At 63.8% G+C, this 57671-nt stretch carries 37 protein-coding genes and 1 pseudogene (2 of these 38 only partly in view); 9 read left to right on the top strand and 29 right to left on the bottom strand.

What is annotated here, in order from left to right; genetic code table 11:
• The 21 genes from FHY19_RS20320 to FHY19_RS20220 form a co-directional block, all read right to left on the bottom strand.
• On the bottom strand, positions 1-1322 hold the 5' portion of the coding sequence (locus tag FHY19_RS20320; RefSeq protein ID WP_259168135.1) for a methyl-accepting chemotaxis protein. 937 nt of this gene lie to the left of the window's left edge; the window shows 1322 of its 2259 coding nt (coding positions 1-1322); its start codon is at positions 1320-1322; its stop codon lies off the left edge, out of view.
• A 628-nt stretch (positions 1323-1950) separates the two neighbouring features.
• Positions 1951-4071: a methyl-accepting chemotaxis protein gene (locus FHY19_RS20315; protein WP_259168160.1), complete on the bottom strand. Its 2121-nt coding sequence runs from the start codon at positions 4069-4071 to the stop codon at positions 1951-1953.
• 671 nt (positions 4072-4742) lie between these two features.
• Positions 4743-7001, bottom strand: a complete 2259-nt coding sequence (locus FHY19_RS20310; RefSeq protein ID WP_259168133.1) for a methyl-accepting chemotaxis protein — start codon at positions 6999-7001, stop codon at positions 4743-4745.
• 509 nt (positions 7002-7510) lie between these two features.
• Positions 7511-9982, bottom strand: coding sequence for a methyl-accepting chemotaxis protein (locus FHY19_RS20305; RefSeq protein WP_259168130.1), 2472 nt, complete (start codon positions 9980-9982; stop codon positions 7511-7513).
• Positions 9983-10089: 107 nt separating this feature from the next.
• Positions 10090-12339: a methyl-accepting chemotaxis protein gene (locus FHY19_RS20300; RefSeq protein WP_259168128.1), complete on the bottom strand. Its 2250-nt coding sequence runs from the start codon at positions 12337-12339 to the stop codon at positions 10090-10092.
• A 404-nt stretch (positions 12340-12743) separates the two neighbouring features.
• Positions 12744-15008, bottom strand: a complete 2265-nt coding sequence (locus FHY19_RS20295; protein ID WP_259168127.1) for a methyl-accepting chemotaxis protein — start codon at positions 15006-15008, stop codon at positions 12744-12746.
• A 445-nt stretch (positions 15009-15453) separates the two neighbouring features.
• Positions 15454-17709 (bottom strand): methyl-accepting chemotaxis protein, encoded by a 2256-nt coding sequence (locus FHY19_RS20290; protein ID WP_259168125.1) that lies wholly within the window; start codon positions 17707-17709, stop codon positions 15454-15456.
• A gap of 202 nt (positions 17710-17911) precedes the next feature.
• Positions 17912-20260 (bottom strand): methyl-accepting chemotaxis protein, encoded by a 2349-nt coding sequence (locus FHY19_RS20285; protein ID WP_259168123.1) that lies wholly within the window; start codon positions 20258-20260, stop codon positions 17912-17914.
• A gap of 13 nt (positions 20261-20273) precedes the next feature.
• Positions 20274-21035: a transporter gene (locus tag FHY19_RS20280; protein ID WP_259150568.1), complete on the bottom strand. Its 762-nt coding sequence runs from the start codon at positions 21033-21035 to the stop codon at positions 20274-20276.
• 409 nt (positions 21036-21444) lie between these two features.
• Positions 21445-24234 carry a methyl-accepting chemotaxis protein gene (locus FHY19_RS20275; RefSeq protein WP_259168121.1) on the bottom strand — a complete coding sequence of 930 codons (2790 nt, stop codon included), beginning with the start codon at positions 24232-24234 and terminating at the stop codon, positions 21445-21447.
• Positions 24235-24410: 176 nt separating this feature from the next.
• Positions 24411-26588, bottom strand: a complete 2178-nt coding sequence (locus tag FHY19_RS20270) for a methyl-accepting chemotaxis protein (protein WP_259168120.1) — start codon at positions 26586-26588, stop codon at positions 24411-24413.
• 297 nt (positions 26589-26885) lie between these two features.
• Positions 26886-27416, bottom strand: coding sequence for a hypothetical protein (locus FHY19_RS20265; protein ID WP_259168118.1), 531 nt, complete (start codon positions 27414-27416; stop codon positions 26886-26888).
• Between the two features lie 293 nt (positions 27417-27709).
• Positions 27710-29980, bottom strand: coding sequence for a methyl-accepting chemotaxis protein (locus FHY19_RS20260; RefSeq protein WP_259168117.1), 2271 nt, complete (start codon positions 29978-29980; stop codon positions 27710-27712).
• Between the two features lie 374 nt (positions 29981-30354).
• A complete protein-coding gene (locus FHY19_RS20255; RefSeq protein ID WP_276580913.1) occupies positions 30355-32622 on the bottom strand; it encodes a methyl-accepting chemotaxis protein in 2268 nt (755 codons plus the stop codon).
• Between the two features lie 225 nt (positions 32623-32847).
• Positions 32848-34854 carry a chemotaxis protein CheA gene (locus tag FHY19_RS20250; protein ID WP_259168113.1) on the bottom strand — a complete coding sequence of 669 codons (2007 nt, stop codon included), beginning with the start codon at positions 34852-34854 and terminating at the stop codon, positions 32848-32850.
• Between the two features lie 33 nt (positions 34855-34887).
• Positions 34888-35253, bottom strand: a complete 366-nt coding sequence (locus tag FHY19_RS20245) for a response regulator (RefSeq protein ID WP_002806565.1) — start codon at positions 35251-35253, stop codon at positions 34888-34890.
• Positions 35250-35558, bottom strand: coding sequence for an STAS domain-containing protein (locus FHY19_RS20240; protein WP_046964533.1), 309 nt, complete (start codon positions 35556-35558; stop codon positions 35250-35252). The genes FHY19_RS20245 and FHY19_RS20240 overlap by 4 nt, the downstream gene beginning before the upstream one ends.
• A 97-nt stretch (positions 35559-35655) precedes the next feature.
• Positions 35656-36954 (bottom strand): chemotaxis protein CheW, encoded by a 1299-nt coding sequence (locus FHY19_RS20235; protein ID WP_259168111.1) that lies wholly within the window; start codon positions 36952-36954, stop codon positions 35656-35658.
• Entirely contained in the window at positions 36951-37733 is a 783-nt protein-coding gene (locus FHY19_RS20230; RefSeq protein ID WP_259168108.1) for a ParA family protein, read from the bottom strand. The genes FHY19_RS20235 and FHY19_RS20230 overlap by 4 nt, the downstream gene beginning before the upstream one ends.
• Position 37734: 1 nt before the next feature.
• Complete coding sequence (gene motD, locus FHY19_RS20225; protein WP_259168105.1) at positions 37735-38709, bottom strand: flagellar motor protein MotD; 975 nt, start codon at positions 38707-38709, stop codon at positions 37735-37737.
• A gap of 7 nt (positions 38710-38716) precedes the next feature.
• Positions 38717-39457: a flagellar motor protein gene (locus FHY19_RS20220; RefSeq protein WP_259150313.1), complete on the bottom strand. Its 741-nt coding sequence runs from the start codon at positions 39455-39457 to the stop codon at positions 38717-38719.
• 650 nt (positions 39458-40107) lie between these two features.
• Between FHY19_RS20220 and FHY19_RS20215 the strand changes: the two genes are divergently transcribed.
• From FHY19_RS20215 to FHY19_RS20190, 6 genes are all read left to right on the top strand, one after another.
• On the top strand, positions 40108-43260 hold the full coding sequence (locus FHY19_RS20215) for a TonB-dependent receptor (RefSeq protein WP_259168103.1): 3153 nt from the start codon (positions 40108-40110) through the stop codon (positions 43258-43260).
• Positions 43261-43649: 389 nt separating this feature from the next.
• Entirely contained in the window at positions 43650-46076 is a 2427-nt protein-coding gene (locus tag FHY19_RS20210; RefSeq protein WP_259168101.1) for an AAA family ATPase, read from the top strand.
• Between the two features lie 799 nt (positions 46077-46875).
• A complete protein-coding gene (locus FHY19_RS20205; protein ID WP_259168100.1) occupies positions 46876-47145 on the top strand; it encodes a hypothetical protein in 270 nt (89 codons plus the stop codon).
• On the top strand, positions 47142-47558 hold the full coding sequence (locus FHY19_RS20200) for a type I toxin-antitoxin system SymE family toxin (protein WP_259168098.1): 417 nt from the start codon (positions 47142-47144) through the stop codon (positions 47556-47558). Before FHY19_RS20205 ends, FHY19_RS20200 begins: the two co-directional genes overlap by 4 nt.
• A gap of 86 nt (positions 47559-47644) precedes the next feature.
• Positions 47645-48316: a hypothetical protein gene (locus FHY19_RS20195; RefSeq protein WP_259168097.1), complete on the top strand. Its 672-nt coding sequence runs from the start codon at positions 47645-47647 to the stop codon at positions 48314-48316.
• Positions 48317-48402: 86 nt separating this feature from the next.
• Positions 48403-49041 carry a hypothetical protein gene (locus FHY19_RS20190; protein ID WP_259168096.1) on the top strand — a complete coding sequence of 213 codons (639 nt, stop codon included), beginning with the start codon at positions 48403-48405 and terminating at the stop codon, positions 49039-49041.
• Positions 49042-49188: 147 nt separating this feature from the next.
• On the opposite strand, the gene FHY19_RS20185 is transcribed toward FHY19_RS20190, so the two are convergent.
• Complete coding sequence (locus FHY19_RS20185) at positions 49189-49359, bottom strand: hypothetical protein (protein ID WP_259168094.1); 171 nt, start codon at positions 49357-49359, stop codon at positions 49189-49191.
• Positions 49360-49425: 66 nt separating this feature from the next.
• On the opposite strand from FHY19_RS20185, the pseudogene FHY19_RS20180 reads away from it, so the two are divergent.
• Positions 49426-50414, top strand: a pseudogene (locus tag FHY19_RS20180) (IS5 family transposase).
• 236 nt (positions 50415-50650) lie between these two features.
• Here FHY19_RS20180 and FHY19_RS20175 read toward each other — a convergent pair.
• Entirely contained in the window at positions 50651-51532 is an 882-nt protein-coding gene (locus FHY19_RS20175; protein WP_259168092.1) for an AraC family transcriptional regulator, read from the bottom strand.
• Positions 51533-51683: 151 nt separating this feature from the next.
• Between FHY19_RS20175 and FHY19_RS20170 the strand changes: the two genes are divergently transcribed.
• Positions 51684-52073, top strand: a complete 390-nt coding sequence (locus FHY19_RS20170; protein ID WP_259168090.1) for a nuclear transport factor 2 family protein — start codon at positions 51684-51686, stop codon at positions 52071-52073.
• Between the two features lie 72 nt (positions 52074-52145).
• Positions 52146-52517, top strand: coding sequence for a nuclear transport factor 2 family protein (locus FHY19_RS20165; protein WP_259168087.1), 372 nt, complete (start codon positions 52146-52148; stop codon positions 52515-52517).
• 298 nt (positions 52518-52815) lie between these two features.
• Here the strand turns inward: FHY19_RS20165 and FHY19_RS20160 are convergent, their stop codons facing one another.
• The 6 genes in view from FHY19_RS20160 to flhF are tightly spaced (at most 35 nt apart) and all read right to left on the bottom strand, a layout consistent with a single transcriptional unit that may run on beyond the window.
• Positions 52816-54468 (bottom strand): chemotaxis protein CheA, encoded by a 1653-nt coding sequence (locus FHY19_RS20160; protein WP_259150292.1) that lies wholly within the window; start codon positions 54466-54468, stop codon positions 52816-52818.
• A gap of 2 nt (positions 54469-54470) precedes the next feature.
• Positions 54471-55097, bottom strand: coding sequence for a protein phosphatase CheZ (locus tag FHY19_RS20155; RefSeq protein ID WP_259168084.1), 627 nt, complete (start codon positions 55095-55097; stop codon positions 54471-54473).
• Positions 55097-55489, bottom strand: a complete 393-nt coding sequence (gene cheY / locus FHY19_RS20150; protein ID WP_014507662.1) for a chemotaxis response regulator CheY — start codon at positions 55487-55489, stop codon at positions 55097-55099. The genes FHY19_RS20155 and cheY overlap by 1 nt, the downstream gene beginning before the upstream one ends.
• 35 nt (positions 55490-55524) lie before the next feature.
• Positions 55525-56292: an RNA polymerase sigma factor FliA gene (locus FHY19_RS20145; RefSeq protein ID WP_005918198.1), complete on the bottom strand. Its 768-nt coding sequence runs from the start codon at positions 56290-56292 to the stop codon at positions 55525-55527.
• The gene (locus FHY19_RS20140) at positions 56289-57173 is read right to left on the bottom strand and encodes a MinD/ParA family protein (protein ID WP_010374294.1); all 885 of its coding nucleotides are present in this window, start codon (positions 57171-57173) and stop codon (positions 56289-56291) included. Before FHY19_RS20140 ends, FHY19_RS20145 begins: the two co-directional genes overlap by 4 nt.
• Positions 57160-57671: the final stretch of a flagellar biosynthesis protein FlhF gene (gene flhF / locus FHY19_RS20135; RefSeq protein ID WP_259168083.1), read on the bottom strand. It continues 1183 nt past the right edge of the window; the window shows 512 of its 1695 coding nt (coding positions 1184-1695); its start codon lies beyond the right edge, outside the window; it ends in the stop codon at positions 57160-57162. The genes FHY19_RS20140 and flhF overlap by 14 nt, the downstream gene beginning before the upstream one ends.

Below are 57671 nucleotides of genomic sequence, written 5' to 3'. Positions count from 1 at the left end.
TGGGTGGCGGTGGCGTTGGCGTCGTCGCGCATCTGTGCGAATACGCCCCTGAAATCGCCGTCCATGCGCGCGGTCAGGTCGCCTGCGGCGATGGCGCGCAAGATGCCCGATAGCGACTGCAGGCTGCCATCGGCAGTGGCCATCAACTGATTGAGGCTTTCGACCATGACGCGGAAATCGAACTGGAACTGCGCCGCATCGCCGCGTGCGCCGAAATCGCCGTTGGCCGCGGCCTGGGCCAGCTGCTTGATCTGCTGGTTCATCGACGCCAGGTTGGTTTTCACCTGCGCCATGGTGTCGGTCAGCATGGCTTTTTCGCCGGGCAGCGCATCCATGTCCTGGCTGAGGTCGCCGATCGCATAGCGCCCCATGATCTGCGCCAGGCGCTGCGTGAGCTGGACGTGGCTGTCGACCAGGGCATTGGTGTCGCTGGCCATGCGGCCATAGTCGCCCGGGAATGCGCCGGCCTCCATGCGGAAGCTGATCTGGCCGCTGTCGTGGCGCTTGGCCATGTCCAGCTGGCCGGTGATCAGATTGCGCACCTGCGATTGCATCTTGTCCATCGCCTGTAGCAGGCGGCCGGTTTCGTCGCTGGCGTCGCTGTGCACTGCGTTATCGAGCCTGCCGTCGGCAATCGCCTCGGCGGCGCGGGTGGCGCGGTTCAACGGACCGGTGAGGCTGCGGGTGATCATCCAGGCCAGCAGGGCGCTCAGCAGTACCACCGCAACGCCGCCGCCGATCAGCATGCTGCGGCCACGCGCCATCGAGGCACTGGCCTGTTCATAGGCCAGCTGGCTGCTCTCGCGTTGCGCCTGCGAGTAGGTGCGGATCGCATCCTGCCAGCGCTGGGTGGCCGGCGCGGCGCGTTCGAGCAGGACCGGCATGGCCTGGTCGACCTTGCCGGCCATGCCCAGCTCGCGTACCTGCTGGTTGTGCGCCAGCGCCTGTTCGCGGGTCTGGTCCAGTGCGTTGCGCAGTTGCTGGTCGTGCGCATCGGCGGGAAACGCATAGAGCTTTTCGCGTAGCTCCTTGTAGCGGATGCGCTGGGCATCGATCACTTCAGCGAACTGCCGGTTCTGCTCGGCGGTGGTGGGCAGCACGATGTTGCGCAGGTTCAACGAGATGGTGGCATTGGCATCCAGCATGTCGGTGGCGTACTGGATCATCGCCATGTTGCGCTTGACGATGGTGTCCAGGCGCTCGCGTGCCTGGCTGAGCGTCAACAGGCCGGCGGCCACCAGCGCGCAGGAGAGAAGGATCAAAACGCCAAAGGCCAGCGCGAGGCGCTTGCCGACGTTGAAGCGGTGCAGGAAGGAATTCATGGAGTGGCCTGAGCGGATGTGATCGTGATGGGCATGCGTTGCAGGGCAGCGCTGGAGCGGTGCCGTCTGCAGGTCATGCCCGGTGTGTTGCATCGCTGAAGTAACGGCGCTGCCGGGGTCGCATTGAGGTGGTCCGGTCAGGCTGGTAAAGCCAGGTCTCAGGCACGTGATCGGGGCATGAAGAACCTGTAGGGAATCGGTGCCCGGGTGTCGGGAATTTTCTGAAAGCAAGATCGGGAATGACCATTTTTACTGCGATTTAGGCGTGCACGGCGTCCGGCCGTGAAAGCCGACTTCACGCGGATGACAGTGCACGCGATAGCGCGATTGAATGGATGCGGCAGCTCATGCTGCGTAATGCAAAACGGCACCGCAGAGCCGGTGCCGTCATGAGCCTTCTGCCGAGAGGGTGCACACGTCGCCACGCCCGCGCATGCGGCGACGGTGCAATCGGCACAGGCGATGTGGCATGCACCGTGCGCGTCTTGCAGTGGGGTGCCCGCATCGCCCGGGTGTATTCGCAATTGCTGCATGCGCCCGGATCGGTTGCTAGCCAAAAAAAAGGACCGCTTTCTCGCAAAAGCGGTCCCGCAAGAGTCGTGCAGCGCGGATGCGCTACATCCAGGTGTCAGAACTCCTGCCAATCCAACGCCGCCTCGGCCGTGGCAGCGACGGTCCGTGCACTGTGCGGACGTGCAGGCGCACGCTTGACCGACGCCGATGCCGACGCTTTGGGAGACGCAGACAGTGCGGCGGTGGCCAAGGCTGCCATTCGACGCACGGACGGCTGGCTGTCGGACAACTTGAACAGCGACACGGTCTGGGTCAGCTGCTGGGCCTGATCTTCCATCGCGCGTGCGGCGGCGGTGGCTTCCTCCACCAGTGCGGCATTCTGCTGGGTGGTTTCGTCCATCTGGGTCACGGTCTGGTTGACCTGTTCGATCCCTGTCGATTGCTCCTGCGAGGCAGCGGAGATCTCGCCCATGATGTCGGTCACGCGCTGCACGCTGGCCACGATCTCGGCCATGGTCGTTCCCGCCTGATCGACCAATGCAGCGCCTTGCGCGACATTGCCGACCGAGTCGTCGATCAGCTGCTTGATCTCTTTCGCAGCACTGGCAGAGCGCTGGGCGAGGGTGCGCACTTCGGAGGCGACGACGGCAAAACCGCGTCCCTGTTCGCCGGCACGTGCCGCTTCCACCGCGGCGTTCAAGGCCAGGATATTGGTCTGGAACGAAATGCCGTCGATGACGCTGATGATCTCGGCGATCTTTTTGGAGGAGGTTTGAATATCGGACATGGTGGTGACCACCCGTGCGACCACCTGACCACCCTGCGAGGCGACCGATGCCGCTCCGATCGCCAACTGGTTGGCCTGGCGCGCATGTTCGGCATTTTGCTTGACGGTGGAGGTCAGCTCTTCCATCGAAGCGGCGGTTTCTTCCAGATTGGCGGCCTGCTGTTCGGTGCGCTGCGACAGATCCTGGTTGCCGGCGGCGATTTCGCCGGAGGCCAGGCCAATGGCATCGGCGGCAGTGTGGATCCGCCCGACGATATCGGCCAGGCGCTCGGCAGTGCCGTTGGCATCGTCGCGCATCTGCGCGAACACGCCCTGGGACTGGCCGGTCATGCGGGCAGTGAGGTCGCCCGCGGCAATCGACTGCAGCAACGTGGACAACGCTTGCAGATTTCCGTCGGCGGTGGCCATCAGCTGGTTGAGGCTGTCGACCATGACGCGGAAGTCGTATTGGAAACGTTCGGCGTCGCCGCGGGCGCTGAAGTCGCCGGCAGCGGCAGATTGCGCCAGATGTTTGATCTCGCGATTCATCGCCGACAGGTTGCGCTTGACCTGGGCCATGGTCTCGCTCAAGACGGCTTTTTCGCCAGGCAACGTCTCCATGTCGTCGGACAGGTCGCCGATGGCATAGCGGCTCATGATCTGGGCCAGCCGCATGTTGACTGCGATATGCGAGGCGACCAGTGCGTTGCTGTCACGCACCATGACGCCGTAATCGCCGGGAAATGCCTGCTCGTCCATGCGGTAGCTCAGCTCACCCAGGTCGTGCCGTCGCGCCATTTCCTGCTGTGCCTGCGACACCGCCTGCAACTGCGCCTGCATCTTGCCCATGCTGTGCAGTAGCCGGCCGGTTTCGTCGGTACCGGTGGTATCCACTGCGACCGACAACCGACCTGCCGCGATCGCATCGGCGATCGTCGATGCCTCGCTCAAGCGGCTCATCAGACGACGGCGAATCAGCCAGCAGGTAGCTATTGCGACCACGATCGCAACGCCGCTGCCGATCAGCATCGACCAGGTGCTGCGGATCTTGGCGGCGGCCAGTGCCGTACTGCGCTTGTCGAGCAGCCCGCTTTCCTGGGCCTCGAACTCGGTGAGCAGGGTGCGGATCTTGTTCATTGCGGCGCGTTCGTGGCCGGCGCTGAACTGCGCCAGCACGTCGGGCAACGCCGCGCCACTGCGGCGCAGCGCGGTCAAGCGTTCTTCGTGGCCGATAAATTCGACGTAGGCCGCATGCAGGGCCGCCAGCCGCTGCTGCTGAACCGGATTGTCGGCGGTCAGCTGTCTGGCGTGATCGAATTCTTTGTCGAACTGCGCCATCCCGTTCTTGTAGGGCGTCAGATTCGCTTCGTTGCCTGAAAGCAGATAGCCGCGCGCGCCGGTTTCGATATTGATGCTGGCGATGGACATCGCACGACCGGTCGCGATGACCTGGTAAGTGTGGTCGTTCAATGCGACCGCCTGAGACAGGCTGGACTGTCCGCGCAGCCCGACCGTGGCGACGATCAACAGCACGATGATGACCGCACCAAAGCCGAACACGAGTTGTGTCGACAGACTTCGCTGTTTCATTGCTTTGCCCTTTTAAACGGAATGAAGTGACTACCGAAGGTGTGGCGATCGCCCGCTGCCGCACCAATTGTCTGCACCCGTTGCGATGCAGCAGGCAGCGGCGCTGACAGCAGGTGCATGGCGTTACGTCGTGCACTGGCAGGTGCGAGACGCCGCTCCCCAGCGGCGTTCCGGCAGTGCTCTCGATCCGTGTATCACGCAGACCCCGTGCCGGACCCTTCGATGCGTGCCGAATGCGGCACGCGTCTGCATCGAGATGGATCGCGATGACGAATGTTGACGCGGACGCACTATGTCATCGCATTGTGAATACGCATATAGGAACGTTCGGACGCGCATGTGAGGCGAAACATTACAGCGATGTGGCTATCAAGCCGGCTGCAATGGTCGCCGGCCGCAGCGCCATTGGTGTGTTCCAGTGCGGTGGCGGGTCGCTGCCGATGCACGCTGCGTGGCGCTGCAGCGCGCCGTGGTGTCTGATCGATCGGCCAAACGCAAAAAGGCCGCTTTCCTCGCGGAAAGCGGCCTCCGGGCGACACCTCATGCGTGACTCAGAACTCCTGCCAATCGCCCGTATCGGCCGCTGCTGCCGAAGTGCCGGTCACGCTGCGACGCGGCGGGGCACTGCTGCCGCCACGTGCAGCCGGACGCGCAGCGAAGCGGGCATTGGCCGGTGCCTTGGCGATGGCCGAGAGCTGACGCGTCACCGCGCTGTGCTCGGCAACCTTGAACACGGCCACCGCTTCGGTGAGCTGCTGGGCCTGTTCTTCCATCGCACGTGCGGCGGCGGTGGCTTCTTCCACCAGGGCGGCATTCTGCTGGGTGGTCTCGTCCATCTGGGTCACGGTCTGGTTGACCTGCTCGATGCCCGAATACTGTTCCTGCGAAGCGGAAGAAATCTCGCCCATGATGTTGGTGACGCGCTGCACGCTGGCGACGATCTCGGCCATGGTGGTGCCGGCCTGATCGACCAGGGCGGCGCCCTGGGTGACCTTGTCGACCGAGTCGTCGATCAGGTGCTTGATCTCTTTCGCCGCACCGGCCGAACGCTGGGCCAGGGTGCGTACTTCAGAGGCGACCACCGCAAAGCCGCGGCCCTGTTCGCCGGCACGCGCCGCTTCCACTGCGGCATTCAACGCAAGGATATTGGTCTGGAAGGCGATGCCGTCGATGACGCTGATGATTTCGGCGATCTTCTTCGACGAGCCCTGGATGTCGGCCATGGTGGTGACCACCCTGGCCACCACGTCGCCGCCTTGCGAGGCCACTGCTGCGGCGCCGATGGCGAGCTGATTGGCTTGACTTGCGTGTTCGGCGTTCTGCTTGACGGTGGAGGTGAGTTCTTCCATCGAGGCGGCGGTTTCTTCCAGATTGGCGGCCTGTTGCTCGGTGCGCTGCGACAGATCCTGGTTGCCGGAAGCGATCTCGCCCGATGCCGACCCGATCGCATTGGCGGCCAGCTGGATGCGGCCGACGATGCTGGCCAGCTGTTCGGCGGTGGCGTTGGCGTCGTCGCGCATCTGCGCGAACACGCCCTGGTACTGTCCACTCATGCGCGCGGTGAGGTCGCCGGCAGCGATCGACTGCAACAGGCTGGAGAGCGACTGCAGATTGCCGTCGGCGGTGGACATCAGGTGATTGAGGCTTTCCACCATGATGCGGAAGTCGTACTGGAACTGCTCGGCATTGCCGCGTGCGCTGAAGTCGCCGTTTGCAGCGGCTTGCGCCAGCTGCTTGATTTCCGAATTCATCGTCGACAGGTTCGCCTTGACCTGATTCATCGCAGTGGTGATGGCGGCTTTCTCGCCCGGCAATTGCGGCATGTCTTCGGTCAGGTCGCCGATCGCGTAACGCTCCACCAGGTGAATGGTCTGCGTCTCAAGCGCGATGTGTGCGGCAACCAGCGCGTTGGTGTCTGTGGCCATGCGGCCGTAGTCGCCGGGGAATGCGCCGGCATCCATGCGGAAGCTGATCTGGCCCGCGTCATGACGCTTGGCCATGTCCAGCTGCGCGCTGATCAGATTGCGCACCTGGCTCTGCATGCGGTCCATGGCCTGCAACAGGCGGCCGGTTTCGTCGTTGGACTGAGTGCGCACATCGTTATCCAGATCGCCATTGGCAATCGCCTCGGCGGCGCGGGTGGCCTGGGTCAGCGGGCGCACCAGGCTGCGCGTGATCAACCAGCCCAGCAGGACGCTGAACAGCACGACGGCCAGGCCGCCGCCGATCAGCATCGCGCGACCGCGTGCCATTTCTGCGGTCGTGGCCACATAGGCTTCCTGGGTGCGCTGACGCTGCAGCTCCGAATACTCGGTCAACGCGTCCTGCCATTCTTGCGTGCCCGGTGCGGCCTTTTGCAGCAGCAGCGTGAGTGCTTCGTCAGGCTTGCCGGTCAGGCCCAATTGTGCGACGTCTTCGTTGGTTTTGCGGGCCTGGGCGCTGGCAAGGTCGATCCGGTTGCGGATCTCGGTGGCTTGAGGCGAAGCGGAGAATTCGTACAGCTTGCGGCGGGTGTCCTCGTAGCGCTTCAGCTGGTCCTTGATGAGGGCGTAGAAGCGCAGATTGTCTTCCTGCGTGGTCGGCAACACGATATTACGCAACTGCACGGCGATGACCGAGGTGGCATTGGTCATGTCCTGCGCGTACTGCATGATCGTGATGTTGCGATTGACCACGGTGTCCATGCGATCACGGGCCTGCGCCAGCGTGTACAGGCCGGCGGCCACTAGCGCGCACGACAACAGGATCAGCGTGCCGAAGGCGAAGGTCAGGCGCTTGCCGACGTTGTACCGTTGAAGAAGAGCGATCATTTTGGGGTCTCGAGGCAGTTGGCAAGAAAGGGCAAGACGCGTCGGGGCGGACGCGCTGGGCACTACGTGAGTCAGGCGAGGCTGGGCATGTCGCGAGCCCATTACCGGTGCGTGTGATACATCGTCACGACGCGACCGAGTGCAGGGCAGGTATGCATGCTTGTGGTCTGTAACGGCCAGCGCTCTTACGGCTGAACTCGCCACGCCCTGTGCGTATGGGCGGCCGTCATTGAGGTGACGTGGATGTGCACAAACTGCCCGGAAACGCCGATGGGAGCGCTTCCACAAGAGGGGCTGTCTTCTGCGGATTCACTTGATGATCACGCTTTCAGGAGCGATACGAAGGTGCCGCGTTGAGGCGGGCGGTGTGGAAACCACCAGTTGAGCCTGGACGCACGCGTCCTGTTCAGCGTACGGGCGTGCGGCAGCAGACCAAGGGATGCAATGCCGCGAGCAACGGCCTCACGCCGTGATGCCATCAGACCATCGAACCGTCACGTCACGTCACGTCACGCCGCGCGCCCGAGCCGGGCAGGCGTGGCCGCTGCCTGCAGCTGGAACACCGACACCGCATCGCGCAACTGCTGCGCCTGTTCTTCCATCGCGCGCGCGGCGGCGGTGGCTTCTTCCACCAGTGCGGCGTTCTGCTGGGTCGCCTGATCCATCTGCGAGACGGTCTGGCCGACCTGCTCGATGCCCTGCGACTGCTGCAGCGAGGCCTCGCTGATCTCGTGCATGATCGTGGTGACGTTGCGCACCGAATCGACGATGTCCTGCATCGTGCGCCCCGCCTGGCCGACCAGCTGGCTGCCATGCTCGACCCGGCTGACCGAATCGTCGATCAGGTGCTTGATCTCCTTGGCCGCAGCGGCCGAGCGCTGAGCCAGGGTGCGTACTTCCGACGCCACTACCGCAAAGCCGCGGCCTTGCTCGCCGGCACGCGCGGCTTCCACCGCCGCGTTCAAGGCCAGGATATTGGTCTGGAAGGCGATGCCGTCGATCACGCCGATGATGTCGGCGATCTTTCTGGACGCAGCCTGGATGCCGGCCATGGTGCCGACGACCTGGCCGACCACCTCGCCACCTTGCGAGGCGACGGCGGCAGCGCCGACCACCAGCTGATTGGCGCGCCTGGCGTGCTCGGCGTTGTTGCGCACGGTGGAGGTGAGTTCTTCCATCGAGGCGGCGGTTTCTTCCAGATTGGCCGCCTGTTGCTCGGTACGTTGCGACAGGTCCTGGTTGCCGGATGCGATCTCGCTGGCCGCATCGTTGATGGCATCGGTGGAGCGCTGGATGCGCCCGACGATATCGGCCAGCTGCGTCACCGTGGCATTGGCATCGTCGCGCATGCGCGCGAACACGCCGTGGAAGTCGCCCTGCATGCGGCTGGTGAGATCGCCGGCGGCGATCGCCTGCAGCACGTTGGACAGCGACTGCAGATTGGCATCGGCGGTGGACATCAGCTGATTGAGGCTGTCCACCATGGCGCGGAAGTCGTACTGGAAGCGCTGCGCATCGCCGCGCACGCTGAAGTCGCCATTGGCGGCGGCCTGCGCCAGCAGTTTGATTTCGCTGTTCATCGCCGACAGGTTGGCCTTGACGGTGTCCATGGTGTCGCTGAGCACGGCCTTCTCGCCGGGCAGGCGGTCCATGTCCTGGCTCAGGTCGCCGATGGCGTAGCGCGACATGATCTGCGCGAGCTTCATCTTCACCGCGATGTGCGAACCGACCAGGGCGTTGGTATCGTGCACCATGGTGGCGTAGGCGCCGGGGAAGCTGTCGGCCTGCATGCGGTAGCTGATCTGGCCGGCGTCGTGGCGCTGCGCCATCTCGCTCTGCGCAGCCAGGACGCGCTGCACCTGCTCCTGCATCTGACGCATGTTGTCGAGCAGCTGGCCGGTTTCATCGCGGCTGGGCGGCACGATGCGTTCGTCCAGCATGCCCTGCGCGATATTGGCCGCCACCGCAGCGGCGCGGCGCACGTTGCGGGTGAGGGTGGACAAGGTATACCAGCCCAACGCGGCGATCAGCAGCGCGAGCAGCGACAGACCGGCGACGGCCTGGTACATCGCAGTACGCGCATCCACCAGGTGGCGCTCGGATTGACGCTGCAGGGCTTGCAGCGAGACGTTGCTCAGCTCATGCATGGCCTGGCCAAGCGCATCGAGCGCGGCATTCCACTGCGTGTCGGCCTGCGCATCGCTGCCTTCCAACGCGGCACCAAGGGATTTCAATGCGTCGCTGGCGCGGGTGGCCTCGGCGCTGGCGGCATCGGCCAGCGCAGGGTCGGGCTGTTCCAGCAGGCCCATTGCCTTGTCCAGCTCATGCCGGAAGCGCACGTGATTGCGCTGCAACTGGCTGAGCTGTTCGTGCAGCATGGCGCGGTCGTCGCCGGCCTGCGACGGGTCGTTGGCCGCATCCAGGCGGGTCAGCGATTCGGTGGCGTCGGGGCTATAGATCAGGGTCGCCACCACCAGGTGGTAGCTTTCGATATACGGGGTGTAGACCAACTGGCTGTCGTCGCGCAGCGCATCCAGCGCAGCGAAGGCTTGCTCGCTGATGCCGCTGTAGCCGCTGGCTGCGGCGGTCGAGACATGGCGCTGCTGCAGGGCGAGCAGTTGTTTCTGGCTGCGTTCGAAGCCGGGCATGGCCGCCGTGGTGGCGAGCAGTTGCTGCAGATCGCGTTGGGCGCGTTGCGCTGCTGCGTCGGCGGCGGCGCCAGTGTCGACGTGGGCCGCGTGCAGATCGGTAATCAGGCCCAGCATCTGGCCAAGCGGGGCGTAGCTACGCAATTCGTTGCTGCTGATGGCGACGCTTTCATTGAGCTTGCCGCGATAGAGCAGCACCGGGATCACCATGCCGACCAACGCCAGCACACCGATCGCACCGAGTTTTTTGACAATGCCCAGATCGTCCCAGCGGCTGGCCCAGCGGCGCGGGGAGGATGGAGCGGTGTGCGGCAGGGCAGGAGCAATGGTCATCGGTGCGTCTCATGGGCGTACGCAGACTATCGGCCGATAACTGTTATGCCTTGAGCCGGCCGGCATCGCTGCCGACCGGTCCCGTTCAGGCAGTTCAGTTCGCTTGCTTAGAACTCCTGCCAGCTGGTGTCGTTGCTGGGTGCGGTGACCACGGCGCGCGGTTTGGACGCTGCGGTGCGGCCAGCTGCTGCCACCTTGGCCTTGACGGCCTGGGTGATTACCTCACGCGGTGCGGCGACACGTGCCGAAGCTTGTACATGCGCGGCATCGGTCTTGAACACCGCCACCGCATCGGTCAGCTGGGTGGCCTGTTCTTCCAGTGCACGTGCGGCGGCGGTGGCTTCCTCCACCAATGCGGCGTTCTGCTGGGTGGTCTCGTCCATCTGGGTGACAGTCTGGTTGACCTGTTCGATGCCGGCCGACTGTTCCTGCGAGGCGGCGGAGATCTCGCCCATGATGTCGGTGACGCGCTGCACGCTGGCCACCACTTCGCCCATGGTCTTGCCGGCGGTGTGCACCAGCGCGGATCCTTCGGCCACGCGTTGCACGGAGTCGTCGATCAGGCCCTTGATCTCCTTGGCCGCACCCGACGAGCGCTGGGCGAGGGTACGCACTTCCGAGGCAACCACTGCGAAGCCGCGGCCCTGTTCGCCGGCCCGCGCGGCTTCCACCGCTGCGTTCAACGCCAGGATGTTGGTCTGGAAGGCGATGCCGTCGATGACGCTGATGATGTCGGCGATCTTCTTGGACGAGGCTTCGATACCGGACATGGTTTCGACCACCTTGCCGACCACTTCGCCGCCCTGTACCGCCACGCTGGCGGCACCGATGGCGAGCTGGTTGGCCTGGCGTGCGCCCTCGGCGTTCTGCTTGACGGTGGAGGTGAGCTCTTCCATCGAGGCGGCGGTTTCTTCCAGATTGGCGGCCTGCTGCTCGGTCCGCTGCGACAGGTCCTGGTTGCCGGCGGCGATTTCGCTGGCGGCGCCCTTGATCGACACGGCCGACTGCTTGATGCCGGTGACGATTTCGGCCAGTTGGGTGGCGGTGGCATTGGCGTCGTCGCGCATCTGCGCGAACACGCCACGGAACTCGCCGCTCATGCGTGCGGTGAGGTCGCCGGCGGCGATCGACTGCAACAAGCCCGACAGCGCCTGCAGATTGCCGTCGGCAGTGGACATCAGGTTGTTGAGGCTTTCGACCATCAGGCGGAAGTCGTACTGGAAGCGCTCTGCCTCGCCGCGGGCGCTGAAGTCGCCGTTGGCGGCGGCCTGCGCCAACTGTTTGATCTGGGTGTTCATTTCACCGAGGTTGACCTTGACCTGGGCCATGGTGTCGCTGAGCACGGCCTTTTCGCCGGGCAGCTTCTCCATATCCTCGGACAGGTCGCCGATCGCGTAGCGGCCCATGATCTGCGCCAGACGCATCTTTACCGCGATATGCGAGCCGACCAGAGTGTTGGTGTCGTGCGCCATGCGACCGTAGTCGCCGGGAAACGCGGCCGCGTCGATACGGAAGCTGATCTGACCTTCGTCGTGGCGCCTGGCCATGTCGGTCTGCGCGGCCAGCAGATTACGCAGCTGCAGCTGCATCTTGCTCATCGCCTTGAGCAGGCGGCCGGTTTCGTCGTTGAACGACGTATCGACATCGTTATCCAGCTTGCCGCCGGCAATCGCCTCGGCGGCGCGGGTGGCGCGGCCGAGCGGCTGGGTGAGGCTGCGCGTGATCAACAGGCCCAGTGCGGCGCTCAGCAGGACCACCAACACGGTGCCGGCCACCAGCAGCTTGCGCGAATCGGCCATCGACTTCAGTGCGACGGCCGATGCATCGGCTGCCATCTTGTCCTGCAGTGTGATGTTTTCGGCAATCTTGTCCTGCCAGCCCTGCATCGCCGGCGCGGCCTTGGTGAGCAGCAAGGGCAGGGCCTCGTCGCTGTGACCGGTCATCACCAGATCGATGACCTTGTCGTTCAACACCTTGACCTCGGCACGGCGGGCATCGATGTCCGCGCGCAGCGCCTTGCCCTGTTCCGACGGCGGCATGGCATACAGCGCTTCGCGGGCTTTTGTATAGTCGGCGCGCGCGGACTGGATCTGCGCGATGAACTTGCGATTTTCCTCGTCGGTGGTAGGCAGCACGACATTGCGCAACTGCATGCCAATGATGAAGTTGGCATTGATCATGTCGTTGGACAGGCGAATTTTCACCATGTTCTGGTGCACGATGTCGTCGACCAGGGCGCGTGCCGAACTCAAGCCGCGATAGCCGATAAAAGCAATGCAACCGGACAATACGATCAGCACGGCGAAAGCCGCTGCCAAGCGCGGGCCGACGTTATAGCGTTGGAGAAGTGCGGTCATGACCGAATCCTGGAAGGCGTTATGCAGTGGAAGGGAGCGACGAAGGCAGCGCCAACCAGCTGCTGCGTCAGGTGTCGCTATGCGCAGTAACGGCTCATGACAGGTATCACTGAATACCCCGATATCAAAAAATATATAACTCGAGTCAGGCTTGTGAAACATATTGATAATTACTCTTGTCAGCCTGTTTCCATTTTCGCTCTTCTAATTGCTCGAGTCCGGTTTGTAGATAACAGGCTCATCAATACATAAACTAATACAAAAATAAAATATGATGTTTAAGTTGTTTTATCTTGAGTGTTATCGATAGTTTTCCTTGCGGAAACGATCAGTCCAAAAAAAACCGCGCCTCCGAAGGAGCGCGGTTTCGATGGCATCGGTCGCAGGGCGACCGATCGGGTCGCTCAGAACTCTGCCCAGTCCGATTCGGTGGACGACGCCGACGCCACCGCAGCGCGTGCGGCCGGCCTTGCGGCAGCTTGCCTGGGTTTGGCCGCCGGCGTGCTCGGCGCGGCTGGACGTTTGGCAGCGATCTGGCGCACCACCGGCGTGGGCGGCGTCACCGCTTGCAGGTCGGCCGACAGACGGAACAGCGCCACCGCTTCGGTCAATTGCTGGGCCTGTTCTTCCATCGAGCGTGCGGCGGCAGTGGCTTCTTCCACCAGCGCGGCATTCTGCTGGGTGGCTTCGTCCATGTGGGTGACGGTCTGGTTGACCTGCTCGATGCCGGCCGACTGTTCCTGCGAGGCGGCGGAAATCTCGCCCATGATGTTGGTGACGCGCTGCACGCTGGAGACGATTTCGCCCATGGTCTTGCCGGCGGTGTGGACCAGGGCGGAGCCGTCGGCCACGCGCTGTACCGAATCGTCGATGAGCTCCTTGATCTCCTTGGCCGCGCCCGACGAACGCTGGGCTAGGGTACGCACTTCCGAGGCCACCACTGCAAAACCGCGCCCCTGCTCACCGGCACGCGCGGCTTCCACCGCGGCATTCAAGGCCAGGATGTTGGTCTGGAAGGCGATGCCGTCGATGACGCTGATGATGTCGGCGATCTTCTTGGACGAGGCTTCGATGCCGGACATGGTCTCGACCACCTTGCCGACGATTTCGCCACCCTGGGAGGCCACACCTGCAGCGCCGATCGCAAGCTGGTTGGCCTGGCGTGCACTTTCGGCATTTTGCTTGACGGTGGAGGTGAGCTCCTCCATCGAGGCGGCGGTTTCTTCCAGATTGGCGGCCTGCTGCTCGGTGCGCTGCGACAGGTCCTGATTGCCGGCGGCGATTTCGCTGGCGGCACCCTTGATCGAGATGGCCGACTGCTTGATGCCGGTGACGATTTCGGCCAATTGGGTGGCGGTGGCATTGGCGTCGTCGCGCATCTGCGCAAACACGCCACGGAACTCGCCGCTCATGCGCGCGGTGAGGTCGCCGGCGGCGATCGACTGCAGCAGGCGCGAGAGCGACTGCAGATTGCCGTCGGCGGTGGACATCAGTGTGTTGAGGCTGTCCACCATGGCGCGGAAGTCGTACTGGAAACGCTCGGCGTCGCCGCGGGCGCTGAAGTCGCCGTTGGCGGCCGCTTGTGCGAGCTGCTTGATCTCGCCGTTCATCGCGCCCAGGTTGGTCTTGACTTGTGCCATGGCGTCGGTAAACACGGCTTTTTCGCCGGGTAGCTTGTCCATGTCGTCGCTGAGATCCCCGAGCGCGTAGCGCCCCATGATCTGGGCAAGGCGCATCTTCACCGCGATATGCGAGCCGACCAGATTATTGGTGTCGTTGGCCATGCGGCCGTAGTCGCCCGGGAAGGCCGACGCATCGATGCGGAAGCTGATCTGGCCATCGTCGTGGCGCCTGGCCATGTCGGTCTGCGCGGCCAGCAGATTACGCAGCTGCAGCTGCATCTTGTGCATGGCGGTGAGCAGGCGGCCGGTTTCGTCGTTGAACGGGGTATCGACATCGTTATCCAGCTTGCCGCCGGCGATCGCCTCTGCAGCGCGGGTGGCGCGGCCGAGCGGCTGGGTGAGGCTGCGGGTGATGGCAAACGCCAGCAGGCTGCTGATCAACAGCACCGCCACTCCCCCCGCAATCAATAGTGTCCTGCCGCGGTTCATTGCGGCCAGCGAATGGCTATAGGCCAGTGCGGTCTGCTTTTCCTGCAGGGCGACGTTTTCGTCGATTTTCCCCTGCCAGGCAAGCATCGCCGGGCGCGCCTTCTCGCTCATCAGCGTCTGCGCGTCGGCGTTCCTGTTCTGCACTGCAATCGCCATGACCTGGTCGTTCAGGTCTTTGGCAATTGCGCGCGCTGCATCGATCTCGCCGCGCAGCTTGCGGCCGGCCGGCGAGGGCGGGAAGGCGTCCAATGCCTTGCGCGCCTCCGCATATTGCTCGCGCTTTTGCTTGATGGTCGCCAAGGCCTGGTCGTTGAGCGCCTGGCTGGTCACCATCGAAAGGGTTCCAAGGGCGATGAAGATGTCCGCATTGGCTTTGCGCATCTCGTTGCTCAATTGAATCTTTACAAGGTGTTCCTTGACGATGGCGTCCAGCTCGGCTCGCGCCGTAGCCATCGTGCCCAGGCCGGATGCGACCAGCAGGCCGGACAGCAGGATCAGGAGCCCAAAGGCCACGCCCAGCCGCCGGCCGACGTTGTAGCGCTGCAGAAATGCGTTCATACCGTTTCCTAGATAGGTGAGCCGACGTGCTGCGTCGCAGGTAGGGCAATGACGGATGTCATGCCCTTGCTGGTGTAGTAGCGGCGCCGATATCTTTTTGCTGAATAGCTGTATATCTAAAAAAGCATAACTGCGGTCACAGATGTGAGTTGTCGAGACAAAATCTGTCCTCATAAGGTGCAGGTACGGGCCAGAAGCACATGGATAAGCCTGGCTGCGTCAAGCGAACCCTGCCGCAGAGCTTTGCCCAGCTAGGGATGCGGCGATGTCTTAAAAGTGGCTTATTCTTGTCCTGTCGGGCGCAAATAGTGACGTCGACAAGGGTGGTGTCGCACCGCAGTGCGTTCAGCTGTGCTTTCGATGTGCAAAAAAAAAAACCGCACCCTTTGGGGTGCGGCTTTCGTCACGGATCGGGCGGCGACGCTGGCAGCGCGCCGTAGGCGGCTCAGAATTCTGCCCAATCGGACTCGTTGGAGATTGCAACGGCCGGGGCAGGGCGCGCGACAGGCTTGTGCACGGGCTTGGTCGCAGCACTGCCCTTGGCCGGCGTACGCGTGGCTGCCTGCGGGCGCAGCGCCACCGGCGTGGGCCGCGTCACCGCTTCCAGTTCTGCCGACAGGCGGAACAACGCCACCGCTTCGGTCAATTGCTGGGCCTGATCTTCCATCGAGCGTGCGGCGGCAGTGGCTTCTTCCACCAGCGCTGCGTTTTGCTGGGTGGCTTCGTCCATGTGGGTGACGGTCTGGTTGACCTGCTCGATGCCGGCCGACTGTTCCTGCGAGGCGGCGGAGATCTCGCTCATGATGTCGGTGACGCGTTGCACCGAGGACACGATCTCGCTCATGGTGGTGCCGGCCTGATGCACCAATGCCGAGCCTTCGGCCACCTTGCTGACCGAGTCGTCGATCAGGCTCTTGATTTCCTTGGCTGCGCCGGCCGAACGCTGTGCCAGCGTGCGCACTTCCGAGGCAACCACGGCAAAACCACGGCCTTGCTCGCCGGCACGTGCGGCTTCCACCGCTGCATTCAATGCCAGGATATTGGTCTGGAACGCGATGCCGTCGATGACGCTGATGATTTCGGCGATCTTCTTGGACGAGGTCTCGATGCCGGACATGGTGGTGACCACCTGGCCGACCACGCTGCCGCCATGCGATGCCACACCAGCGGCGCCGATCGCCAGCTGGTTGGCCTGGCGCGCGTGCTCGGCGTTCTGCTTGACGGTGGAGGTGAGTTCTTCCATCGAGGCGGCGGTTTCTTCCAGATTGGCCGCCTGTTGCTCGGTGCGCTGCGACAGATCCTGATTGCCCGCAGCAATCTCGCTGGCGGCAGTATTGATCGCCAGGGTGGAGTGCTTGATGCGGCCGACGATGTCGGTCAGGCGTTGTGTGGTGGCATTGGCATCGTCACGCAGACGCGCGAACACGCCGTGGAATTGCCCATCCATGCGTGCGGTCAGGTCGCCTTCGGCCACCGCACCGAGCAACTGCGACAGCTTGCCCAGGTTGCGATCGCTGACTTCCATCATCGAATTCAGGTCGGCCACCATCACCGCGAAGTCGTACTTGAAGCGTGCCGCGTCGCCGCGTGCACTGAAGTCGCCCGCCGCTGCGGCCTGCGCCAACTGCTTGATCTCGGTATTGATCGACAGCAGGCTGGCCTTGGCCGCATCCATCGCTTCGTGCAGGATCGCGCGGCTCGCCGGCAGACGGCGTGCGTCCTGGGTCAGGTCGCCCTGTGCGTACTGGTTGAGGATGCGCACCGAATCGGTGATGGCGTCCAGATGCTCGAAGATCATCGTGTTGATGCCGCCAGCCAGCGTGCCGTACACGCCGGGAAAATCTTCCGGCATGCGGTGGGTGATGTCTTCGGCCGCATGCAGATGCGACATGCGCGCGGTCTCGTCGGAGAAGCGGCGCAGCATCTGGGTCATGCGACCGGTGGCGTCGAGCATCTGGCCGATTTCATCCTGGCTGGTCTTGCCGACCTGCACGCTCAGATCGCCGCGCGACACTGCCTGGATGGCGCCCAATGCCTTGGACAGCGGATTGGTGATGCTGCGCGCGATCAACCAGCCGAAGGTGACCGATAGAGCGGCCATCAGCAGCGTGCCGATCAACAGCACCGCGCTGGTCATCTTGAACGAGGCGCTGCTGGCGGTCACCATATTGGCCAGTGCGGTGGACTGCTCGGCATACATCTTGTCGATGGTCTGGAACAGCACCTTGCGGATGTCGCCGGATTGCTTGTTCGCACGCACCGCGGCCGCGTAGTCGGGGTCTTTGTAGAGCGCACGCAAGGCCTTGTTGGCCTCGAAATAGCTCGCGCTTTCTTTGGCGAGCTTGTCGTAGCCGGCCTTCAGCGGCGAGCCGGCACCGATCTTGGCTTCCAGCGCCTTCTGCGTCTGCGCGTATTTGCCCTGGATCTCGTCCATGCGGGTCAGGAAGTAGTCGTAGCGCTCCTGGTCCTGCAGATTGACGAACTGGCCCGACTCGTAGATACGGAATTCGCCGCCGAATGCGCGCAGCTCCGAGAGCCTGCTCAGCACCGGAACCACATCTTCGTTGATCAGCACAGCCTGCTGCTGCATCTGTTTCATGCGCGAGAAGCCGAGCCCGCCAAGCACGGCAGTGAGGACGGCACTGAGGCAGAACGCAAACATCAGCTTGCGGCGAATCGGCCAATCGTTGAACTTGTTCATGCAGTAACTCCGGGGCGTAGCATTGCGCTGTTGTCCTGCACGCTAGCGGCCCGGAGCGATGATTCTTTATCTCTGAAGGATGAACCGGGCCGTTCCAGATCCGGGCTATATGCCCGGTTTACCTGGAAAACATGAAGATCGTCCACTATCGTTCGCCCAACGACAGCATCCAGTGCCGTCGTTGCGGCGCTGCAGATACCGCTTAAAAGTCCTGCCACTGGCCATCGTTACCGGGCGCGACCGTGGGTGCGGTGGCCGCTGCACGGCGTGTGGAGACTGCCGGTTTGGGCGCGATGGATGTCGGTCTAGCCGGGCCTGCCAAGGCGGCGACACGGGGCGCATCGGCAAGCGTGAAGCGTGCGACTGCCTGCGCCAGTTGTCCGGCCTGATCTTCCATCGTGCGCGCTGCCGCCGTGGCTTCCTCCACCAACGCGGCGTTCTGCTGGGTGGCCTCATCCATCTGGGTGATGGTGCGATTGACCTGCTCGATGCCGGACGATTGTTCCTGCGAGGCCGCCGCAATCTCGCCCATGATGTCGGTCACGCGCTGCACGCTGGCGACGATGTCGGCCATGGTGGTGCCCGCCTGGTGGACCAGCTGCGAGCCCTCGGCGACCTTGCCGACCGAATCGTCGATGAGATGCTTGATCTCCTTCGCCGCAGCGGCCGAGCGCTGCGCCAGGGTGCGCACTTCCGAGGCCACCACGGCAAAGCCGCGGCCTTGCTCGCCGGCACGCGCCGCTTCCACCGCTGCGTTCAAGGCCAGGATATTGGTCTGGAAGGCGATGCCGTCGATGACGCTGATGATCTCTGCGATCTTCTTCGATGAGGTTTCGATGCCGGACATGGTGGTGACCACCTGGGCCACCACCGCGCCGCCCTGCGAGGCGACGCCGGCCGCACCGATGGCGAACTGATTGGCCTGACGCGCGCTCTCTGCGTTTTGCTTGACGGTGGAGGTGAGCTCTTCCATCGAGGCGGCGGTTTCTTCGAGATTGGCGGCCTGTTGCTCGGTGCGCTGCGACAGGTCGCTATTGCCGGCGGCGATCTCGCTGGAGGCGGTATGGATGCTGCCGGCGGCCTGCTGGATGCGTCCGATCACCTGGGCCAGCGCTTGTGCGGTGGTATTGGCGTCGTCGCGCATGGTGGCGAATACACCGTGGAAATCGCCGTGCATGCGTGCGCTCAGGTCGCCCTCGGCCAGCGCGCTCAGCAGCCGCGACACCTCGGCGATGCTCACCGCATTGGCGTCGAGCAGGGCATTGAGCTGTTGCGCCAGTTGCAGGAAAAAGCCCTGCTTGCCGCTGCTGTCGATGCGCTTGGACAGGTCGCCTGCCGCAGCGCTGCGCACGACATCGGCCACGTCCAGTTCCACCCGCGCTTCGGCGGTGCGGTCGCGCCACTCGCAGACAAAGCCCAGATGCGCACCGCGCTCGTCGCGGATCGCCGACACGTTTTGCGTAATGCAGGTGGCGCGGTAGCGCACTTCGCGTTGCGCGGCGCCCTGGCGGTCCAGGCGCTGGTAGATTTCTGCGTCCTGCGCGTTACCCACTTCCAGCAGCGAGACCGGTTGCCCGACCAGGTCGGCCGTGCGATTGAACGCCGGTGCGCAGGCCTGGATATCGTCCGCATAGGTGTGCAGCAAGGACTGCAGCGCGGTGTTGCTGTAGATGATGGTCAGGTCCGGGTCGGCGATGTACATGCCGGTGGAGGCGTTATCGAGGGCGGTGCGGATGCGCAGGTTTTCTGCGGCGATGCTGCGCTCGCGCTCCAGGCGTTCGCGCAGGTCGCGCTGCATGCGCGACAGTGCTGCCATCAGGCTGTGCGCGTGTTTTGCGGCAACCGGTATCGGCTGGTCCAGGCGGCCTTGCGCAATGTGCTGTGCAGCGGCCATGGCCAGTTGCGGTTCGCCGCCAAGCAGGCCGAACACCGAACGCAGGATCCAGCCGGCGGCCAGCGCCAGGCAGACGAATGCAAGCACGACGGCGCCGCCTTGCTGCCACATCACACGGTGGCTGTATTGCTCGGCCTGGCTGCGGTTGGCCTCGTTCAAGGACAGGATGCGCTCGCTGATCGTCCCCATGCGGGTTTCGAGCTGGCCGAACTTGTCGGTGAAGTCGCGGTACGCCGCAGCGCTGTCGGCATGCGTTTCGGCCAGCGCCATGACCTGCTCGGCAGAGGCGATGTAGGCCTGCAACGTGGGCGCCACCGCTTCCAGCTCGCTGCGCAATGCAGGGTCCAGCGGGAGCTTGCGGTTGGCTTGCACCGCCTCGCGGAATTCGCCGGCATGTTCGCCCAGCGATGCACGTGCGGCGGCGATGCCGGCATCATCCTGGCGCGATGCGGCGAGCAGCCCGGCAGTGACGTCGCCGCGCAAGGCGTCGTGCATCATGTCGGCCTGCATGTGGTTGCGCAGTGCATCGGAGGAGATGACCTGCGCGGTGATGGCATCCAGCAGCCCGCGCTGACCGTTGTAGCCGACACCGCCCAGGGCGAGCAGCGCCAACGCGGCGACCAGCACCAGCACGCCCAACATATGCATGATCTTCATTGCGCAGCCCGTATCAGAAGCGGAAAGACAGACCGACGCCGACGGCGTGGTCGGGCGAGCGGTCGTTGAGGCCGCGGCTGTACACCGCATCCAGTTGCACGTCGTTGCTGAGCAGCCAGGCCGAGCCGACATCGAGCAGGGCCACGCTGCCGCCATCGTCGCTCTTGGCGATCTGCGGCAATGCCACTTCGACGAAGGAGCGCACGCGGTCGTTCCAGGCTTTGCCGAGCACCGCGCCCAGGATGCCTGCGGTGTAGCGATGTCCGTCGCCGTCGTCGTCCCAGATCACCCCGGGCATCACGCCGGCAGAGATGCTGTCGCTGAGCTCCCATTCGGCCACCAGCCGGAACGAGGGGCGTGCACCGTGGCCGCGCAGGGCCTGTGCGCCGCTGGGCAGATCCACGTGCAGCAGCCAGGCCAGCGAGGTCTTGCCACTGTCGGAGCTGGCCAGATGGTGCTTGATGCCGAGCGAGACGTCGGACATGCCGCTGACGCTGGATTCGCCCGGCAGGTCGATGTGTTGCCAGCCATCGGTTTCCAGCCGCAGTTCCCAGGTCTGGCCGAGCCCGTAGCGGAACAGCGTCGGCGTGGAATACCCATCGACCGACGCATCGCGCTCCCACGCGGCGCTGGTTTCCACCTGTAGCCGCTGGTGGCCGACGGTAAGGCTGGACTCGACGAAGTCGGGGCGATCGGTGGCGATGGGATCTTCGGCGCAGGCATGGCCAGCGACGCACAACAGCGCAAGACAGCTGGCGAGAACGGACGACTTCATGGCAACCCCTGCAATGATCGAATCTCGGACGCATGCGGCTGCGCGTGCGGTGGGCACCTGCGCGCATGCGGTGGTTGAGCGGCTGTTGCGGTGGGGCACAGGCAGCCGTTGTCACCCTGGCTAACGGCAACGCCAGATAAATCTTTAAGCATTGCCGATGGGTGGAGCAGTCAAGGGGCAGGGCGCGCATGCAGTGCAGGAGCGATAGCTAGGCTTGCGTCTGCTGGGCGCCACGTGTCCGTGCGTGTTGTCGTTGCAGCGGATCGGTGTCGCAGGCTGGAGCGTCCCAAGGACGTCGCGAGCAGGCACCAGATGCATGCCCGCACGGCGCGCGCCAGCTGCGACGATCAGGATCGACTGCAGGCAACACGGCGCCTGGCACAGGCGCCGTCACTGCATCACGCGTGGATCAGAAATCCTGCCACTGGCTGTCGTTGCCGGCAGTGTTGCCCGATGGCTTGACCGAATGGCGCGCAGGTGCGGCGATGCGCATGCTGCCGGCGGGTGCGCGCCTGGACGAGGGCAGCGCACGGACGAGCGGCTTGGTTGCAGGCGCTGCGCTCGCCGGTGCAGCCGGATGGCTGAGTTTGAACACGGCGACCGCCTCGGTGAGCTGGCCGGCCTGTTCTTCCATCGCGCGCGCGGCAGCGGTGGCTTCTTCCACCAGCGCGGCGTTCTGCTGGGTGGCCTCGTCCATCTGGGTGACGGTGAGGTTGACCTGCTCGATACCGGCCGATTGCTCCTGCGACGCAGCGGAGATCTCGCCCATGATGTCGGTGACGCGCTGTACGCTGGCGACGATCTCGCTCATGGTGGTGCCGGCTTGATGCACCAGCGACGAGCCTTGCGCCACCTTGCTGACCGAGTCGTCGATCAGGTGCTTGATCTCCTTGGCCGCACCGGCAGACCGTTGCGCCAGGGTGCGCACTTCCGAGGCCACCACCGCAAAACCGCGGCCTTGCTCGCCGGCACGAGCGGCTTCCACTGCGGCGTTCAACGCCAGGATGTTGGTCTGGAAGGCGATGCCGTCGATGACGCTGATGATTTCGGCGATCTTCTTGGACGAGGTCTCGATGCCGGACATGGTGGTGACGACCTGGGCCACCACCGCGCCGCCATGCGAGGCGACATCGGCAGCGCCGATCGCCAGCTGGTTGGCCTGGCGCGCATGTTCGGCGTTTTGCTTGACGGTTGACGTGAGTTCTTCCATCGAAGCGGCGGTTTCTTCCAGATTGGCCGCCTGTTGTTCGGTGCGCTGCGACAGGTCGTTGTTGCCCGCAGCGATCTCGCTGGCGGCCGCATTGATCTGGGTGGCCGAGGTCTGGATACCGGAGACAATGCCGGTGAGCTGCGCCACGGTGGCGTTGGCGTCGTCGCGCATGCGTGCGAACACGCCGGCGAACTGCCCATTCATGCGCACCCTGAGGTCGCCTTCGGCCAGCGCGCTGAGCAGGCTGGAAATACGCTCCAGGCCTTGCGAGGTGGTTTCCAGCAATCCGTTGAGCTGGCGGCCGAACTCCAGATAGAACCCGTGTTTGTCGTCCAGCGCCAGCCGCTGGCTGAAGTCGCCCATCAACGCCGATTGCACCAGTGCGGCCACTTCCTTCTGCGTGCTGACTTCGGCACTGACATTGCGCCACAGCAGCATGCTGCCGCTGCGACGACCATCGGCCGCGTACAGCGGGGTCATGGTCAGATCCAGGGTCACCGGACCGAAGGCGTAGCGCTCCAGCGTGGTGGACTGCAATTGCTGCAGCCGCTGCATGCGCGCCTTGCCGTCGCTATCGGTACCGAACACGTAGTCCAGCGGCCTGCCGACCACCGCATCGGCACTAAAGCCGGCCTGGCCCTTGGCATGGAAAGCGGGTTCGCCGTGCTTGAGCGAGGTGTGCAGCGCTTCGGTGACGAACACTGCGTTGTGCTGTTCGTCGGCCAGCAACACCTCCATCTCGGAGTGTTCCAGCGCGGTGCGGATGCGCAGGTTTTCGTTGGCGATGGCGGTGTCGCGGTCGATCCGCGCACGCAGGTCATCCTGCATGCGCTGCATGGCGCCCATCAGCCGGCCAACTTCGTCCCGACGTTGCACGGTGATGTGGTTATCGAGCTTTCCCGACGCGATCGCATCGGCCACGCCGACCGCCGATTCCAGCGGGCGCACCACCTGGCGACGCAGCAGCAGGAACAACGCACCGCTGAGCACCACCGCCGAGGCCAGGCCCACCAACAGGATCGTCCACAGCAAGCGATGCGCCTGCTGCATGATGGCCGCATACGGCACCACCACGCCCAGCGCAAACCGCTCCTGCGCCTTGCCGATCTGCAGGGGCACATACGCACTCACCATGCCGTTGGCATCGGGACTGAAATCCACCGAATCCTTGCCGGCCTTGATCGCTTCGAGCATGGCGCGGTGGCGCGCGTCGGTGACCGGCTTGCCGATGCGTGCGCTGTCGCGCGATGACAGCACCACCCCGGCGGGCGACAGCAGTTCGACATATCCGCTGTCCATCGGACGCAGCGCACCCAGGCGCTGCTGCAGGGCTGCCAATGCCACGTCCACCGTCACCGCGCCCAGATACTTGCCGTCCTGCAGGATCGGGGTGGACAAGGTGGTCATCAGCACGGTCTTGCCGCCGATCTTGTAGTCGTAGGGTTCGGCAACGGTTTGCCGCAGCAGCGCGCGCGGCTTGAGATTCCAGTCGCCAAGGCCGGGAGTTTCGTAATCGGTGAGCGGCTCGCGCACCAGCGTCTGGCCGTCGCGTCCCCAGTACGTCATGAAGCGGCCGCTGGCATCGTGGCCCTTGGCGTTGGCGAAGTCGCTGTCCTTGCCATCGAAGGCCTGCGTCTCCCACAGCGTGCCCATGCCCACCCACTCGGGATGATCCTGCAACTGGTCGTGGATCACCGCAGCGGCGGTATCGCGGCTGATACCGCCGTTGGCGCGTTGTACCAGCAAGCTGGTGGCCAGCGACTGACCGGTGGTCAGTGCCTGCCCAAGTTCGCTGCCGATCTGCTCGGCCTGGTAGCGCGCGGCATTCTGCATCGTGGCCTGGGCAGAGGTGCTCAGCGCACCGCTGCTCTGCCAATAGGTGATGGCCGCGGTCAATCCGAAGCACAGCGAGGCGATGACCGCGGTGCCGAACATCAGCCGGTACGCAAGGCGGCCGCCGAAACGTGAGTGCGAGGAGAGCGAGGTCATGGACATGGCTGCAAAGGGAAGGGAGGAGCCCGCTGAAGCGGGGCAGTGCAGGTAGAACGACCAACACACTCACCGGGCGGCGGTGAGCCAGGTGCGGGCGGCATGGGCCACCCGCGCACTGCATCCGTGAGCACCGTGGCGGCCTTGCGGCCGCCCGATAGTGTGGTGAGCCGCGCTCAGTAGGCGGCCATTGCAACGCGCTTGGGCGCGCGTGCGCCTGCACTGCCGAGCTGTGCGGGCGATGCGGCCACCACCCGGAAGATCGACACCGCATCGTCCAGTTGCTGCGCCTGCTGCTGCATCGCGTTGGCGGCAGCGGTGGCTTCTTCCACCAGCGCGGCGTTCTGCTGGGTACTCTCGTCCATCTGGGTGACGGTGAGATTGACCTGCTCGATGCCGGCCGACTGTTCCTGCGAGGCGGCGGAGATCTCGCTCATGATGTCGGTGACGCGCTGCACCGAGGACACGATGTCGGCCATGGTCTTGCCGGCCTGATCCACCAAGGCCGATCCCTGCGCCACCTTGCCGACCGAGTCGTCGATCAGGTGCTTGATCTCCTTGGCCGCACCGGCCGACCGCTGCGCCAGCGTACGCACTTCCGAAGCCACCACTGCAAAACCGCGGCCCTGCTCGCCGGCGCGTGCCGCTTCCACCGCGGCATTCAAGGCCAGGATGTTGGTCTGGAAGGCGATGCCGTCGATGACGGAAATGATCTCGGCGATCTTCCTGGACGAGGTCTGGATGCCGGACATGGTATCCACCACCTGGCTCACGACCTGGCCGCCCTGCGAGGCCACGCTGGCTGCGCCGATCGCCAACTGGTTGGCCTGACGCGCGCTCTCGGCGTTCTGCTTGACGGTGGAGGTGAGCTCTTCCATCGAGGCAGCGGTTTCTTCCAGATTGGCCGCCTGTTGTTCGGTGCGCTGCGACAGATCGTTGTTGCCGGCGGCGATTTCGCTGGCGGAGCCGGTGATGGAACCGGCCGCCTGCTGGATACGCCCGACGATGCCGGCCAGCTGCGTGGCCGTGGTGTTGGCATCGTCACGCATGCGTGCGAACACGCCATGGAATTGCCCGTCCATGCGTGCAGTCAGGTCGCCTTCGGCCAGTGCCGCCAGCAGCTCGGACAGCTTGCCCAGATTGCGGTCGCTGACCTCCATCATCGCGTTGAGATCGTTGATCATGCGTGCCGAATCGTGCTTGAAGCGCGCGGCATCGCCACGCTGGCTGAAGTCGCCATTGGCCGCCGCCTGCGCCAGGCGCTTGATCTCGGTGTTGATGGCCAGCAGGCTGGCCTTGGCTGCATCCATCGCTTCGTGAAGCACCGCCCGGGTGCCGGGCAGGCGCACCGCATCGCGCGACAGGTCGCCCTGGGCGTACTCGTTGAGGATGCCGATGGCATCGACGATGGCGTCCAGGTGCTCGAAGATCATGGTGTTGATGCCGGTGGCCAATTCGCCATAGACACCGGGGAAATCGTTCGGCATGCGGTGGGTGACGTCCTCGCCGGCATGCATGTGCATCATCACCTTGGTCTGCGCGGAGAAGCGCTCCAGGGTGTGCACCATCTCGTCGGTGGCCTTGAGCATCTGGCCGATTTCATCGTTGCCATGCTCGGCAGTGCGCACGCTCAGATCGCCACGTGCCACGCCCTTGATCGCCGCCAGGGCGCGCGCCACCGGCTCCAGGATCGAGTTGCCGATCAGCCAGCCGACCAACAGGTTGATCAGCACCAGCACGCCGCCGGCCAGGGTCACCACGCCGGTGAACGCCAGCGCCTGCGACTGGGTGTCGTCCAGATACACGCCGGTCCCGATCACCCAGCCCCACGGCTTGTACAGCGCCGCGTACGAGGTCTTCTGCACCGGGTCTTTCTGTCCGGGCTTGGCCCAGGTGTAATCGACGTAGCCGCCGCCGGCCTGCGCGGCGGTCACGAATGCCGGGAAGATACGCTTGCCGTCCGGGCTGAGCACGTCGGCCAACGGCTTGCCGTTGAGGTCCGGGCGGGTGGGGTGCATCAGCATCACCGGCGCCTGGTCGGTGACGTAGATGTAGTCCACGCCACCGCGTGCGCGCATGGTCGACAAGGTGGCCAGCGCTCTGCTCTTTGCAGTCGCCACATCCATCTCGCCCTTGTCGGCGCGCTCGGCGTAGCCGTTGACCACCGCCATCGCCATTTCGATCTGGCTCTTGAGCCCATCGCGACGCGTATCGGTGAGATCGACGTACTGCATGCGTGCCGCGACGACGGCCAGGATGATGATGCCCAACGCAACGAGCGCCGTCTGGGCGAAGAATTTGCGTTTCAGCGGCACATTGGCCAACGTCTTTGCGAGCGAGCTCTTGAACGTCATGACAGGTATCCAGCGAGAGGATGGTGACCGGGATAAGTCGAATAGCGACCCGGTAATAGAAATGTTGAGCGTGGCGAGACGTCAGTTGTGCTGGCGCCGCGTGCCATGTAACGACGTCCGCAGGCACGCCGTCGCAGGCATCGCCACAGCGCCATCGGCTGACGCCTGCACGCGGTAAACCGGCACGCGGCAGGCTACGCATGAACCGCAAGGCGGATCACGTGAAGCGGCGTGGCGTGTTGCAGGGGTGTGGCGATGGCCGCGCCGCGACCGAGCGGCACCGGCTGGAAGGCGCGCCTAGCGCTGCGGCGTCTCGACCTTGGCCACCGATGCCTGCAGGTTCTGCAGCTCGGTCCAGAGCACCTGGTGGGTATCGCCGGGCTGGCCAAGCGAGAACGCTTGCGCCTGGTACAGGTCGCCGGCATGCAGGGCACGATTGGCCAGACGCTGTTGCTCCAGATACTGGCCCAGCCGCTGCTGCACCACTGCAAACTGGCGCGCCTGCTCGCCTTGCGGAGCGCTGGCCTGGAAGTATCCCGCATGCCGGGCGATGCGTTGACGCAGATTGCCCATGCGCTCGTCATAGGCCTGCACACGGACCGCGTCGTGCGCTGCGGCAAGCTGTGCACGCTGGTCCTCGCGCAATTGCACCAGGTCGATCGCCAGCGACTGCAATGCGCTCACCGGCACGCTGTCCAGCAGCACCGACACCGGTGCAGCCGGTGCGGCAAACGAGGGCGGCAACGACACGCTCGCTGCCAGCATGGCCACGGCGAACACGGCGCCCAGCATGTTGCGGGCAGAGCGGATGGAGTTGGCGGTATGCATGCGGACGTCCTTCGACATGGCGCGGGCGCTGGCGCCCTCATTGCCATGTGTATCGGCCGCGGAAGCTTGCGCTTGATCACCTTTCGACCAACGGCAACCCGGGTGGGTGAATCGTTGGCCTGGTGAACCAGCCGGTGATGCCGGCCGATGGCATCCGCACAGCACAACGCCCCGGCGGCTGGCCGGGGCGTCGGGGCGCCGGGAGGCGGACGGAGGACGACTGGCGCGGTGACGCCTAGCGCCACCGGCACCCGAAGCTACCTCTCAGCGGGAGCTGGGAGGTAGCCGTGCGCTTAGAACTCGCGCCAGTTCGCCTGGCTGTCGGCGGTGGTTGCCAGGGCCGGGTGCGAGCCGGGGACGGGCATGATCGCCGGCTTCGCTTTCGCAGGGTCACGGGGGCGGGGCGACCGCGTCGAGGCGACGCTTGCCAGCCGCTGCGGGGCAGGGCGGGGCGTCGCTGTCGGCTGCGTCGTGCCGGGGTGGATCTTGAAGATCGCCACTGCATCGGACAACTGGCCGGCCTGGTCCTCCATCGCACGCGCTGCAGCGGTGGCTTCTTCCACCAGCGCGGCGTTCTGCTGGGTGGCCTGGTCCATCTGCGTCACGGTGAGGTTGACCTGCTCGATACCGGCCGACTGCTCCTGCGAGGCAGCGGAGATCTCGCCCATGATGTCGGTGACGCGCTGCACGCTGGCCACGATCTCGGTCATGGTGGTGCCGGCCTGGTCCACCAGCAGCGAGCCCTCGGCGACCTTGCCCACCGAGTCGTCGATCAACTCCTTGATCTCCTTCGCTGCGCCGGCCGAGCGCTGCGCCAGGGTGCGTACTTCGCTGGCCACCACCGCAAAGCCGCGGCCCTGATCGCCGGCACGCGCCGCTTCCACCGCCGCGTTCAAGGCCAGGATGTTGGTCTGGAAGGCGATGCCGTCGATGACGCTGATGATGTCGGCGATCTTCTTCGACGAGGCCTGGATATCGGCCATGGTGGCGACGACCTTGCTGACCACCTCGCCACCCTGCGAGGCCACGTTGGCGGCGCCGATGGCGAGCTGGTTGGCCTGGCGTGCGCCTTCGGCGTTCTGCTTGACGGTGGAGGTGAGTTCCTCCATCGAGGCGGCGGTTTCTTCCAGGTTGGCCGCTTGCTGCTCGGTACGCTGCGACAGGTCGTTGTTGCCGGCAGCGATTTCGCCGGCAGCGGTGTTGATTGCGCTGGTGGCCAGCTGGATGCGCCCGACAATGCCGGACAACTGCTCGGTGGTGGCATTGGCGTTGTCGCGCATCTGCGCAAACACGCCATGGAACTGGCCGTGCATGCGCTCGGTCAGGTCGCCGGTAGCAATGGCCTGCAGCACCCCGGACAACGCACCGAGGTTGCCATCGGCGGTGGCCATCAACTGGTTGAGGCTTTCCACCATCGCCAGAAAGTCATGCTGAAACCGCTGCGTATCGCCGCGCACGCTGAAGTCGCCATGCGCGGCGGCCTGCGCGAGCAACTGGATCTGGCCGTTCATCGCCGAGAGGTTGCGCTTGACCGCATCCATGGTGTCGCTGAGCACGGCCTTCTCGCCGGGCAGGCGGTCCATGTCCTGGCTCAGGTCGCCGATGGCGTAGCGCGACATGATCTGCGCCAGCTTCATCTTCACTTCGATATGCGATGCGACCAGCGCATTGGTGTCGCGCACCATGCTGCCGTATTCGCCAGGAAACGCCGCCTGATCCATGCGGAAGCTGATCTGGCCGGCGTCGTGCCGGCGTGCCATGTCCTGCTGCGCGGCGGCCACCGCCTTGAGCTGATCCTGCATGCCGCGCATGCTGGTCAGCAACTGGCCAGGCTCGTCGCCCGGCTGCGGGCCGATCGGGTTATCCAGCTTGCCGTGCGCGATCGCCTCGGCCACCTGCGTGGCCTGTTTCAGCGGGCGTACCAGGCTGCGCGAAATCAGCCACGCCAGTGCAGCGGCCAGGCCGGCCGACAACAGACCGAAAGCGATCAGGGCGCGATTGGCCAGCGCCACGCTGCTCAGGATCGTGTCCGCACCAGCGGCGTTCTGCCGGTTCTGCAATTCCACCGCGGTGGCGATCGCCTTGGAACGTCGTTGCAGCAAGGGCTGCGCCTGGCCGTTCAACAGCTGCTTGGCGCCGTCGAGATCGCCATCGCGCACCATGCCGAGCAGACGGTTGTTGGTGGCACGGGCCGCGGTGAGGCTGTCCTGGATGGCCTGGCGCGCGCGCATGCCGTCGGCGTTGGTTGGCAGCTGCTGCAGCGCGGCCCAGAGTTGTGCGTAATGCGCGCGGTTGTCCTTGAGCTGGGCATCGACGGCGGACCGTTGTTGCGGGGTGGCCAGCATGAAGTCGCGCAGGTAGCGTTCGCCGAGCATATTGCTTTCGCGCATCTGGTTGAGCAGCGCAGCCTTGCGGTTGTTGACCTCGATGATGATCGAGACCTGCTGTTTGACGGTCTTGAATTCGTATAGCGCCAGGGTGGTGGAGCCGGCCAACAAAACGATCAGCAACGCGAATGCCAACGCCAGGCGTCGCCCGACGGTCAGGGAGTGCAGGAATGTCATGGTGTTCTCTAGGGGAGGGTGGGAAAGAGGTACACCGGTAGCGTTCGCTCGGCGGGTTTCTTGAGCCGTTCGCCCTTGCCTTGCACGCTTGCGTTCAGCGCGATCGGCGCAACCACGCTGGGTTGGCGCGATGCGCGTTGCGGCTGCCCATGCCACGGGATGACATAGGCGGGCTGGTTTGCAGGCCATTCCCCGGCGTGGATTGCGATCGACGCCGGGAGGCTCTGTGCTGCGGCGTGGCCAGGACGACAAACGCGTGCCGCCACTGGCGGCGCGCAACCACGACCCGCCTCACGCAAACGCACAAGCCCCGGCATCGCTGCCAGGGCTTGGGGGTGCAGACCGCGTCACCGCAGCCTATGTTGCGCAGGGCCTCAGAACTCGTGCCAGCTGGTGTCGCCGCCGGAAGCGGTTGCCAGTGCAGGGCGTGCCGCGGCTTGCGGCTTGCCCGCCGCAGCCTTGGCGGCAGTGCGCTTGGTCGCAGGCGTCTTGAGCGGCTTGGGCGCTGTCGGGGCGGGGCGCGCCGTTGCCGTCGTCGTTGCTGCGGTGGGCTGCAGTTTGAAGATCGCCACCGCGTCGGACAGCTGGCCGGCCTGGTCCTCCATCGCACGCGCTGCAGCGGTGGCTTCTTCCACCAGCGCAGCGTTCTGCTGGGTGGCTTCGTCCATCTGCGTCACGGTGAGGTTGACCTGCTCGATGCCGGCCGACTGCTCCTGAGACGCCGCAGAAATCTCGCCCATGATGTCGGTGACCCGCTGCACGCTGGCCACGATCTCGGCCATGGTCTTGCCGGCCTGGTCCACCAGCAGCGAGCCTTCGGCCACCTTGCCGACCGAGTCGTCGATCAGGTGCTTGATCTCTTTTGCGGCACCGGCCGAGCGCTGCGCCAGGGTGCGCACTTCCGAGGCCACCACCGCAAAGCCGCGGCCCTGCTCGCCGGCACGTGCGGCTTCCACTGCGGCGTTCAAGGCCAGGATATTGGTCTGGAAGGCGATGCCGTCGATGACCGAGATGATCTCGGCGATCTTCTTGGATGAGACCTCGATACCGGACATGGTGGTGACCACCTGCGACACCACTGCGCCGCCCTGCGAGGCCACATTGGCCGCGCCGATGGCGAGCTGATTGGCCTGGCGCGCATGCTCGGCATTCTGCTTGACGGTGGAGGTCAGTTCTTCCATCGAGGCGGCGGTTTCCTCCAGATTGGCCGCCTGCTGCTCGGTGCGCTGCGACAGGTCCTGGTTGCCGGCGGCGATCTCGCTGGCCGCCGAATTGATCGAGGTGGTGGCGTGCTGGATACGCCCGACAATGCTGGACAGCTGTTCGGTGGTGGCGTTGGCGTCGTCGCGCATCTGTGCGAACACGCCATGGAACTGGCCGTGCATGCGCTCGCTCAGATCGCCGGCCGCAATGGCCTGCAATACCTTCGACAGGGAGGCAAGGTTGGCATCGGCGGTGGCCATCAGTTGATTGAGGCTGTCCACCATGGCGTGGAAGTCGTACTGGAAGCGCTGCGCATCGCCGCGCACGCTGAAGTCGCCATTGGCCGCGGCCTGCGCCAGCGTCTTGATCTCGCTGTTCATCGCCGAGAGATTGCGCTTGACCGTGTCCATGGTGTCGCTGAGCACGGCCTTCTCGCCGGGCAGGCGATCCATGTCCTGGCTCATGTCGCCGATCGCATAGCGCGACATGATCTGCGCCAGCTTCAGCTTTACCGCGATATGCGAGCCGACCAGGCTGTTGGTGTCGTGCACCATGGTGCCGTACTCGCCCGGAAACGCGGTCTGGTCCATGCGGTAGCTGATTTCGCCGGCATCGTGGCGCTGGGCCATTTCCGACTGCGCTGCGAGCACGGCCTGCAGTTGTCGCTGCATGCCTTGCATGCTCTGCAGCAGCTGCCCGGCCTCGTCGCGGCTATCGACATGGATGGCGTTATCCAGCTTGCCTTGCGCGATGGCGCCGGCCACCCGCGTCGCGCGGCCCAGCGGGCCGGCGATGCTGCGTGCGATGAACCAGCCTGCGAAGGCGGCCAGCAGCACCGCCGAGGTCATTGCCGCGATCATCACCTGCACCGAGCGCTGGTAAGTCGCTTCGGCCTTTGCGATTTCGCTGTCCATGTGTGCGCTGTTGAACTTGGTCAGCTCGACGAGCTTGGCAAACAGGTCGCGCCGCGCCGGGCGCGATCGTTCGTCGGAGACGGTGTTGGCGGTGACCAGATCGCCGGCGCGCAGGGCGGCGCCGAGCGCTGCATTGGCGTTGTAGTACTCGGCCAGTTTCAGCTTGACCGCGTCGTACAGCTCGGCCTCTTTGCCGGGCGTGGTGGTTTTGGCGTAAGCCTTCTGTGCGACATCGATATCGGCGCGCGCCTTGTCCATGCGCTCGAAATAATTCTGCACCGCCTTCGGATCGTCGGCATGCGCCAGCTGAGCCAGTTCGTAGGTACGGAATTCGCCGAGCAGGGCACGCATTTCGCTCAACTGCTGCACCGCCGGTGCCCAGACATTGCCGATTTCGCGTAACAGGTGGGCGCTGGATTGCATGCGCACCAGCGCGAACACGCCAAGGCTCAAGGTGATCAGTGCGGTAAACGAAAAGGCGACAGCCAGCTTGCGTGCGACGGCGAGATTGCGGAACCAGTTCATGAGAGTCATCTCTTGAGTGCAGAGATCAATGGGCACCGTGGACGTCCGGAAAGCACGCAGACGTCGAAAACGGTCGTTACGTCAGACATGGCCGAGGGCCAATCCACACCGCGGGTCGTGCCATGCCGCGCGGGTCTGCAAGCACCGGCGGCCCCCAGGCCGCCGGTCAACATCACATCTGAAGCTGTACTGCGCGGCGTCCGTGCCGCAACTGCCGGTGATGCGTCAGGCGGCCTGCGGAACCCGCAGCGAGCGCACCAGTCCACCGATATCCACGATCAGCGACACACGGCCATCGCCCAGGATGGTGGCGCCGGAGACGCCGGGGATGCGCCGATAGTTGTTTTCGATGTTCTTGACCACGACCTGCTGCTGGCCGAGCAGTTCGTCCACTTCCAGCGCGATCTTCTGGCCGTCGCCTTCGACCACCACCACCAGCGGTTCCTGCGAGGATTGCTGCCCGCCGAAGCCGTAGTAATTGGTGAGCGAGAGGATCGGCAGGTACTCGCCGCGCACCCGCAGCACGCGGCCGTCGCCAGCCATCGAGCGGATGTCTTCGGCGGCCGGCTGCAGTGCTTCGAGCACGTAGGCCAGCGGCAGGATCAGGGTTTCGCCGGCCACCGACACGGTCATGCCGTCCAGGATGGCCAGGGTCAGCGGCAGGCGGATCAACACGCGGGTACCGCTGCCGGCGTTGCTTTCCAGCTGCACTTCGCCACCCAGGCCCTGGATGTTGCGGCGGACCACGTCCATGCCCACGCCACGACCGGACAGGTCGGTGACGGCATCGGCGGTGGAGAAGCCCGGCGCGAAGATCAGGTCCCACACCTGCGCATCGGTCGGGTTGTCCGGCACGGCGATGCCGCGTTCGGCGGCTTTTTCCAGGATCTTGGCGCGATTGAGGCCGCGGCCGTCGTCGCTGACTTCGATCACGATGTGGCCACCCTGGTGCGAGGCCGCCAGGGTGATCGTGCCGGTCTCGTCCTTGCCGGCGGCGCGACGCGCATCGGGCATTTCCAGGCCGTGGTCGATCGAGTTGCGCACCAGGTGCACCAACGGATCGGCAATCTTTTCGATCAGGCCCTTGTCCAGCTCCGTGCCTTCGCCGATGGTGCGCAGGCGCACCTGCTTGCCGAGGCGGCTGGACAGGTCGCGCACCAGGCGCGGGAAGCGGCGGAACACCGCATCGACGGGCAGCATGCGCACGCCGATGACCGCTTCCTGCAGATCGCGGGTATTGCGTTCGAGCAGGTCCAGGCCGGCGAACAGCTGTTCGGCGTGCGCCGGGTCCAGACCGGTGGAGACCTGCTTGAGCATGGCTTGCGTGATCACCAGCTCGCCGACCAGATTGATCAGTGCATCGACCTTGTCGACGCTGACGCGGATCGAGGTTTCGGCTTCTGCGGCGGCGGCCTTGGCCGGTGTCGCAGCAGCGGCGGCAGGTTCGGCAGCAGCGGCAGGTGCCGCAGCGACGGCGACGGGCGCCGCGACAGCGGCTTCCACGGCCAGGCTCGGCGGCGGGCCGGGCACCGCCATCGGGCGGATCTCCAGCTCGCAATCGTCCACCACCCAGGCAAAGGTGTCTTCGATCTTGCTGCGCGGAATCTTGCCGATCAGGCCCAGATCCCACGCCAGATAGGCTTCCAGCGGGTCGATGTTCTCAAAGCCCGGCATGCGCTCCAGGCGCGCGGCAATCTGCAGCGGGCCCAGGTGCTCGAGCTCGCGGATGATGCGCAGCGGGTCGTTGCCGCTCATGAACAGCGACGGCGCCGGAGTGAAGCCGATGTGCCAGGCTTCGGGTTCTTCTTCCTTCGGCTTGGCCACCGCCACGGCGGCCGGCGCTTCGCCCGCGAGCACCGCGTTCAGGCGGGTGTGCACGGCCTTGACCGCGGCCGGGTCGGCCGGGGTGCCGTGTTCGGCTTCGCGCAGCAGCGCGCGCAGCACGTCGACCGAGCCGAGCATGGCATCGACCGCATTGGGTTCGAGCTGGCGCTTGTTGGAGCGCAACTCGTCCAGCAGCGTCTCCAGCACGTGGGTCAGGCCGGCGACCGCTTCGAAACCGAAGGTGGCAGCGCCGCCCTTGATCGAGTGCGCGGCGCGGAACACCGAGTTGATGATTTCCGGGTCGCGGTTGCCCTCTTCAAGGGACAGCAGCCCGGCCTCCATCGCGTCGAGCCCTTCACGGCTTTCCTCGAAAAAGGTGGCGTGGAAACGTTGCAGGTCCATGCTCATGGGCGTGAGATCCGATGGTGAAGCGAGTAAGGATTAACCGAGGACTTTCTGCACGGTGGCGATCAGCTGTTCCGGATTGAACGGCTTGACCAGCCAGCCGGTGGCACCGGCGGCCTTGCCTTCGGACTTCTTGTCGGCCGCCGATTCGGTGGTCAGCATCAGCATCGGAGTGAACTTGTAGTCCGGCAGCTGGCGCAGCTCGCGAATCAGCGAGATGCCGTCCATGTTGGGCATGTTCACGTCGGTGACCACCGCATTGAAGCGCTGGCCCTTCGCGCGGCCCAGCGCAACGGCGCCGTCTTCGGCTTCTTCGACGGCAAAGCCGGCAGAGGTGAGGGCGAAAGAGACCATCTGGCGCATCGACGCCGAATCGTCCACCACCAAGATACGTGCGCTCATGCGGCGTTCTCCACAGATTTCAGGTTGTCATTGGATGCGGAAAGCCCAAGCGCGTCGGTGACGCCGAGCAGACGTGCCGCATCTCTAAAAGTGTCGTTGCAGCCATCGAATTCGGTATGCAGACCGGCCTGGCGGCGACTCTGCACGAAGGCGCAGAGCAACTGCACACTGGCGGTGTGGATACGCCGGACTTCACCGGCATCAAGCACCAGGTCGCCGTCCTGGGTGAGGAATTCGGCAAGCTTCTGCTTGAGGTCGGCGCTGGTCTCGATGCCGAGATCCTCACCCAATGTCACTGTGCTCATTGTTGCTCCGAACGGATGGTTCTATGCGTACTAACGGCGGAAGGTGGGAAAGCTTTAACGGTGAATCGGTGACACGCCAGATTGCGCAAGCTCGGCGTTAATGCAGCAGGTGCGTGGCATCGAGCAGGATCATCGGTTGATGGCCCAGGCGTGCGACACCGCGGAACAGGTTGTTGGAGATGCGGCACAGGCGTGCGTTGTCCGGCGGTTCGATCTGCTGGTCGGTGAGGCTGGTGACGTCTTCCACGGCCGACACGCGCAGGCCCATGGTTTCGCCGTTCTCTTCCAGCACCACCACCCGCGTCTGCAGATCCATATCCACCGGCGATGAGCCCAGGTGGATGCCCAGATCGATCACCGGTACCACCTGGCCACGCAGATTCATGATGCCGAGCATCGCGCTGGCGGTGCCACGCAGCGGCAGCAGCGGCACCGGCAAGACCACTTCCTGCACCTTGAGCAATTCCAGCGCATAGGTCTGTTCGCCGCAGCGCAGACGCAGCCAGCGGGTGCTGCGCTCGCTGGCGCGGCGCTCGGCATGGATCTTGTCGGCCTGACCGGGGGCAAGCAGTGCCTGCAGCCCTTGCGGGTACACCGGCGCGGGTGCGGCGCGCGGGGCGGCCGGCGCTGCACGCGGGGCAGGTGTGGGGGCAGGCGCTGCGACCGGGGCGGCTTCCAGCCCGAAGGCCGGATCGGCATCCATTTCTGCCAGCAGATCGGCGGTCAGCAAGTCCACTGCAGAGGAGGCGGTGCCGAAGGCGGGGTCGGCGTCCATTTCGGCCATCAGATCGGCCGTGCTCATGAACGCGCTTGGCGCGGCCGGGGCGAACGCCGGGTCGGCATCCATCTCGGCCAGGAAATCGGCGGCAATGTCGGCAGCGCTCGGTGCGGCAACCACCGGCGGCCCGAAGGCGGGGTCGGCGTCCATTTCTGCGAGGAAGTCGGCAGCGATGTCGTCGGCGCTGGGCTTGGCGACGACCGGCGCGAAGGCGGGGTCGGCATCCATCTCGGCAAGGAAGTCGGCAGCGATGTCGTCGGCGCTGGGCTTGGCGACGACCGGCGCGAAGGCAGGATCTGCATCCATTTCGGCCAGGAAATCGGCAGCGATGTCGGCAGCGCTGGGTGCGGCGATCACGGGCGCACCCAGCGCAGGGTCCGAACGCATGTCGGCCAGCAGATCGGCAGCAATGACCTCCGGCGTTGCGGCGACCGCAACCGGCGCGTCGGCGACAGCGACGTCGCTGTCTTCGATCGTGGCGAGCGCCGCGGCCGGCTCGGCGGGCAGGAGTGCAGCGACAGCAGTGTTGGCGACGACAGCGGGAATCTCCACGCCGGCATCATGCAGCAAGCCTTCCAGATAATCGTCCAGCTCACCGTTGGCGGTGTGGTTGCTCATGCGGCTTGCTCCATGCGCATCGCGTCATCGGCCAGCACCCATTCCAGCGCGCGGCGATAGGCGGACAGGCCGCGGCCCTGATAGTCGCCGCCGGTGGCGGGGATGGTGAGTGCGGCGGCATTGCAGATACGGGTGTCCATCGGAACGGCGTCTTCCCACACCACCGGGCCGTAGGTGGTCTGCATTTCCTTGAGCGTTTCGTTGCCGGCGCGGGTGCGGCGGTCGAACAGGGTCGGCAGGATCGACACCGGCAGTTCGCGGCGACGCGAGCGCTGCACCATGTCGGCGGTGCGCACCATGCTGGCAAGGCCGTGCAATGCGAGCGGCTCGGCCTGGGTCGGCACCACCACGCGGTCGCAGGCAGCCAGCGCGTTGATCATCAGCAGGCCAAGCGTGGGCGGGCAGTCGAGCAAGATGTAATCGTGCTGACCGGCGTGGCGGGTCATGGCGTTCTGCAATGCCAGGCCCAGGCCGGGCTGGTTGGCGCTACGGCGCTCCAGCGTGGCCAGTGCGGCTTGCGCGCACACATACGACAGGCCAGGGATGCTGCTTTCGTGCGCCAGGCTGGCCAGATCGCTCGGCGGGGTGCCAAACAGGTCCAGCACCCCGCGCGGCGGCGGGTCGACCGCCACGCCGAACGCGCGGGTGAGCGAGGAGTGCGGGTCGAGGTCGATCAACAACACCCGATGGCCGAGCGCGGCCAAGCCGCGACCCAGTGCCAGCGTCGTGGTGGTCTTGCCCACGCCGCCCTTTTGGTTGGCGATTGCCCAGATACGCATCTCACTGCACTCCTTCAATTACGGCGGGGACGGAACTTGTGCCGCTTTCGGTGGTGACGGCCGTTTGGCCGCCGTCTGACTTGGGAAGCTGTAGCGCCCCGGCGGCGGTCGCATGCAACTGCGATGGCGGATCGGGTGCGAGTGAGCCAGCCGAGTCAGCGAGGATGATCAACACCACACGCCGGTTCGCATTCCGTCCCGCCTCGGTTGTGTTATCGGCACGTGCGCGGAATTCTCCATAGCCCACCATTGCCAATCGTTGCGGGGCGATGCCGTCGTCGGCAAACAGGTGCACCACGCTGGCCGCACGCGCCGCCGACAGCTCCCAGTTGGAGGGGAACTGCGCGGTGGCGATGGGCTGGTTGTCGGTATAGCCCTCCACGCGCACACCGTTGGGCGCATCGCGCAGCACCGACGCCAGGGTGGACAGCGTGCCGCGGGCGCCGCCGGCCAGGGTGGCCGAGCCGGTACCGAACAGGATGTCGCTGTTGATCTCCACTTCGATCCACAGATCGTTGCGGCGGATGGTGATGAGTTTCTTGTCGATCAGCGGCGACAGCGTCTTGCTCAGCTGCTGGGCCACCGCGTCCATCTGACGCTGCGCGCGTGCCAGCTGGGTCTGATTGCGCAGCGATACCGGCATGCGCATCTGCGCTGCCATCGACGGCAGCAGGGTCGGGTCGGTGGGGCCGTTGGATGCGGCCATCGGCGCGCCGGCCTTGATCACCGACGGGCGGTCGTAATCGGCGCCCAGGCTCTGGGTCTTGCCCAGTTGCACCGGGCTGGCATTGGTGGACGAGCCGCCGAATGCGCTGGTCAGCGCCTGTGCCATGACCTTGTACTTGCCCTCGTTGAGCGAGGAAATGGCGTACATCACCACGAAGAACGCGAGCAGCAAGGTCATCAGATCGGCGTACGGAATCGCCCACGCTTCGTGGTTGCCATGGTCTTCGTGGTGTTTGCGACGGCGGGCCATGGGGGGGCTAATGCAAGTAGCCTGCCAATTTCGACTCGATGTTGCGCGGGTTCTCGCCCTGGGCGATCGCAATCAGCCCTTCGATCGCCATTTCGCGCTCGTTGGTGCTGCAATGGATCACGCTCTTGAGCTTGGCCGCCACCGGCAGAAACAGCAGATTGGCCGACGCGATGCCGTAGATGGTGGCGGTGAACGCCGCCGCGATGCCGTGGCCGAGCATGGCCGGGTCGGCCAGGTTCTTCATCACCGCCATCAGGCCCAGCACCGCGCCGATGATGCCCAGCGTGGGCGCATAGATGCCCATGCCTTCGAACACCTTGGCCGCGGCAAGATCCTGACGCTCCTGGTTGTCCATTTCGATCTCGAGCATATGCCGCATGGATTCGGGCTCCACGCCGTCGACCAGCATCTGCAGGCCCTTGCGCAGGAAGGCATCGCTCTGGCGCGGCAGCTGGTCTTCCAGGCCGAGCAGGCCCTGACGCCGCGCGATGTTGCTCCATTCCACGATCCGCGCCACCAGCTGCGGGCGATCGCTGGCCGGCGGCTGGATCACCCAGCGCAGGATCTTGAACGCGCGCCGGAAAACCGCCGGCGAGGTATGCAGCAGGATCGCCGCCACGGTGCCGACGATCACGATCACGAAGGCAGCCGGCGACCACAGCGACGAAATGCCGGCGCCTTTCAATACGCTGCCGCCGACGATCGCCACGATCGCCAGCACCAGTCCGATGATGCTCAATCTGTCCATGCAAGCGGTATCGGCCCAGGCGCGGCGGACTTGATAGAGCCAGATGGTCGAGAGCGCCAGAAAGTTGTCGTTTTGCGGAATGGGCCGCTTCCACTCGGGCATCGATGCAGGGTTTCCAGGTCATCGGTGCGCGCGCTTCCGACCAGGGCGTGTCATCAAGCCCGCAGCAGGCCCCGCCGCCCGTGCGCGTGCACACAGGCAACAAGCGCGCGCATGTTCGGTGGCGATCGTGTTGGCGATGGCCGCCAAGCGGCGTGTGGTGGGCGATGCCCTCACGTCGATCCCGTCTCTTGCTGAGCCCGGTTTCAAATGAGGTGTGTGCTGGCGCTTCGGTTAACCGCTTGCGTCCGGTTGCGGGCTAGGGTGTGTTGCTTGCAGCGATCACGCTGCTGCAGCCGGCGACGCGGCGGGCTCTACCGTGCCATGTGCAAGCGTGGCGGGCCGGCCGCCCATCGTGGGTGGCTTGCAACGCCGCTGGTCTGTTGCGCGGCAGAATGCGCTGCCGCATGGGCTGTGCTACTTAGCTTTCCACGCCATTAGAACGATCTAATTGCATCTGCATGGGGAAGCGGGCGCAAGAGGAGGGGGCAGGCTGCCGCAACGGCGACGGATATTTTTGTGTCACTTCGCGCAGCGTTCCTGGCCGATCGTTGGATCGACAGACATCCGCCGCAGCCAATCATCTTTGGGAGAGCACGATCGAAATGAACTGCATGCCATTCGCACGCCACCGCAGCACGCTGTCCGCCGGGATCGCCATCGCCTTGTTCGCGAGCACCGCCTCTACCGCCGCCGCCCAGCAGGCCGACGGCACGCCGGCGCCCACGGGCCAGGCCGAGGTGCAGGCCACGGACCTGGACGCGGTGACAGTGACCGGCTACCGCTACGCGATCGAAAAAAGCCTGGAGCAGAAGCGCAACGCCAACGCCGTGGTCGATGTGATCACCGCCGAGGACGTGGGCAAGTTCCCCGACAAGAACGTGGCCGATGCGCTGCAGCGCGTGCCCGGCGTGGTCATCAGCCGCGACGGCGGCGAAGGCAAGAACGTCAGCGTGCGCGGCCTGTCCTCGGAGCTGGTGCTGACCGAATTGAACGGCAACTACATCGCCACCGCCGAGTCCAACGGCGACCCGACGCGCTCGTTCAACTACACGCTGCTGCCGTCGAACCTGCTCGGCAGCGCGGAGCTGTACAAGACCCCGGAAGCGCGCATCGACGAAGGCGGCATCGGCGGCACGGTGATCCTGCAGACGCGGCGCCCGCTGGAACTGGAGCCAAACTCCGGCTTCGTCTCCGCCGAGGGCACCTGGTCCGATACCAGCAGGAAGACCGACGGACAGTTCTCCGGTTCGTACGCGTGGCACGACAAGGACAACCGCTTCGGTGTCTTCGTTGGCTACACGCAGCAGAAGCGCACCGCACGGACGCTCGATGCCAGTACCGAGAGCTGGCAGTGGTACGGGCGCGACGAAGTCGGCCCGGCGGTCGACGTGAACGGAAATCCATCCGACTTCAATGCCAACTGGTGGGGCGGTACCGGTTTCTGGACCCAGGACGGCAATTACTCCACCGGTTTCATGATGCCGACCGCCGTCAGCCTGGGCGCCAAACGCGAGGAGCGCGAGCGCAAGGGCGGGCAACTGACCTTGCAGTTCAAGCCGACCGACGACCTGACGCTGACCGCGAACTACTTCCGCTTCGACCTGTCGCAGGACTCGCAGACCAATACCATCAAGATTCCCGAGTGGAACATCGCCCGTTACAACGGCGACGGCAACTGGCGCGGCGGCCGTCTGCTCGACCGGCTGCAGTTCGATCCCAGCGGCACGATCGTCACCGGCGCCGCCTACAGCCTGCGCCCGGGCAAGACCTACTACTGCAGCGAGGCCGAGGCCGCCGCGGCCGGCCTGCCGCCGGGCGGCTGGGGCTCGGACGACTGCACGGTGCCGACGCCGCAGATCACCGGCAGCTACAACATCGAGAAATCGCAGTCGCAGACGGTGGACCTGGGCGGCGAATGGCGTGGCGAGCAGGTGGACGTGGCGTTCAAGGCTGGCCGCACCTGGGCCAAGGGCGGGCCGGAGCTGCAGTTTTCCCTGCCGATCAAGCCGCGCCTGCAGAACGCCGACGGCAGCTGGACCAACGCCAACTTTGCCAGCGCCTGGGACCTGACCGGCACGCCGTCCATGACGTTCTCGCCGGAGCTGATGCAGAACCTGCGCGACGGCATCCTGCAGGTCGACCTGGGCTCGACCGGCTCGTCCTGGACCCGCAACACCAACCAGCAGCAGTACGCGCAGATCGATACCACCTGGCATTTCGACGGCGAGGTCGTCGACTCGCTGCAGTTCGGCATCAAACGGCGCGACGGCGGCATCCACCGCAGTACCGGCAACAACTACTGGGTGTGCCCAGGCACCGACCCGGGTGACTACGACAACCGCTACTGGAACGGGCGCTGCAATGCCATCGCCACGCAGTTCTCGCCGGGGCTGCTGTTCGCGCAGGACAACCTGGCCGGTGGCGTCAACGCGAGCGCGTTCCCGGCGATCAACTTCCCGGGCTACATCGGCTACTTGAACCAAACCTACGGCGCGATGCAGACCCGCAGCGAAGACAACTTCGTCTACAACGTCGACGAAGAGATCTATTCCGGCTATCTGCAGCTCAACTTCCACACCGAGCGGCTGCGTGGCAACGTCGGCGTGCGGGTGGCGCGTACCGGCCAGCGTGCCGAGTCCACCGACAAGGTGACCGCCTACAACGACTATTTCTTCGACGGCGCCGACGGCAACCCGCTGGCCTGCCAGCAGGGCGCCGCCACGCCCGGCGGCGCGCCGGCTGACACCTATTGCGGCACCGAAGGCTATTGGCGCCTGGCCGACAGCGTGCAACGCACCGAGTCGTTCGTGGTCAGCGGGCTGGACCGCAACTACACCGACGTGCTGCCGAGTTTCAACCTGGCCTACGACCTGACCGAGAACCTGTTGCTACGCGCGGCAGCCGCCAAGGTGATTGCACGCCCCAGCTACAACGACATCGCCGCGCCTGGCAGCCTGGAGTTTTACAGTCCCGAATACGTGGCCGATCGGCGCCTGACCGGTGGTGCCAGCGAGCAGGGCTGGTACGGCTCGGGCAGCAACAAGAACCTGGAGCCGTACAAGGCCAACCAGTTCGACCTGGGGCTGGAATGGTATTTCCACCCGGGTTCGGTGGCAGGTGTGGGACTGTTCCGCAAGAACGTGGAGAACTTCGCGGTCGACGTGATCAGCGACGTCAACATGATGGTCGATGGGCAACCGGTCACCGTGCAGAACTACAGCACCCAGGCCGGCGGCCAGGACGCGGTCTCGCAGGGTGTGGAGCTGTACGCGCAGCACACGCTGCCGTCCGGCCTCGGTGTGCAGTTCAACTACACCTACAACGATGCCAGCAAGGCGGCGGTGCGGCTGGAGGACGGTACCGAGGCTGGCGAGACCGCCATGCCGGGCAGCGCCAGAAACCAGACCAACTTCACCGTGTTCTACGAGACCGACAGCCTGCTGCTGCGCGCCTCGTACAACCGTCGCGGTGAGCTGGTGCAAGGCCTGGTCAACGGGTTGAACGTCTTTGAGGAGCCGTACTACCAGATCGATGTCAACGCGGCGTACAACATCACCCCCGCGCTCAGCCTCACCGCCTCGGTACTGAACCTGACCAAGCAGGAGTCCCGCTCGCACCTGGGCGAGGACACCCGCGCCCGCTTCTATACCGGCGGCTACGCAGGCCGGCTGGCGTACCTAGGGCTGACCTACAAGTTTTAGGTCGCAGCGTGTCGTGCCCATGCCTGCCGCGTGGCGGACGGTATGGGCGCGATGGTTTTGGCGGCGGCCGAGCTGTAGTGGAAGTGAACCTGGAACCGTTATTTCTATTTCATGGCGCTTTCCAGAGCAGTTCACCGCGACAGCAAGACAGCCGCACACGCTGGCCAGGCAGGCCCTTGCGCGCCAATAGAGTTTTTCTGACTCCCGTCCGGTCCGCGTCCGCTTTCGGCCGAGAGCGGACATCCATCAGAGGCTCAATCGCGATGTTCTCCACGTAAGCAGGAACCAATAGTTAGTGCAGTTCCACACTCACAGTTGCAGTAATTTCGGAGAAAATATGTAACAACTATGGGCACCGCTACACTCAAAGTCATTCTTAAGGGGGACTCATGTTTAAGCGGATTGACATCACCTGCTTCGGAAGCTTCAGCGGACTGAACTGGAAGAATAGCCTGCGTGACCGTGGCAACAATGTTCAGGATTTCAAGCGCTTGAATATCCTCTACGGGCGCAACTACTCCGGGAAGACCACCCTCTCACGAATCTTCCGTGCGTTGGAAACTGGACGCATGCCCTCAAACTACGTAGGTTCAACCTTCACTGTTCATGGGGACAAAGGAGACGTAACTCAGGCTAGCATCGCTGGCCATGGCTACGATGTTCGGGTCTACAATCGTGATTTCGTCAGTGAAAATCTCAGCTTTCTAATTAATCAGGCCATTGGTGGAGAAATAAAGACCTTCGCCATCGTCGGAGAGAAGAACAAGGAGATCGAGGATGAAATCGCGGCCATCCAAACAAAACTTGGCAGCCTTGAAGCCAAGGCAGGTCTTCGGCACGATCTAGATACCAAGAAGAAGGAAAGAGATCGGACCAAGAACAACCATAAGGGTGCTCTTGATGCTCTGGAAAGCAAGCTCCGCTCTCATGCCAATGATAAGATCAAGCAGAACCGCACCTACGGCCCTGCGGTCTATAACATCGAAAGCATTAAGAAGGACATCATTGCTGTCCAGAAGGCTGGATTCACGCCGCTGACAACCGAAGAGCAAGCCACTAAGGTGAACCTCTTGAAGCAAGAGGCCCTTCCTGACATTACCGACACCATATCGATCAGCCTCAAGATCGAGTCAATAAGCAAGGTGGCTGAAGATCTGCTTTCAAGGTCAATCAAGCCAACCCAGGCGATTCAAGAACTGTTGAATGAGACTGCCCTTCAGGCATGGGTGAAGCAAGGGATACCACTACACAAAGACAAGCGGGACACGTGCGCCTTCTGCCGCCAGAATCTTCCTCATGACATCTGGCAGGTTTTGGACGCCCATTTCAGTAAGGAATCTTCCGATCTGGAATCATCCATCGATTCATGCCTGACCTCAATCACCAGCGAAATTCAAGCCATTCCTGGCTTCTTGACTTTAAGCGGCGATAAGTTCTATGCAGAGGAAAAGGTCTCCTTTGAAGCCAGTAAAAAAACGCTCAATGAATGCTTGAAGGTTTACAAGCAGGATCTGGAAGCACTCAAGGCAGCATTGGAGAAGAGAAAGAACACCCTCTTCCAGCCGGTTTCCATGCCACTCTCCGAGCACGATTCGGCGGCAATTCAGAAGTGTTCCAACGACATCAACGATCTGATCGTCAAGAGCAATGGCCGCACCAGCTCACTGGAGAAGGACAAGGGCTCCGCACGCGAGGCATTGCGACTCACTGATGTGGCCTCTTTCATCGGTGACATCGCCTACAGCACCGAACTGGCCCGCATAGCTGGTCTTAAGACAGACGCCGACACTGCCAGCACGGTCTATACGGACGCCGAAGTCGAGATCGTCAAGCTAGAAGCTGATGCCACCCGCTTGCAAGGTCAACAGAAGGATGAACGCAAAGGTGCAGAGCGGGTCAACTCCTTGCTCAACCACTTCTTCGGTCACGACGGCATCAAGCTTGACGCCAAGGACAACGCGGAGAAAAATGCCGTCAAGTTTGAGATCACGCGGGATGGAAAATCAGCCTACAACTTAAGTGAAGGCGAATGCAGTCTGATTGCCTTCTGCTACTTCATAGCCAAGCTGGAAGAGCCTGACAGCAAGGGCAAGGATTTGATCATCTACATCGATGATCCCATATCGAGCCTGGACGGGAACCACATCTTCTTCATGTTCAGCCTGATCGAGAGCCTGATTGCCAAGCCGTTCAAGAATGCGGACGGCTCCAACGGCTATCGCTACAGTCAGCTCTTCATCTCCACCCACAACCTTGACTTCCTGAAGTATCTGAAGAGGTTGTCGACACCCAAAAAGAAGGTGCCAGCTGGGGAAGGCAAGACCAAGAGCGTGGATGATAATGAGCATTTCATGGTGGAGCGGAATGGCCCCACGAGCAACATCGTACTGATGCCGTCCTACCTAAAGGACTACATCACTGAGTTCAACTATCTCTTCCACCAGATCTACAAATGCAGGAACCAGGGCGCTGCACAAGACACACATGAGCCGTTCTATGGCTTCGGGAACAATCTTCGCAAGTTCCTAGAAGCCTTCCTGTTCTTCAAGTTTCCGTACCACGACGACAAGAACGATGCGTTTGAACGAATCAAGAAATTCTTTGGCGATGAAGACGCAACGGCAGTCGCATTGGTGAACCGGCTCAACAATGAATTTTCTCACCTTGAGTCAATCCCAGATCGTGGGTTCAAGCCTGTAGAGATTCCAGAGATCGCCAAGGTGGCGAACTTCGTCTTGGACAAGATCTATACGTCAGATCCTCATCAATACAATGCGTTGTTAAAGAGCATTGGAGAGCCTGCGAGGAACCAATAAGAGAAATAACGGTTCCAGGCTGAAATAACGGTTCCAGGTTCACTTCTACGCAGCATGGCCTTTGCCAAACCATCGTGCCCATGCCTGCCGCGCGGCGGTATGGGCGCAATGGGTTGGCTCTCGGTCATCTGCATTACCTGCAGGTTGAAGGCGTTATTGACGGTTGTGGGGTTTTTGCATAGCTCGGGGTTCGTGGGGAGAATCATCACCATCGAGGTGTCTACGAGAATTAGATCAGCACACCAACTTACCGCCGCGCGTAGCGGCGTAGATCAGCAGCGATGCTGGTAGTAAAACGACAACGGCCGCAGTACGCGGCCGTTGTCGTTAGATCAGGCAGCCAGGATCGTCTTCCCGATTCACGATTCCCGAAAATCAATGATCGCTGGAGCGCAATCCATCCACATCCAGGATCAGCGCCATGCGGCAAACGTGATGGGGTCAGGTGCACTTATCAGGCGACGGCGCTCGGCTTGCGTGGCCCTTATGGAACTGCGCCAGCGGCGCACACAGCCGCGCGAGACCTGCCAGCGTGTATTGACACGCCAGACCGTGTACTTGCAATCTAGTTCCAAGGAGCGTCGAAACTCCTCACGTAGCGGTACCCACCTCCGTCAAACCGGTGGGTTTTTTGTGCCTGCATCCTGCAGGGACAAGCCGACGCAATGCCTGCGTCGGGAGGGCGGCTAATACAACACCCGCAAGGGGAATATGCCCGCCGGCTACGTGCGGTTTCGAACCTCCCGACATCCCGTCGCCGTTGGCGGCGGTTCTTGGGTTGTTCCAGGAGGGCGTTGCCATGTCTACCGCACCATCCACGCCGGCATCTGTACCGGTTGATCTGTTGCCAGCTTCCGCTCACCGCCTGCGGTGGGATGTGGCCGGAGTGCTGCGCCGGCTCGTCGCACGCACGGCCGTTGAGCAGGCGATCGACCATCCCGCGCATCTGCTGAGGCTCCAGCTCGCTGTATTGCCGCACACCTCGGGTTACCGGTCCGCACGTAGTGCCGTGGGGTTGCAGCAGTGCGTCACTGCAACCATCACCCGCCACCACCAGGAGGTGCCATGACACGCCGCCGCCCGCCCACGGCATCTGCCAGCGCACGGCCCACCCGCACGCGTACGCGCCCCACGCCGCCCAAGCGCGTGCAGTGGGTCGTTGTGGAGCCCGACCGCACCAAGCTGCCACCGATGCTGCCGCCCGACCCGGACGCCTCCCCGCAAGGCCCCGGCACGCTACGCGCACCCCGCCGCGCCCGCCGCCCTCGCCAATGCACCGTCAGCTACACCCATTACCCCGGCGCCCACGACCACGGCGGCGACCAGCACGTGCCCCACGTTCGCCTCAGCGGCCTATGGCTGGAACAACTGGGCTTTGTCATCGGCACCAAGCTGCGCATCACCGCAAGCGAAGGGCAGCTGTTGATGGAGGTGTTGCCGTCAGTGGAAGTGCCGGCCAAGGCGCGCAGCGTGCGGCGATGATGCTGCGGCTGCCAGACCCCTTGCGATTGACCTCGGTGCCGGATGCCACTAGCGTCCCCGCCGCACCAGCGCACAACGGACGCTTCATGATCGCGCGCCCCCTCTACGCCTTGCTCGCCACCTTTGCCCTGGGCGCATGCGCCCACACTGCGGCCAACCCAGCCCCGGCAACCGTCACGGAGACATCTGCCATAAATTCATCCAGTCCTACCACTGTGCCGCCTAGCAAGCTCACTGCGGAAGGCTTGCTTGGTCAGCTGCTTGTGTTGATCAAGGGCAGCCAGGACATCTCCGACTTCACTCCCGAGCGTCTGAATTCCACGATGGGGCAGGCGGTTCAGTTCGTGAAAGGCGACGAACGCCGATATCGGGCCTTCGGCCCGCTCACTAAGGATTGGAGTTATGGATTTGGAGTCGATGAAACCAAGCTCGATGGACGCTGGTTTGAATTCCGTTTTGATCGCAATGTGGCCGGTGCATCGCCTGCGATGACCGAAATTTGTCGCCTGGACTTTGATCGTTTTACCCAGCAGCTTGAGCAGATGGGATTTGCGCGTGAGCGCAACATCGTCGAAGACGGGCGCTGGATGAGTGATTTCTTTACGCGCCCAGGAATGCGAGTAGAGGTTTTTCCGCGTGGTGAGGCTGCAGAACCGCAAGCGTTGGTAGCGCACAAATGCGTCGAATGGGTCTACATCCGAATGGAGGTATTGCCGCCGGTGGAGATGCCGGCCAAGGGGCGCGGCGTGCGGCGATGAGGCTGCGGCTGCCAGAGACCTTGCGATTGACCTCCTTGCCGGATGCCACTAGCGTCGCAGCCACACCAGCGCACAACGGACGCTTCATGATCGCGCGCCCCCTCTACGCCTTGCTCGCCACCTTCGCCTTGGGCGCATGCGCCCACACGGCGGCCACCCCAGCCCGGGCAACCGTCACAAAGACATCGGCCATGAATTCCTCAGCCGAATCCAAAGTCACTCCCGTTGGCAGCGAACCCAGCGGGTCGATACGAACGGCAGAGGATGCGCTCACCCGCATGCTTGCGTTGATTCAAGCTATTGACGGATTGGACGATCTGACGCCCGACTACCTGCAATCCAAAATGGGGGTTCCGGTGACGCGTGCGGCAGCTGATCCCAAGCGGTATGGCGCCAGTGCTCCGCTTACCAGTGAGTGGGGTTACAGCTTTGGCATGGACCAGACGCCTACTGCAGGGCGTTGGTTCGAGTTCACTTTTATTCCAGCGCAAGCGGGTGCTTCCCCGTCCATGACGGAGATCTGCGGGATCGATTTCGATACGTTTACCAAGAAGCTGGAAAATATCGGGTTTGTACGTCAACGCAACATGGTGGAAGACGGGCGATGGATGAGTGACTTCTTCAGCCGGCCAGGCATGCGCGTGGAGGTGTTTCCACGAGGCGAGGCCGATGCACCGCAGGAGCGGGTGGAGCACCACTGCGTCGAATGGATCTACATCCGTTAACCCAAGGAACGGTCATGCCTTTGAGTCCACAGGCACATGCCATTGTTGATGGCTTCGGGCGCCAGCCAGGCGTTACCCCCATAACGGTTCCAGGTTCATTTCTTTCACCATCCGGACTACAGCCTCAGGGCATCCCAAGCTCCCGCATCATGGTGCCGCAGTGCAATTCGGAAAGTCCTTGAGATAATCTGCGAGCGAATCCATTCCCACGCTCGTGCGCAGCGCGTCCACATCACCGCTGCCATCAAGCGGTTGCGCCACACGCTTTCCGTCGACGCACGTCACCTGCGTGCCGAAAAAGAACGGGGTCAGATTCACTTAAGGAAGCTCTGAACAACGTATCGCAGATACGTGACACTAACCACTCAGGTTGAGGAGTGATGCATGCAACTGACGTTCGGTGACGCTGAGGGCCTGGGCAAGCGTAAGCAGACCCGTCGCGAGATCTTCCTGGCGGAGATGGACCAGTTGGTTCCGTGGCAGCAACTGCTTGCCCTGATCGCGCCGCACTGTCCGGTATCGGGGCGGCTCGGTCGGCAGCCGCACGCACTGGCAACCATGTTGCGGATTCATCTGTTGCAGCAGTGGTATGCGTTGAGCGATCCGGCGATGGAGGAAGCGCTGCACGAGATCCCTACCTTGCGGCGCTTTGCCCAGCTTGGCGGCTTGGACAACGTTCCGGACGAGACCACAATTCTCAACTTTCGGCGCCTGCTGGAGACCCATGGCCTGGCAGCGCGGATGCTGGAAGCGGTCAACGCGCATCTGGCGCGCAAGGGTCAGAGTCTGCGGTCGGGCACGATTGTCGATGCGACACTGATCGCTGCACCCAGTTCGACCAAGAACGCCGACCATGCGCGCGACCCTGAGATGCATCAGACCAAGAAAGGCAATCAGTGGTATTTCGGGATGAAGGCGCACATTGGCGTGGATGAATTTTCCGGGTTGGTGCACCACGTGCGTTGCACGGCCGCCAACGTCGCCGACGTCGCGGTGACGCACACGTTGCTGCATGGCAAAGAAGACAGCGTGTTCGGCGACAGCGGCTACACCGGTGCGGACAAGCGCGAAGACCTGCAGGCCTGCAAGGCTGCAAGGCTGCATTCTTCATCGCTGCCAGGCCCTCGACGATGCAAGCCATTGGCAACAAACGCGAGCGTGTTCGGGAACAGCGTTGGGAACACTTCAAGGCAAGCGTGCGCGCGAAGGTGGAGAATCCATTCCGGGTGATCAAGCGCCAGTTTGGCTACACCAAGGTCCGCTATCGCGGCTTGGCCAAGAACACGGCGCAGGTGCTGACATTGTTTGCGCTGTCGAACCTGTGGATGAAGCGAAAGCAGTTACTGTCCGTTGTGGGTAGCGTGCGCCTGTAACCCGGGAAATTCTCAAGGAAAGCGCCAGAAATGGCCAAAATCCGAAGATCCAAACGAGACTCTCCGGAACGACGCGACATCCCGCACTCTCAGGCCCCGTTGTTCAGACCTTCCCTAGCGGGCGTCGGCGGGATTTGAGGAGCTCGTGGTTAGGAAGATGTATCAGTGCCTGAGCGTCTCACTATCTGGGAATTGGGCGTGCAATTTTCAGTAGCCGAAATGTCCAACCAAACTTCTCAACGATGTGCGGAGCGAAACTCCGCCGGCCCTTGTCCAACGTAATTTCTGAAGAACTTGGAGAAATTGGTAGACTCCTCGAAACCCAGGCTATCTGCAACACGATAGATGGGCCGGTCGGTATGCGCAAGGAGTCGCTTGGCTTCGAGGATGAGGCGTTGCACGATGACTTCCTTGGCGCTCAAGCCGACCGCGTCCTTGGTTGCACGATTGAGACTTTTCTCTGAGCACCCAAGCGCATCAGCGTAGAGATTCACCGCGTGCCACCTTGCGAGCCTCGTCTGAAGCAGCTCATTGAATTTGGCGAAACGCTTCGAGGTGGAACTGCGGAATGATACCTGGACGCTCCGCCGCGCATCCAAGATACCCAGACGTAGAATCAGCGTGCAGAGCTGATATCTTAAGAGCGTATGCACTACCTTGGTTGAGGCATCGCACTTTGCGTCTTCGCCCATCGCCATGACCGCGTTTGTCATCAGAGCGAAGTCATCCTCGCAGACGACACGATGGGCCGGCATGCGTTCAAGCATGCGCAATGGCATGAGATTGCTCGGCACATCGGAGATGGCCGGCAAGAATTCCGAGCGGAAGAACACCAGCCAACCGTTCCAATGCGTTTGGTCTCCAAAGCTGTGCACCTGGCCTGGCCTCAGGACAACGACGGAGCCCGCAGCACAAGGCACCGGTTCGAAGTCGACCATTTGCAGGCAGATTCCGTCGGTCACCAGAACAAGCATGTGGAAGTCATAGCGATGAGTCGCTCTAACCTTCTCAATGGGCGAACGTCGAACGATGTCGGCGAAGAGTAGAACCTCTACGTCAAGTTCACGACCAGAAGGAGCGTAGCCCAGGTGCGTGATATCCAATCCCTTGAGCGCCATGGCATACCCGCATGTTGAGATGTCCGATTTTTATCATAAAAGCGCGCCAATTCATCGAGATATGGGGCGAATTTATCTTTAAATTTTCACTCACCAGCAGATCGGGGCCTCCCGACGGCCTATCCAAAACCCAACTCACAAGGACTCGCACATGCAAAACCTCGCCACTGCCAACGCCTATATCCAGGCCATCCAGACCGGTGATCAAGCTGCGTTCGGCAGCCTCGTACACCCTGCTGTTGTGTGGCACCAGCCAGGCAACCATCAATTTTCCGGCACCAAGAACGGGATTGCCGAAGTTGGCGCCATGATCGGGGGCATGATGGAGGCATCAATGGGCACCTTTGCCATTACCAAGGTACACAGCTATCTGGCTAATGGAGATCTTGTCGCGGTTGAAATCGATTTTTCCGGTCAACGCGAAGGGTTCAAGCTGTTGCAACGTGGTATCGACCTACTGCGTATCGTCGAAGGGAAAATCGTGGAGGTCTGGCTATTCTCTGCAGATCCGGAGCAAGAGGATGCGTTTTGGGGCAAATAGGAATTCTTCCCGCGCGCATCGGTTTGTGTTCCAAATTCATCCATACGACTAGCTCAGATAGAGGTTTCTGCCATGAACGAGAAGAACAAGTTGATCGCCACACGCGCTTATCAACGTATTTTCGGAGATCTGGACGAATCGGCAATGGACGATTGCATGACGCCCAACTTCATTCAGCACAATCCGACGATTGGGGATGGTCCTGACGGTGTCAAAGCGCTGGTGAGGCGACTAATTTCGCAGGGAGTTCGGAAGCAGAAAATCCAGTTCAAGCATGTTCTGTCCGAAGATGATGTCGTGATCCTCCATTCGCGTTACGAAATGGAGGGGAAGGAGTGGCGCTTCATCGACATCTATCGGTTTGAGGGTGATAGGTTCGCCGAACACTGGGACGGCATGATGCAGATGCCTGATGTGCGCGCCAATAGTAATGGACTGTTTTAGCAGGCAATCGTCGTCACAACCCGCCAACGCCTGGGACGCCCCGTGAGTGGAGACGGCTGCGAGAATGCTCTTTCGAAATAACGGTTCCAGGTTCACTTTCACGGCAGCCTGGTCGTCGCCAAAACATCGCGCCCATGCCTGCGCGCGTAGCGACATAGATCGACAGCGATGCTGGTAGTGAAACGACAACGGCCGCAGTACGCGGCCGTTGTCGTTACATCAGGCAACCAGGATCGTCTTGACGATTCCCGATTCCCGATTCCCGATTCCCGATTCTCCGAATCCCGAATCCCCAACCTCAATGATCGCTGGAACGCAATCCATCCACATCCAGGATCAGCGCCATCCGGCCATCGCCAATCAGGGTGGCGCCGGCGTAGCCGGGCAGGCCGCGCAGGGCGCGGGGCAGGGGCTTGATCACCACTTCCTCGCGGCCGCGGACCTGGTCCACCACCAGGCCGAAGCGGGTTTCGCCGGCCTGCAGCAACACCACGGTCAGTAGCGGCGGTTGTTCGGCGGGCACGCCCAGCCAGCGGCGCAGGTCGATCAGCGGCAGGGTGTGCGAGCGGCGGTCCAGCACGGCGCGGCCGTCGAACCAGCCCAGCGAGGTCTGCGGTGCGTGCAGCACCTCGACCACGCGCGCCAGCGGCAAGGCGTAGACGGCTTCGCCGGCCTGCACCAGCAGGGTCGGCAGAATCGCCAGGGTCAGCGGGACGCGGATCATGAAGCGGCTGCCGCGGCCCAGTTCGGACTGGATCTGGATCTGCCCGCTCAATTCGCGGATGCGCGACTGCACCACGTCCATGCCCACGCCGCGGCCGGAGATGTCGGTGACCTCGGCCTTGGTGGAAAAACCCGGCATGAAGATCAGATGCAGGCACTCGTCGGTGCTCAGACGGGCAGCGGCTTCGGCGTCGATCAGGCCCTTGTTGCGGGCGATCTCGCGCAGACGCTCGGGGTCGATGCCGGCGCCGTCGTCCTGGATTTCGATACTGACGTAGTCGCCTTCCTGCTGCGCAGACAGCCGCACGTGACCGCTACGCGGCTTGCCGGTGGCTTCGCGCAGGGCAGGGGACTCGATGCCGTGGTCGATCGCGTTGCGCACCAGGTGCACCAGCGGGTCGGCCAGGGCTTCGACCAGATTGCGATCGAGCTCGGTTTCGGCGCCGATCAGCTCCAGTTCCACTTCCTTGGACAGGGTGCGCGCGACATCGCGGGCCACCTTGGGGAAGCGTGCGAACACCTTGCTGACCGGCTGCATGCGGGTACGCATGACGGCGGTCTGCAGGCGGGCGGTGGCGATGTCCAGCGTGCTGACCGCGCGGTCGAGTTCTTCGTCGCGCAGGCGGGTACGCAGCGTCTTGAGACGGTTGCGCGACAGCACCAGCTCGCCGATCAGGTTGACGATGGCGTCCAGGCGCTTGGTGTCCACGCGCACGGTCTGCTCGGCGTCGCCACCCTTGGCCGCCGCCTTGGGCGCGGCCTTGGCGCCAGCCGCAGCAGCGCCATGTGCGTCGTCGTGTGCGGGCGCGGCGGCGGCGGCCTTGGGAGCGGACTTGACCGCCGGCGGGCCGCTCTTGGCATCGAACTGCGCAATCAGCGACGCCGGTGCGTGCGGTACGGTTTCCCCCGAGCCCATCGCATCCAGCATGGCCTGCAGATAGTCCAGCGACTGCTGCGCGGCATCGAAGTGATGCGCCTGCAGCACCGCCTGGCCCGAGCGCGCCATGCCGAGGGTTTCTTCAGCGGCGTGGCACAGCTCCACCATGGGTTTGATCGCCAGGAAGCCGGCGCCGCCCTTGAGCGTGTGGAAACCGCGGAACACTGCATTGAGCTGGTCGGCTTCGTCTGGCGCCTGTTCCAGCGACACCAGCTGTTCGCCGAGGCGGTCCAGGATTTCCTGGGCCTCGACGATGAAATCGGCAGCAATATCGTCTGGAACAGCACTCATGGTTACAACCCCAATCCGGACAGCAAATCGTCGGCGTCGTCCTGCGACACCGCGTGACGGTCCAGACCCTTGATTGCAGGGCCGGCCAGACCGCCGTCGTCTTTCTTCGGCTCCGTGTTCTTCGGCGGCAGGCCGAGCGCACCGAAGCCCTCATGCACGCGGCGCACGATCCCGGCCACGCGGCGGATGATCTGCCCGCTGAGGTCCTGGTAGCTCTGCGCCAGCGACAGCTCGGTCAGGTTGTGGCGCATCTTGTCCAGCAGCGCGCCCTGGTCTTCATTGAGCCCACCGTCGCGCAGCTGGTTGGCCAGCACGCGGCATTCTTCCACCAGGTCCAGCGTGCGATGGCTGGCCTTTTCGGTCATTTCCACCACGTGGTCCAGGCGCGAGCAGGCATCGTCCAGTTCGCCGGCTTCCTCGGGCACCGTGGGCAATTCGCCCAGCGCCTGGCCGAGTTCGCGCGCGAGCCGGCTCAGGCTCTGCATCATCGGGCGTGTGCGCAGGGCGGCGAGGTGATCGACCTCGCGACGCCAGGCGACCTGGTCACCGCTTTCCAGTGCATCGAGCGCGTTCTGCAGGCGCTCGATCAACGCGGCACGTTCGGCATCGGTTTCCACGGTGGCGTTCATCAGGCGGTCGCCGCCAGACGTTCGAACACCTTGCCCAGCTTTTCTTCCAGCGTCTGCGCGGTGAACGGCTTGATGATGTAGCCGTTCACGCCGCACTGCGCCGCTTCGATGATCTGCTCGCGCTTGGCTTCGGCGGTCACCATCATCACCGGCAGGTGCTTGAGCTTGGCGTCGGCGCGGATGTTGCGCAGCAGGTCGATGCCGGTCATGCCGGGCATGTTCCAGTCCGTCACCACGAAATCGAACGGGCCCGCGCGCAACGCAGCCAGTGCGCTGTTGCCGTCTTCGGCCTCTGCGGTATTGGTGAAGCCGAGATCCGCCAACAGATTCTTGACGATACGTCGCATCGTCGAGAAGTCGTCCACGATCAGGATCCGCATGTTCTTGTTCACATCAAGCTCCTAACGCTAAAAAATACGCGAAAAAATTAGTCGTCAATTTCGACACCGGCATCGGCCAGTTCGAAGACTTTGAGGCGGCCGCGCAAACGCACCACGGCCTGGCCATGGATCTGGCAGACGCGCGATTCGCTCACACCGAGCACGGCGCCGATTTCCTTCAGGTTCAATTCCTGTTCGTAGTACAGCGACAGCACCAGCTGCTCGCGCTCGGGCAACTGGCCGATGGCCTTGCCCAGCTCGCGGCCGAATTCGCCACGCTCCATCATCTGCTGCGGATTGGGGCCACCCTTGGCGGTGGTGTCCAGCTCGCCGTGATCCTCGATGCGCGATTCCAGGCTCAGCACCTGGCCGCGGGCGGCATCTTCCATCAGGCGCAGGTAGTCGGGCAGCGGCATTTCCATCGCGGCGGCCACCTCGGTGGCGGCGGCGGCGCGGCCGGTGTTCTGCTCGATCTTGCGCACCGCCGCAGCGGCGTCGCGGGCACGGCGGTGCACCGAACGCGGCACCCAGTCGCCACGGCGGATCTCGTCGATCATCGAGCCGCGGATGCGGATCGAAGCATAGGTTTCGAACGAGGCGCCCTGTTCGGAGTCGTAGCTGCGCGAGGCCTCGATCAGGCCGATCATGCCGGCCTGGATCAGGTCGTCCACTTCCACGCTGGCCGGCAGGCGCGCGGCCAGATGGTGGGCGATGCGGCGGACCAGGTCGGCGTGCTGGGTCACCACGTCGTTGGCGTTGTTGCGCTGCACGGCGCGGTACTGCGCGCTGGCCGTGGTTGCGGTAGCGGTGCTCATGCGGCCACTCCCCGTTGAATGATGCGTTCGACAAAGAACTCGACGTTGCCGCGCGGCACGGTGGGAGCCTGCCAGCGCGAGGTACGGCGTGCGATTTCGGCGATGGCCTGCGCCGACGGACTAGCGGGGTAGGCCTTGATGACCGGCTGCTGACGCTGCACCGACAGCCGCAACCAGTCGTCCTGCGGTACGTGGCCGAGATAGTTCAGCGACACGTCGCCGAGGAACTTTTCGCAGACGCGGGAGAGCTTGTCGTACAGCAGGCGGCCTTCGTTGGGGTCGCGCACCATGTTGGCGATGATCTGCAGGCGGTCCACGCCGCGTTCGCGCGAGAGCACCTTGATCAGCGCGTAGGCGTCGGTGATCGAGGCCGGTTCGTCGCAGACCACCACCACGGTGTCCTGGGCGGCCTGGCAGAAGGTCAGCACGCTGTCGGTGATGCCGGCGGCGGTGTCGATGACCATCACGTCCAGGTCGCGTTCCAGTTCGGAGAACACGTTGACCAGGCCGATGTGCTGGGCCGGGGCCAGTTCGGCCATGTGGCGGCGACCGGAGGCGGCCGGCACCACCAGCACGCCGCCGGGACCTTCGATGATGACTTCATCCAGGGTGCAGCGGCCGGCGATCAGGTCGGCCAGGGTGTACTTGGGCGACAGGCCCAGGACCACATCCAGGTTGGCCAGGCCCAGGTCGGCGTCCAGCAGCAGGGTGCGCTTGCCCATGTCGGCAAGTGCCACCGCCAGGTTGGCGGAGATGTTGGTTTTCCCCACGCCGCCCTTGCCGCCGGTCACGGCAATGGTGCGCACCGGGCCCAAGGGCTCGGGACGGGTCGCCGACAGGGGGAAGGCGTTGGTCAGCTTGGCGTATTCACGCGACTGCATGGTTGTGCTCCGGAGTACAGGGCTTATCGGCAGCGCGCCGCAAATCTTCAAGGCGAAGAACGAGACTGGCGGCATTGGCGCGGTGCAGGTCGTCGGGGACCCGCTGTCCGTCAGTCACCCAGGTGATGGGCATTTGGTGGTCGACCACCACCGACAAGGCGCTGCCGAAGCGGCCGGTCTCGTCGAGTTTGGTCAGCACCACGCCTTGGGGCTTGGCGTGGGCGAAGCGGCGCACGACCTCGTCGAGGTCGGCGAAATGGGAGTTGGCGGGCAGCACCAGCAGCGAAGTCACCTGCTGGGCGGCGCGCAGCCAGTTCAGCTGGGCGGCCAGGGCGCGGTCGCGCTGGCCCATGCCGGCGGTATCGATCAGCACCAGCTTGTAGTCGCGCAGGCGGTCCAGCAGCTCGAGCAGGCTTTCGGCGCTGTCGGCCTCATGCACGGCGATACCGAGCTGACGGCCGTAGCTGTGCAGCTGCTCGCGGCCGCCGACGCGCAAGG

This window comes from Xanthomonas sp. 4461 (assembly GCF_024806475.1).
GTDB lineage: Bacteria > Pseudomonadota > Gammaproteobacteria > Xanthomonadales > Xanthomonadaceae > Xanthomonas > Xanthomonas arboricola_F.
The sequence above is the reverse complement of the archived record's forward strand: the minus strand, read 5'-3'. Positions and strand labels throughout refer to the sequence as shown.

Bases quoted from the DNA above. Each gene is read 5' to 3' on its own strand.
- FHY19_RS20310 (WP_259168133.1), bottom strand. From the start codon at position 7,001: ATGATCGCTCTTCTTCAACGGTACAACGTCGGCAAGCGCCTGACCTTC.
- FHY19_RS20305 (WP_259168130.1), bottom strand. From the start codon at position 9,982: ATGACCATTGCTCCTGCCCTGCCGCACACCGCTCCATCCTCCCCGCGC.
- FHY19_RS20300 (WP_259168128.1), bottom strand. From the start codon at position 12,339: ATGACCGCACTTCTCCAACGCTATAACGTCGGCCCGCGCTTGGCAGCG.
- FHY19_RS20295 (WP_259168127.1), bottom strand. From the start codon at position 15,008: ATGAACGCATTTCTGCAGCGCTACAACGTCGGCCGGCGGCTGGGCGTG.
- FHY19_RS20290 (WP_259168125.1), bottom strand. From the start codon at position 17,709: ATGAACAAGTTCAACGATTGGCCGATTCGCCGCAAGCTGATGTTTGCG.
- FHY19_RS20285 (WP_259168123.1), bottom strand. From the start codon at position 20,260: ATGAAGATCATGCATATGTTGGGCGTGCTGGTGCTGGTCGCCGCGTTG.
- FHY19_RS20280 (WP_259150568.1), bottom strand. From the start codon at position 21,035: ATGAAGTCGTCCGTTCTCGCCAGCTGTCTTGCGCTGTTGTGCGTCGCT.
- FHY19_RS20275 (WP_259168121.1), bottom strand. From the start codon at position 24,234: ATGACCTCGCTCTCCTCGCACTCACGTTTCGGCGGCCGCCTTGCGTAC.
- FHY19_RS20270 (WP_259168120.1), bottom strand. From the start codon at position 26,588: ATGACGTTCAAGAGCTCGCTCGCAAAGACGTTGGCCAATGTGCCGCTG.
- FHY19_RS20265 (WP_259168118.1), bottom strand. From the start codon at position 27,416: ATGCATACCGCCAACTCCATCCGCTCTGCCCGCAACATGCTGGGCGCC.
- FHY19_RS20260 (WP_259168117.1), bottom strand. From the start codon at position 29,980: ATGACATTCCTGCACTCCCTGACCGTCGGGCGACGCCTGGCGTTGGCA.
- FHY19_RS20255 (WP_276580913.1), bottom strand. From the start codon at position 32,622: ATGAACTGGTTCCGCAATCTCGCCGTCGCACGCAAGCTGGCTGTCGCC.
- FHY19_RS20250 (WP_259168113.1), bottom strand. From the start codon at position 34,854: ATGAGCATGGACCTGCAACGTTTCCACGCCACCTTTTTCGAGGAAAGC.
- FHY19_RS20245 (WP_002806565.1), bottom strand. From the start codon at position 35,253: ATGAGCGCACGTATCTTGGTGGTGGACGATTCGGCGTCGATGCGCCAG.
- FHY19_RS20240 (WP_046964533.1), bottom strand. From the start codon at position 35,558: ATGAGCACAGTGACATTGGGTGAGGATCTCGGCATCGAGACCAGCGCC.
- FHY19_RS20235 (WP_259168111.1), bottom strand. From the start codon at position 36,954: ATGAGCAACCACACCGCCAACGGTGAGCTGGACGATTATCTGGAAGGC.
- FHY19_RS20230 (WP_259168108.1), bottom strand. From the start codon at position 37,733: ATGCGTATCTGGGCAATCGCCAACCAAAAGGGCGGCGTGGGCAAGACC.
- motD (WP_259168105.1), bottom strand. From the start codon at position 38,709: ATGGCCCGCCGTCGCAAACACCACGAAGACCATGGCAACCACGAAGCG.
- FHY19_RS20220 (WP_259150313.1), bottom strand. From the start codon at position 39,457: ATGGACAGATTGAGCATCATCGGACTGGTGCTGGCGATCGTGGCGATC.
- FHY19_RS20210 (WP_259168101.1), top strand. From the start codon at position 43,650: ATGTTTAAGCGGATTGACATCACCTGCTTCGGAAGCTTCAGCGGACTG.
- FHY19_RS20205 (WP_259168100.1), top strand. From the start codon at position 46,876: ATGTCTACCGCACCATCCACGCCGGCATCTGTACCGGTTGATCTGTTG.
- FHY19_RS20200 (WP_259168098.1), top strand. From the start codon at position 47,142: ATGACACGCCGCCGCCCGCCCACGGCATCTGCCAGCGCACGGCCCACC.
- FHY19_RS20195 (WP_259168097.1), top strand. From the start codon at position 47,645: ATGATCGCGCGCCCCCTCTACGCCTTGCTCGCCACCTTTGCCCTGGGC.
- FHY19_RS20190 (WP_259168096.1), top strand. From the start codon at position 48,403: ATGATCGCGCGCCCCCTCTACGCCTTGCTCGCCACCTTCGCCTTGGGC.
- FHY19_RS20175 (WP_259168092.1), bottom strand. From the start codon at position 51,532: ATGGCGCTCAAGGGATTGGATATCACGCACCTGGGCTACGCTCCTTCT.
- FHY19_RS20170 (WP_259168090.1), top strand. From the start codon at position 51,684: ATGCAAAACCTCGCCACTGCCAACGCCTATATCCAGGCCATCCAGACC.
- FHY19_RS20165 (WP_259168087.1), top strand. From the start codon at position 52,146: ATGAACGAGAAGAACAAGTTGATCGCCACACGCGCTTATCAACGTATT.
- FHY19_RS20160 (WP_259150292.1), bottom strand. From the start codon at position 54,468: ATGAGTGCTGTTCCAGACGATATTGCTGCCGATTTCATCGTCGAGGCC.
- FHY19_RS20155 (WP_259168084.1), bottom strand. From the start codon at position 55,097: ATGAACGCCACCGTGGAAACCGATGCCGAACGTGCCGCGTTGATCGAG.
- FHY19_RS20145 (WP_005918198.1), bottom strand. From the start codon at position 56,292: ATGAGCACCGCTACCGCAACCACGGCCAGCGCGCAGTACCGCGCCGTG.
- FHY19_RS20140 (WP_010374294.1), bottom strand. From the start codon at position 57,173: ATGCAGTCGCGTGAATACGCCAAGCTGACCAACGCCTTCCCCCTGTCG.